This window comes from Streptomyces sp. NPDC053427 (genome assembly GCF_044544985.1).
Classification (GTDB): Bacteria; Actinomycetota; Actinomycetes; order Streptomycetales; family Streptomycetaceae; genus Streptomyces.
In genome coordinates this window covers 449710-506146 of sequence record NZ_JBITYA010000004.1, presented here as the reverse complement: position 1 = coordinate 506146, position 56437 = coordinate 449710, and the positions used below count along the sequence as shown (strand labels likewise).

Annotated in this window: 49 protein-coding genes and 1 pseudogene (2 of these 50 running past the window's edge); 29 read left to right on the top strand and 21 right to left on the bottom strand. The window is 72.4% G+C overall.

From position 1 onward, the window contains the following. A protein-coding gene (locus tag ACIGWZ_RS13930) for an HAD-IC family P-type ATPase (RefSeq protein ID WP_400064075.1) crosses the window boundary here: on the bottom strand, positions 1 to 73 show its start. 2378 nt of this gene lie to the left of the window's left edge; the window shows 73 of its 2451 coding nt (coding positions 1–73); it begins with the start codon at positions 71 to 73; its stop codon lies off the left edge, out of view. Between the two features lie 59 nt (positions 74 to 132). Further along, positions 133 to 408 carry a DUF2530 domain-containing protein gene (locus tag ACIGWZ_RS13925; RefSeq protein WP_400064073.1) on the bottom strand — a complete coding sequence of 92 codons (276 nt, stop codon included), beginning with the start codon at positions 406 to 408 and terminating at the stop codon, positions 133 to 135. 250 nt (positions 409 to 658) lie between these two features. On the opposite strand from ACIGWZ_RS13925, the gene ACIGWZ_RS13920 reads away from it, so the two are divergent. Next, positions 659 to 2131: an NCS2 family permease gene (locus ACIGWZ_RS13920; RefSeq protein WP_400064071.1), complete on the top strand. Its 1473-nt coding sequence runs from the start codon at positions 659 to 661 to the stop codon at positions 2129 to 2131. Positions 2132 to 2147: 16 nt separating this feature from the next. Here ACIGWZ_RS13920 and ACIGWZ_RS13915 read toward each other — a convergent pair whose 3' ends face one another. Further along, entirely contained in the window at positions 2148 to 2336 is a 189-nt protein-coding gene (locus tag ACIGWZ_RS13915; RefSeq protein ID WP_400064069.1) for a ribbon-helix-helix protein, CopG family, read from the bottom strand. Positions 2337 to 2488: 152 nt separating this feature from the next. On the opposite strand from ACIGWZ_RS13915, the gene ACIGWZ_RS13910 reads away from it, so the two are divergent. The 3 genes from ACIGWZ_RS13910 to thpR all read left to right on the top strand — a co-directional run bounded on the left by ACIGWZ_RS13910 (position 2489) and on the right by thpR (position 5097). Beyond that, entirely contained in the window at positions 2489 to 2926 is a 438-nt protein-coding gene (locus ACIGWZ_RS13910) for a MarR family winged helix-turn-helix transcriptional regulator (RefSeq protein ID WP_046926505.1), read from the top strand. Positions 2927 to 2954: 28 nt separating this feature from the next. After that, positions 2955 to 4424: an MFS transporter gene (locus tag ACIGWZ_RS13905; RefSeq protein WP_400064066.1), complete on the top strand. Its 1470-nt coding sequence runs from the start codon at positions 2955 to 2957 to the stop codon at positions 4422 to 4424. A gap of 100 nt (positions 4425 to 4524) precedes the next feature. Next, positions 4525 to 5097 (top strand): RNA 2',3'-cyclic phosphodiesterase, encoded by a 573-nt coding sequence (gene thpR, locus ACIGWZ_RS13900; RefSeq protein ID WP_400064064.1) that lies wholly within the window; start codon positions 4525 to 4527, stop codon positions 5095 to 5097. Positions 5098 to 5278: 181 nt separating this feature from the next. Here thpR and ACIGWZ_RS13895 read toward each other — a convergent pair whose 3' ends face one another. Continuing rightward, positions 5279 to 6277: an aldo/keto reductase gene (locus ACIGWZ_RS13895; RefSeq protein ID WP_400064444.1), complete on the bottom strand. Its 999-nt coding sequence runs from the start codon at positions 6275 to 6277 to the stop codon at positions 5279 to 5281. Positions 6278 to 6601: 324 nt separating this feature from the next. Next, positions 6602 to 7315 carry a GDSL-type esterase/lipase family protein gene (locus ACIGWZ_RS13890; RefSeq protein ID WP_400064062.1) on the bottom strand — a complete coding sequence of 238 codons (714 nt, stop codon included), beginning with the start codon at positions 7313 to 7315 and terminating at the stop codon, positions 6602 to 6604. A 99-nt stretch (positions 7316 to 7414) separates the two neighbouring features. On the opposite strand from ACIGWZ_RS13890, the gene ACIGWZ_RS13885 reads away from it, so the two are divergent. Continuing rightward, positions 7415 to 8440 carry a hypothetical protein gene (locus tag ACIGWZ_RS13885; RefSeq protein ID WP_400064060.1) on the top strand — a complete coding sequence of 342 codons (1026 nt, stop codon included), beginning with the start codon at positions 7415 to 7417 and terminating at the stop codon, positions 8438 to 8440. Positions 8441 to 8497: 57 nt separating this feature from the next. On the opposite strand, the gene ACIGWZ_RS13880 is transcribed toward ACIGWZ_RS13885, so the two are convergent. Then, positions 8498 to 8932 (bottom strand): PPOX class F420-dependent oxidoreductase, encoded by a 435-nt coding sequence (locus ACIGWZ_RS13880; RefSeq protein ID WP_400064058.1) that lies wholly within the window; start codon positions 8930 to 8932, stop codon positions 8498 to 8500. A 31-nt stretch (positions 8933 to 8963) separates the two neighbouring features. Further along, entirely contained in the window at positions 8964 to 9788 is an 825-nt protein-coding gene (locus ACIGWZ_RS13875) for a TetR/AcrR family transcriptional regulator (protein ID WP_400064056.1), read from the bottom strand. Positions 9789 to 9936: 148 nt separating this feature from the next. On the opposite strand from ACIGWZ_RS13875, the gene ACIGWZ_RS13870 reads away from it, so the two are divergent. The 3 genes from ACIGWZ_RS13870 (at position 9937) to ACIGWZ_RS13860 (ending at position 12630) form a co-directional block, all read left to right on the top strand. Further along, positions 9937 to 10938, top strand: coding sequence for an ATP-binding cassette domain-containing protein (locus ACIGWZ_RS13870; RefSeq protein ID WP_400064054.1), 1002 nt, complete (start codon positions 9937 to 9939; stop codon positions 10936 to 10938). Then, a complete protein-coding gene (locus ACIGWZ_RS13865) occupies positions 10935 to 11816 on the top strand; it encodes an ABC transporter permease (RefSeq protein ID WP_400064052.1) in 882 nt (293 codons plus the stop codon). The genes ACIGWZ_RS13870 and ACIGWZ_RS13865 overlap by 4 nt, the downstream gene beginning before the upstream one ends. Positions 11817 to 11877: 61 nt before the next feature. Next, positions 11878 to 12630, top strand: a complete 753-nt coding sequence (locus tag ACIGWZ_RS13860; protein WP_400064050.1) for a DUF6333 family protein — start codon at positions 11878 to 11880, stop codon at positions 12628 to 12630. Here ACIGWZ_RS13860 and ACIGWZ_RS13855 read toward each other — a convergent pair. Beyond that, entirely contained in the window at positions 12605 to 14095 is a 1491-nt protein-coding gene (locus ACIGWZ_RS13855; protein ID WP_400064049.1) for an MFS transporter, read from the bottom strand. The genes ACIGWZ_RS13860 and ACIGWZ_RS13855 overlap by 26 nt on opposite strands. 95 nt (positions 14096 to 14190) lie before the next feature. Here ACIGWZ_RS13855 and ACIGWZ_RS13850 point away from each other — a divergent pair, with 95 nt between their 5' ends. Beyond that, a complete protein-coding gene (locus tag ACIGWZ_RS13850) occupies positions 14191 to 14568 on the top strand; it encodes a winged helix-turn-helix transcriptional regulator (RefSeq protein ID WP_400064047.1) in 378 nt (125 codons plus the stop codon). 55 nt (positions 14569 to 14623) lie between these two features. Here ACIGWZ_RS13850 and serC read toward each other — a convergent pair whose 3' ends face one another. Beyond that, positions 14624 to 15742, bottom strand: coding sequence for a phosphoserine transaminase (gene serC / locus ACIGWZ_RS13845; protein ID WP_400064045.1), 1119 nt, complete (start codon positions 15740 to 15742; stop codon positions 14624 to 14626). Positions 15743 to 15855: 113 nt separating this feature from the next. Then, a complete protein-coding gene (locus tag ACIGWZ_RS13840) occupies positions 15856 to 16833 on the bottom strand; it encodes a helix-turn-helix transcriptional regulator (RefSeq protein WP_400064043.1) in 978 nt (325 codons plus the stop codon). A gap of 54 nt (positions 16834 to 16887) precedes the next feature. Between ACIGWZ_RS13840 and ACIGWZ_RS13835 the strand changes: the two genes are divergently transcribed. The 3 genes from ACIGWZ_RS13835 to ACIGWZ_RS13825 are packed head-to-tail and all read left to right on the top strand — an operon-like array spanning position 16888 to position 22454. After that, the gene (locus tag ACIGWZ_RS13835) at positions 16888 to 18348 is read left to right on the top strand and encodes an FAD-binding oxidoreductase (protein WP_400064041.1); all 1461 of its coding nucleotides are present in this window, start codon (positions 16888 to 16890) and stop codon (positions 18346 to 18348) included. 49 nt (positions 18349 to 18397) lie between these two features. Beyond that, complete coding sequence (locus ACIGWZ_RS13830; RefSeq protein ID WP_400064039.1) at positions 18398 to 21292, top strand: FAD-binding and (Fe-S)-binding domain-containing protein; 2895 nt, start codon at positions 18398 to 18400, stop codon at positions 21290 to 21292. Between the two features lie 37 nt (positions 21293 to 21329). Beyond that, positions 21330 to 22454 carry a hypothetical protein gene (locus ACIGWZ_RS13825; protein ID WP_400064037.1) on the top strand — a complete coding sequence of 375 codons (1125 nt, stop codon included), beginning with the start codon at positions 21330 to 21332 and terminating at the stop codon, positions 22452 to 22454. Positions 22455 to 22512: 58 nt separating this feature from the next. On the opposite strand, the gene ACIGWZ_RS13820 is transcribed toward ACIGWZ_RS13825, so the two are convergent. Further along, positions 22513 to 23418 (bottom strand): LysR family transcriptional regulator, encoded by a 906-nt coding sequence (locus ACIGWZ_RS13820; RefSeq protein ID WP_400064035.1) that lies wholly within the window; start codon positions 23416 to 23418, stop codon positions 22513 to 22515. Positions 23419 to 23641: 223 nt separating this feature from the next. Here ACIGWZ_RS13820 and ACIGWZ_RS13815 point away from each other — a divergent pair, with 223 nt between their 5' ends. Further along, positions 23642 to 24532 (top strand): EamA family transporter, encoded by an 891-nt coding sequence (locus ACIGWZ_RS13815; protein ID WP_400064442.1) that lies wholly within the window; start codon positions 23642 to 23644, stop codon positions 24530 to 24532. Between the two features lie 43 nt (positions 24533 to 24575). Here the strand turns inward: ACIGWZ_RS13815 and ACIGWZ_RS13810 are convergent, their stop codons facing one another. Together ACIGWZ_RS13810 and ACIGWZ_RS13805 are read right to left on the bottom strand one after the other, a co-directional pair. Further along, positions 24576 to 24809 (bottom strand): hypothetical protein, encoded by a 234-nt coding sequence (locus ACIGWZ_RS13810; protein WP_400064033.1) that lies wholly within the window; start codon positions 24807 to 24809, stop codon positions 24576 to 24578. Between the two features lie 187 nt (positions 24810 to 24996). After that, entirely contained in the window at positions 24997 to 25194 is a 198-nt protein-coding gene (locus ACIGWZ_RS13805; protein ID WP_400064031.1) for a hypothetical protein, read from the bottom strand. A 342-nt stretch (positions 25195 to 25536) separates the two neighbouring features. Between ACIGWZ_RS13805 and ACIGWZ_RS13800 the strand changes: the two genes are divergently transcribed. The 9 genes and pseudogenes from ACIGWZ_RS13800 (at position 25537) to ACIGWZ_RS13760 (ending at position 36773) form a co-directional block, all read left to right on the top strand. Beyond that, positions 25537 to 26877 (top strand): tetratricopeptide repeat protein, encoded by a 1341-nt coding sequence (locus ACIGWZ_RS13800; protein ID WP_400064029.1) that lies wholly within the window; start codon positions 25537 to 25539, stop codon positions 26875 to 26877. A 20-nt stretch (positions 26878 to 26897) separates the two neighbouring features. Continuing rightward, a pseudogene (locus tag ACIGWZ_RS13795) lies at positions 26898 to 27314 on the top strand (NUDIX hydrolase); the annotation flags it as partial. A gap of 425 nt (positions 27315 to 27739) precedes the next feature. Then, positions 27740 to 28585, top strand: a complete 846-nt coding sequence (locus tag ACIGWZ_RS13790) for a TIGR03084 family metal-binding protein (RefSeq protein WP_400064027.1) — start codon at positions 27740 to 27742, stop codon at positions 28583 to 28585. Further along, entirely contained in the window at positions 28582 to 30321 is a 1740-nt protein-coding gene (locus ACIGWZ_RS13785) for an acyclic terpene utilization AtuA family protein (RefSeq protein WP_400064025.1), read from the top strand. Before ACIGWZ_RS13790 ends, ACIGWZ_RS13785 begins: the two co-directional genes overlap by 4 nt. Beyond that, positions 30318 to 31916 carry an acyl-CoA carboxylase subunit beta gene (locus tag ACIGWZ_RS13780; RefSeq protein ID WP_400064023.1) on the top strand — a complete coding sequence of 533 codons (1599 nt, stop codon included), beginning with the start codon at positions 30318 to 30320 and terminating at the stop codon, positions 31914 to 31916. Before ACIGWZ_RS13785 ends, ACIGWZ_RS13780 begins: the two co-directional genes overlap by 4 nt. 108 nt (positions 31917 to 32024) lie before the next feature. Further along, complete coding sequence (locus tag ACIGWZ_RS13775; RefSeq protein ID WP_400064021.1) at positions 32025 to 33920, top strand: acetyl/propionyl/methylcrotonyl-CoA carboxylase subunit alpha; 1896 nt, start codon at positions 32025 to 32027, stop codon at positions 33918 to 33920. 60 nt (positions 33921 to 33980) lie between these two features. After that, positions 33981 to 35156, top strand: coding sequence for an acyl-CoA dehydrogenase family protein (locus ACIGWZ_RS13770; protein ID WP_400064019.1), 1176 nt, complete (start codon positions 33981 to 33983; stop codon positions 35154 to 35156). A gap of 211 nt (positions 35157 to 35367) precedes the next feature. Then, complete coding sequence (locus ACIGWZ_RS13765; RefSeq protein ID WP_400064017.1) at positions 35368 to 36156, top strand: enoyl-CoA hydratase family protein; 789 nt, start codon at positions 35368 to 35370, stop codon at positions 36154 to 36156. Further along, complete coding sequence (locus tag ACIGWZ_RS13760) at positions 36144 to 36773, top strand: TetR/AcrR family transcriptional regulator (RefSeq protein WP_400064015.1); 630 nt, start codon at positions 36144 to 36146, stop codon at positions 36771 to 36773. Before ACIGWZ_RS13765 ends, ACIGWZ_RS13760 begins: the two co-directional genes overlap by 13 nt. A gap of 481 nt (positions 36774 to 37254) precedes the next feature. Here the strand turns inward: ACIGWZ_RS13760 and ACIGWZ_RS13755 are convergent, their stop codons facing one another. Next, positions 37255 to 38349 (bottom strand): citrate synthase 2, encoded by a 1095-nt coding sequence (locus tag ACIGWZ_RS13755; RefSeq protein WP_400064013.1) that lies wholly within the window; start codon positions 38347 to 38349, stop codon positions 37255 to 37257. Positions 38350 to 38812: 463 nt separating this feature from the next. On the opposite strand from ACIGWZ_RS13755, the gene pdxH reads away from it, so the two are divergent. Together pdxH and ACIGWZ_RS13745 are read left to right on the top strand one after the other, a co-directional pair. Next, positions 38813 to 39508 (top strand): pyridoxamine 5'-phosphate oxidase, encoded by a 696-nt coding sequence (gene pdxH, locus ACIGWZ_RS13750; RefSeq protein ID WP_400064011.1) that lies wholly within the window; start codon positions 38813 to 38815, stop codon positions 39506 to 39508. Between the two features lie 591 nt (positions 39509 to 40099). After that, positions 40100 to 41458: a PAS domain-containing protein gene (locus ACIGWZ_RS13745; RefSeq protein WP_400064440.1), complete on the top strand. Its 1359-nt coding sequence runs from the start codon at positions 40100 to 40102 to the stop codon at positions 41456 to 41458. A gap of 35 nt (positions 41459 to 41493) precedes the next feature. On the opposite strand, the gene ACIGWZ_RS13740 is transcribed toward ACIGWZ_RS13745, so the two are convergent. Further along, positions 41494 to 42261, bottom strand: a complete 768-nt coding sequence (locus ACIGWZ_RS13740; RefSeq protein WP_400064009.1) for an SIS domain-containing protein — start codon at positions 42259 to 42261, stop codon at positions 41494 to 41496. A gap of 200 nt (positions 42262 to 42461) precedes the next feature. Here ACIGWZ_RS13740 and ACIGWZ_RS13735 point away from each other — a divergent pair, with 200 nt between their 5' ends. After that, positions 42462 to 43154 carry a metal-dependent transcriptional regulator gene (locus tag ACIGWZ_RS13735; protein ID WP_400064007.1) on the top strand — a complete coding sequence of 231 codons (693 nt, stop codon included), beginning with the start codon at positions 42462 to 42464 and terminating at the stop codon, positions 43152 to 43154. A 552-nt stretch (positions 43155 to 43706) separates the two neighbouring features. Next, positions 43707 to 44582 (top strand): alpha/beta fold hydrolase, encoded by an 876-nt coding sequence (locus ACIGWZ_RS13730; RefSeq protein WP_400064005.1) that lies wholly within the window; start codon positions 43707 to 43709, stop codon positions 44580 to 44582. 262 nt (positions 44583 to 44844) lie between these two features. Here the strand turns inward: ACIGWZ_RS13730 and ACIGWZ_RS13725 are convergent, their stop codons facing one another. Then, positions 44845 to 44982: a hypothetical protein gene (locus ACIGWZ_RS13725; RefSeq protein ID WP_400064003.1), complete on the bottom strand. Its 138-nt coding sequence runs from the start codon at positions 44980 to 44982 to the stop codon at positions 44845 to 44847. A 203-nt stretch (positions 44983 to 45185) separates the two neighbouring features. Here ACIGWZ_RS13725 and ACIGWZ_RS13720 point away from each other — a divergent pair, with 203 nt between their 5' ends. After that, a complete protein-coding gene (locus tag ACIGWZ_RS13720) occupies positions 45186 to 47510 on the top strand; it encodes a serine/threonine-protein kinase (protein ID WP_400064001.1) in 2325 nt (774 codons plus the stop codon). A 42-nt stretch (positions 47511 to 47552) separates the two neighbouring features. On the opposite strand, the gene ACIGWZ_RS13715 is transcribed toward ACIGWZ_RS13720, so the two are convergent. Both ACIGWZ_RS13715 and ACIGWZ_RS13710 read right to left on the bottom strand, forming a co-directional pair. Further along, positions 47553 to 48812, bottom strand: coding sequence for a hypothetical protein (locus ACIGWZ_RS13715; RefSeq protein WP_400064000.1), 1260 nt, complete (start codon positions 48810 to 48812; stop codon positions 47553 to 47555). Next, positions 48802 to 50727, bottom strand: a complete 1926-nt coding sequence (locus tag ACIGWZ_RS13710) for a hypothetical protein (RefSeq protein ID WP_400063998.1) — start codon at positions 50725 to 50727, stop codon at positions 48802 to 48804. The genes ACIGWZ_RS13715 and ACIGWZ_RS13710 overlap by 11 nt, the downstream gene beginning before the upstream one ends. Before the next feature lie 221 nt (positions 50728 to 50948). Here ACIGWZ_RS13710 and ACIGWZ_RS13705 point away from each other — a divergent pair, with 221 nt between their 5' ends. Beyond that, complete coding sequence (locus tag ACIGWZ_RS13705) at positions 50949 to 51518, top strand: hypothetical protein (protein ID WP_400063996.1); 570 nt, start codon at positions 50949 to 50951, stop codon at positions 51516 to 51518. A gap of 64 nt (positions 51519 to 51582) precedes the next feature. On the opposite strand, the gene ACIGWZ_RS13700 is transcribed toward ACIGWZ_RS13705, so the two are convergent. The 3 genes from ACIGWZ_RS13700 to ACIGWZ_RS13690 form a co-directional block, all read right to left on the bottom strand. Continuing rightward, complete coding sequence (locus ACIGWZ_RS13700; protein WP_400063994.1) at positions 51583 to 53199, bottom strand: transporter; 1617 nt, start codon at positions 53197 to 53199, stop codon at positions 51583 to 51585. Next, entirely contained in the window at positions 53196 to 54065 is an 870-nt protein-coding gene (locus tag ACIGWZ_RS13695; RefSeq protein ID WP_400063993.1) for an ABC transporter ATP-binding protein, read from the bottom strand. The genes ACIGWZ_RS13700 and ACIGWZ_RS13695 overlap by 4 nt, the downstream gene beginning before the upstream one ends. 102 nt (positions 54066 to 54167) lie before the next feature. Beyond that, complete coding sequence (locus tag ACIGWZ_RS13690; protein WP_400063991.1) at positions 54168 to 54839, bottom strand: bifunctional DNA primase/polymerase; 672 nt, start codon at positions 54837 to 54839, stop codon at positions 54168 to 54170. A gap of 439 nt (positions 54840 to 55278) precedes the next feature. Here ACIGWZ_RS13690 and ACIGWZ_RS13685 point away from each other — a divergent pair, with 439 nt between their 5' ends. Further along, positions 55279 to 56437, top strand: partial view of a transcriptional regulator gene (locus ACIGWZ_RS13685; RefSeq protein ID WP_400063989.1) — the 5' portion only. The gene runs 236 nt beyond the window's last position; the window shows 1159 of its 1395 coding nt (coding positions 1–1159); its start codon is at positions 55279 to 55281; the stop codon falls past the right edge of the window.

Here is a 56437-nt window from a genome sequence, read left to right as displayed (position 1 = left end):
CGCCGGGCCGTCCGTCGCCCGGTCCGGTTCCGTCTTCGGGTTCGTCGACCCCGGCTCTCGCCCGGTGCGTCATGCCCCCGACGTTACGGGGGGAATGTCCGGTTCACCTGCCGGGGTGCCGGCGGCGGGGCCTCAGGCGAGGTCGTTCGCCGCGGCGCGCTTGACGGCGGCGTCCCGCTTGATGGCCGCGTCGCGCTTGCGTACGTACCAGATGCCGAGCAGGCCGAGGCCGGCGCCGGCCAGGCAGGTCCAGATCAGCCAGGCGCGGTCGTGGTCGGCGTACCAGCCGTAGAAGGGGAGCTGGCCGAGGAAGAGCACGAACCAGATGATGGTGCCGCCGGTGATCGTGCCGACGACGGGACCTTCGAGGGGCGCCGGGGCCTCGCGCAGTTCGGACTTCTTCCACATGGGGGTCAGCTTACGGGGAGGGTGCGCGCCGTAAGGGGCGGGCCGGACGCCACGGGGGTCTACGCGCGGAGATAGCGATCAACGAATTGTTTATTCATACTGAACCTTTCTGGATCAGGCCGGTTTGGATCGTTGATTCATCCAATCTGATCCGGTTGATTGTGTTTGTGTCCCTGGCCCTGTCCCGCTCGTGCTTCCGGGCTCGTGGGCCCCTGCGCCTGATCCAAGGCCCGTCCGACTGAGGTCCCGCATGCCCCCCTCGGCCACCACGCCGGTCGACATCCTCAAGAACCCGGCTCCGCAGCCGCCCAGGAACGGCTTCGACCGCTTCTTCAAGATTTCCGAGCGGGGGTCGACGATCGGCCGCGAACTCCGCGGCGGCCTGGCGACGTTCTTCGCGATGGCCTACATCATCGTGCTGAACCCGATCATCCTCGGTTCCGGTGTCGACAAATTCGGCCACCACCTCGACAACGGCCAGCTGGTCACCGCCACGGCGCTGATGGCCGGCCTGAGCACGGTCCTGATGGGCCTGATGGGCAACGTCCCGATCGCCATCGCCGCCGGCCTCGGCATCAACGCCGTCGTCTCGCTCCAACTCGCCCCCAAGATGAGCTGGCCGGACGCGATGGGCATGGTCGTGCTCGCCGGTCTGGTGCTGATGATCCTGGTCGCCTCGGGCCTGCGGCAGCGGGTGATGGACGCGATCCCCAACGGCCTGCGCCGGGCCATCGCCATCGGCATCGGCCTGTTCATCTCGCTGGTCGGCCTCGTCGACGCCGGCTTCGTCACCCGTAACCCGGACGCCGCGCACACCACCGTGCCGATGAGCCTGGGCCAGGGCGGCCAGCTCCAGGGCTGGCCGGTGCTGGTGTTCGTGCTCGGCCTGGTGCTGATGTTCGTCCTGACCGTACGGAAGACCAAGGGCGCCATCCTCATCGGCATGGTGACGATGGCGGTGGTCGCGATCGCCATCAACGCCGTCGCCGACATTCCGGATGCGGCGTGGGGGCTGGCCGTCCCGAACGTCCCGGAGAAGATCATCGGCGCGCCGGACTTCGGCCTGATCGGCCAGGTCAGCCTCTTCGGCGGCTTCAAGGAAGTCGGCGTGCTGACCGGCTGCCTGTTCGTCTTCACGGTGCTGCTGTCCGGCTTCTTCGACGCGATGGGCACCATCATCGGCGTCGGCGAGGAGGCCGGGCTGCTGGACAACGAGACCGGCAACCTGCCGAACATGGGCCGGATCCTGATGGTGGACGGCATCGCGGTCGCGGCCGGCGGCGCGGGCTCCGCCTCCGCCAACACCTGCTTCGTGGAGTCCACGGCCGGCGTCGGCGAGGGCGCCCGTACGGGCCTGGCGAACCTGATGACCGGCGGGCTCTTCCTGCTCGCGCTGATCTTCACGCCGCTGGCCACGGTCGTCCCGTCCCAGGCCGCGACGCCCGCGCTCCTCGTCGTCGGCTTCCTGATCCTGGCCTCGAACGTCAAGGACATCGACTGGGGCGACTTCACCGTCGGCATCCCGGCGTTCCTGACGGTGATCTCGATGCCGTTCACGTACAGCATCACCAACGGCATCGGCATCGGCGTGCTGTCGTACATCCTGCTGCGCACGGCGACCGGACGGTTCAAGCAGATCCCGTGGCTGCTGGACGCGGTCGGGCTCTGCTTCCTCGTCTACTTCCTGCTGCATCCGATCGAGCAGGCGCTGGGCGTGAAGTGACCGGCGGCGACCGGCTTCACAACGGCGGCGCCTCGTAGAACCGCTCCGTCTCGTCGACCGACGTCTTGAAGCGTTCGTCGAAATCATCGCGGATGAGCGTCCGGACGACATAGTCCTGGACGCTCATTCCGCGTTTTGCGGCGTGCTGCCGAATGCGCTCCAGCAACTCACTGTCGACGCGCAGGCTGAGCACTCTCGATCCCATAAGGACACGGTCCCGGTACGAGCCGGTCAGGCGGGCGGCTTTCCGCAGCGTCCTCACCCATATGGGTGAGCGGAGGGGGAAATCGGGGAGCGCCCCGGTGGCCCCACCCCTACGGCTTTACTTAGAAAAGGTAATGAGTTATGCTAACGACCATGCCGGAACTGTCCAGCGGCGACGACGCTGCCGCCGTGAACGCTCTGCGGTCCGCCGTGATGCGCCTGTCGCGCCGCCTCAAGCACCAGCGGGTCGACGAATCGCTGAGCCCCACCGAGATGTCGGTGCTCGGCACCCTCGCCCGGTGCGGCCACGCCACGCCCGGCGAGCTGGCCCGCAAGGAGCATGTGCAGCCGCCGTCGATGACCCGCATCGTGGCGATGCTGGAGGCCAAGGGGCTGGTCCGGCTGGAGCCGCACCCCGACGACCGGCGCCAGAAGGTCGTCACGCAGACGGAACAGGCCGAGGCGATGCTCGAAGAGAGCCGCCGCAAGCGCAATGCCTGGCTCGCCGAGCTGGCCTCCGGGCTGGACGATGACGAGTGGGCGAAGGTACGGGCCGCAGCTCCCGTGCTGGAGAAACTCGCACAGCTGTAAGACCCCAGGCCGAGGAGGCGAAGCCACTTTGAGTACGGGATCCGGAGCACACTCCGCCCCCGCACCGAACTCCGACCACGACACGGTTTCCGACGACGCGACCGCGACCACCCCGGGCACCACAGCAGCCCCGGGTATCGCCGCCGGCCCCGCCGCCACACCGCGCAAGGGCACGTTCAGTTCGCTGAGGATCCGCAACTACCGCCTCTTCGCCACCGGCCAGGTGGTGTCCAACACCGGCACCTGGATGCAGCGCATCGCCCAGGACTGGCTGGTGCTGAGCCTGACCGGCTCGTCCGGTGCCGTCGGCATCACCACCGCGCTCCAATTCCTGCCGATGCTGCTCTTCGGCCTGTACGGCGGCGTGATCGCCGACCGCTTCGCCAAGCGGAAGCTGCTGCTGGTCACGCAGTCCGCGATGGGGCTGACCGGCCTGGCTCTGGCTGTGCTCACCCTCAGCGGCCAGGTGCAGGTCTGGCACGTCTACCTGGTGGCCTTCCTCCTCGGACTGGTCACCGTCGTCGACAACCCCTGCCGCCAGGCCTTCGTCTCCGAAATGGTCGGCCAGGCGGATCTGCGCAACGCCGTCAGCCTCAACTCCGCGAACTTCCAGTCCGCCCGGCTGATCGGACCGGCCGTCGCCGGTGTGCTGATCACCGCCCTGGGCAGCGGCTGGGCCTTCCTGTTCAACGGCCTGTCCTTCCTGGCGCCCCTCATCGGTCTGCTGATGATGCGGACGTCCGAACTCCACAAGGCCACCTCCGTCCCGCGCGGCAAGGGACAGCTGCGGGAGGGCCTGCGGTACGTCTCCGGGCGGCCGGAGCTGATCTGGCCCATCGTCCTGGTCGGCTTCATCGGCACCTTCGGCTTCAACTTCCCGATCTGGCTGACCGCGTTCGCCGCCCAGGTCTTCCATGCCGGGGCCGGCACGTATGCCCTGTTCAACGGCCTGATGGCGGCCGGCTCGCTGATCGGCGCGCTGCTCGCCGCCCGGCGCGCCACCTCCCGGCTGCGGCTGCTGGTCGGCGCGGCGCTGGCCTTCGGTGCCCTGGAGGTGGTGGCCGCGCTCAGCCCGTCGCTCTGGGTCTTCGCGGCGCTGCTCGCCCCCATCGGCATCTTCGGCCTGACCATCAACGTCACGGCCAACTCCAGCATCCAGATGGCCACCGATCCGCTGATGCGCGGCCGGGTGATGAGCCTGTTCATGATGGTTTTCGTGGGCGGTACGCCGCTGGGTGCGCCGCTGGTCGGCTGGATCACGGACACCTTCGGAGCCCGTATCGGCTTCCTGGCGGGTGGCGTGATCTCCGCCGCGGCCGCGGCGGCCATCGGCCTGATCCTGGCCCGGCTGGGCGGCCTGCGGCTGAAGATAGACCTGCGGCGGGGGCGGCAGCATGTGGCCTTCGTGGCGCGCGGGGTGCCGGCGGCGTCCGGGGAGGCCGGGGAAACCGAGGAAGCCGGGGAGGCCGGGGGGAAGCGGGTCACCGTGTCGGCGTGAGGGCGTGTGCCCCCGTCCCGGGCGGCTCGTGAGCGGCGCCCGGGGCGGCTCGTCGCCGCTTCCCCTGCGAGGTGATCGCCCCTTGGGCGAGACTGGCCGTATGAGACTCTTCGCCGCCGTGCTGCCCCCTGGCTCCGCCATCGCCGAACTGGCCGATGAGGTGGCGCAGTTGAAGGCGCTGCCCGGGGCGGACCGGCTGCGCTGGACCGGGCAGGACGGGTGGCATTTCACGCTCGCGTTCTACGGGGAGGTGCCGGACGAGGTGCTGCCCGAGCTCCAGGAACGCCTGGCGCGGGCCGCGCGGCGGCAGACGCCGTACGAGCTGCGGATCGCGGGCGGCGGACGGTTCGACGACCGGGTGGTGTGGGCCGGCGGCGAGGGCGAGCTGGCCGTGATGGGCAAGCTGGCGGACGCGGCGGAGGCGGCCGGGCGCCGGGCCGGTGTGACGGCGGACGCGCACCGTACGTACCGCCCCTACCACCCGCATCTCACGCTCGCCCGCAACCGCAGCGACCAGCACCTCGCCCCCTTCGCGGCCGGTATGGACGGCTTCCGGGGCGCCGCGTGGACCGTCGGGGAACTGGCGCTGATGCACAGCCATCCGCCGCAGCCGGGCATCGCCGGCCGGCAGCCCCACTACGAGAAGCTGACGTCCTGGCCCCTGGGGCACTGACCGGGCCAGGGCCGTCGAGGTGCCCGGATCCGGTCCGGTTACGCTCTTTGGGTGGATCCCAAAACCCGTAACCGGATCATGTCCGGGCTCTTTGCCGTGCTGCTCGTCGTGGTGATCGTGGCGGCGGCCATGCGCTGAATGCGTTGCCCACGGGCCGCCGCCGTTCGCCGGGCGTGCCGGCTCACCAGGCGAAAGCCTCCGGCGACGGGCCGGGGCCCGGGAAGATCTCGTCGAGGGACGTCAGCAGCTCCGCCGGCAGCTCCAGCTCGACCGCGCGCAGCGCGGAGGCGAGTTGTTCGGTGGTGCGCGGGCCGACGATCGGGCCGGTCACCGCGGGCCGGGTGAGCAGCCAGGCCAGCGCGACCTCGCCGGGCTGCAGGCCGTGCTTGTCGGCGAGGTCCTCGTAGGCCTGGATCCGCGCGCGGGCCGCGGGGTCGGCCAGCATGTCGGCGGCGCGCCCGGAACTCGTCCGGCCGGTGCCGCCCTCCCGCTCCTTGCGGAGGGCGCCGCCGAGCAGCCCGCCGTGCAGTGGCGACCAGGGGATGATCCCGAGGCCGTACCCCTCGGCGGCCGGGACGACCTCCATCTCGGCGCGCCGCTCGGCGAGGTTGTACAGGCACTGTTCGCTGACCAGACCGTACGAACCGCGCCGCCGTGCCGTCTCGTTGGCCTGTGCGATGTGCCAGCCGGCGTGGTTGGACGACCCGGCGTAGAGGATCTTGCCCTGCTGGACGAGGACGTCGATGGCCTGCCAGATCTCGTCCCAGGGCGTGTTCCGGTCGACGTGGTGGAACTGGTAGAGGTCGATGTAGTCGGTGCCCAGGCGGCGCAGGCTGGCGTCGACCGCGCGCCGGATGTTGAGCGCAGAGAGCTTGTGGTGGTTGGGCCAGACCGGGCCGTCGTCGGTGCCCATGTTGGCGTAGACCTTGGTGGCCAGTACGGTCCTGTCGCGCCGGCCGCCGCCCCTGGCGAACCAGGAGCCGACGATCTCCTCCGTACGGCCCTTGTTCGCGCCCCAGCCATAGACGTTGGCGGTGTCAAAAAAGTTGACGCCCGCTTCGAGCGCGGCGTCCATGATCGTGTGGCTTTCGGCCTCGTCCGTCTGAGGCCCGAAGTTCATGGTGCCGAGGACCAGTCGGCTGACCTGGAGTCCGGTGCGTCCGAGCTGCGTGTACTTCATGGTCACCCAGCCAACGCCTTGGAGTGCGCTCGAATCAACCCCCTCCGCCGCGCGGCGGAGGGGATTCCTGCTTCGGGAGGATTCCGGTGGTGTCCGGCCCGGGGGAAGGTGCTGATGCCGCACGCTCAGCTTCGGGTCCGGCGTCGCGCGGGGGCGTCTCCGGCGCTCGGAGCGGGTGCGGGCTCCGGCCCGGGTACGGGGGTCGGGGCCCGGTGCGGCGGGTGTCGCGGGTCGCAGGTCAGGCGGTGTCGCGGGCGCCCCGGGTGGCGTCCGTCCGCGCGAACGAGGAGACCCGGACTCCGCGCCGCAAGACCGCGCCCGGCGTCATCGAGCAGGCGTCATCGGCACTCGGTCCGACGGGTACGCGTACCGTCCCCCCACGCCCCACGCCTGCTGCATCGCCTCGGCGAACGCCCCCGCCAGCAGGTGCTCGCCCAGGGCCGACGGATGCGTCCCGTCGTACGTGGCGCTCTCGATCTCCCAACCGCCGGGCTCGGAGGCCAGCAGCAACGGCGAGCCGGGCGTGGAGAGATCGGCCACCGCCTTGCCCAGCAACTCGTTGAACCGCTCGCACTGCGCCCCGAACGCGGCATCCGTCGCGGCCCGCACATTGCGTATGACGGGCATCAGCACCGCCCGTATCCGCGGCGCCGCCTCCCGCGCCCCCGTCACAAAGCGCCGGACGTTCTCCGCGGTCTGCTCGGCGTTCGTATAGAACCCCAGGTCTATGAGTCCGAGCGACACCAGCAGCGTGTCGGCCTCGTACCGGCGCACCGCGTCCCCGATCAGCGGCGCCATGTGCAGCCAGCCCTCACCCCATCCCGCGAGATGCCCGCGCGCCTCCTGGGGAAAGCCGGGGTCCGCGTAGTCGTACGAGGTGGGTGAGTCCTGGAGGGTGTCATGCAGCGCGTGGCGCGGTCCGACGATGCGGTAGGAGCCGTCGTACGTCGCGTTCAGGTGCTGCCACATGCGATGGCGCCACGTGAAATCGCCGGCGGCGCCGATGGTCATCGAGTCACCGACGAACATGATCCTCATCCGGACATGATGGCCGAGAAGTCGCCGAGAAACCCTACTCCCGGGTACGTGACGCTGGCCACGCCCCCTTCCCACGGGCCGGGATGGCACTCTGTCCCCATGCGTTCGCTTCTGTGCGCGGCCGGTGCCGCGGGGATCCTGTGGGCGGCGGCGATTGCGCCGGCCGCGGCCGACGAGCCCGACGGCTTCACCATCGGCGACTCCCGGATCACCGAGTCCAGCGGGCTGGCCGCCAGCCGCACGCACCCCGGGATCTACTGGACCCACAACGACAGCGACGACGGCCCCTACGTCTACGCCGTCGACGGCAGAACCGGCCGTACGGTCGCCCGGATCACCCTGCGGGGCATCGGCAAGCCCCGGGACGTGGAGGCCATCTCCCTCGGCCCCGACGGGAACATCTACGTCGGCGACATCGGTGACAACTTCGGCGGCTCCTGGGACCACGTCTGGATCTACCGCTTCCCCGAGCCGAAGCGGCTGCGCGACGCCACCGTCACCGCCGCCCAGTTCACGGTGAAGTACGCGGACGGGCCGCGCGACGCCGAGGCGCTGATGGTGCACCCCAAGACCGGCCGGGTCTATATCGCCAGCAAGAAGCAGGACGGCAGCGGCGCGCTCTACGAGGGCCCGCAACGGCTGACGACCGCCGGTACGAACACGTTCCGCAAGGTCGCGCCGATCGATCTGTGGGTGACGGACGGGGCGTTCTCGCCGGACGGCACCCGGCTGGTCATGCGCAGCTATTTCGGTGCGCGGATCTACCACTGGCGCAACGGGCGGCCGAAGGACGACATCGGCAGCGTGGGGGTGCCGATCCAGCAGCAGGGGGAGTCGGTGACCTTCACCCGCGACGGCCGGACGCTGATGTACGGGTCGGAGGGCGACCGCAGCGAGGTCGAGCCGGTCGGGCTGAGCGGGGACCAGCTGCCGGAGTCGGCGCGGGGCGACCGTCCGGTGGAGGGCGGGGCGGGCGGCAACGGCGATGCGGGGAAGGGGAGTTCGGGGCGCGGCCCGTCCGGGCCTTCCGGCGCGACGGAGCCCGGCTTCGTGAAGGGCGTGCTGGTGCTCGGGCTGGCCGCGGTGGTGGTGGTCGGGGCGCGCCGGATGCTGCGTAAGCGGTAAGCGGTAAGCGGTAAGCGGTAAGCGGCAGGTGGGAGGCGGTAAATGAGCCGGCGGGGGCTACGAGGCGCCCGCGCCGCCTCCGGTGCCGCCCTCGCCGTTCACCAGGCGCAGCTCGTAATGCAGCGTCTTCTCCTTCTTGAGACGGTGCGCCAGCGGCACCAGCAGCCCGTGGATCAGCGGATATTTACGGGTCAGGGAGCGCTCGGCGCGCCGGTACTCGCGGGTCTGCGGGTCGAGCAGCCGTGCCCGTGCCCGGTACGTGGGGCCGGTCGGACGGCCGCGCCAGGTGGCGGCGCAGATCTCCACGTCCGGAAAGTTCCGCATCCGCTTGACCTTCCAGGCGCTGCCGTAGGTGCGGAAATAGGCGTGGTCGCCGTCGACGGCGAGATTGACCGGTGTGCCGACGCCGGTGCCGTCCCGCTTGTATGTGGTGAGCAGGATCGCCCCCTGGCGTTCGAACTCGGCGAGGCCGGGGATCGGTGGAGTCGTCATGCCTCCATACAGGCACATTCGGACCGTTTCGTCACTCCGTGAGGGGGTCGCGTTCCGCGATGCGTCCGTTCGGGTGTCCCTTCGGGGCTCCGTTCGGACGGGTGTCGGCGGTGCGGGTGGCGATGACCGCGGCGAAGCCGTCCAGCAGTGCGGACAGGCCCAGTTCGAAGACCGGGTTGTCGCCGCCGGTGAACGCGTCCTCGGCGAGTCCGGCCAAAGTGGGGTAGCGCCCGCTGCGCATGGCCTGGTTGAGGATCGGCTCCTGGGCGCGCCAGAAGTCCTCGGCGCTGATGCCGGTGCGTTGTTCGGCGTGGGCGGAGTTGAGCTGGGTGCGGGCGGTGCCGCTGACGAAGCCGTCGAGGGCGACCATGACGTGGACCTTCTCGCGGTCGGTCAGTCCCGTGCCGGCCAGGGCGCGCAGCGCGTACTCGAACACGTCCAGGGCGTTGGGCCCCAGCAGCGGGTGGGAGCGGTCGACCTGGAGCAGCCAGGGGTGGCCGTGGTGCAGCCGCCAGTTGGTGCGGGCGACGGCTTCGAGCGCGGGGCGCCAGCCGGTGGCGGGGTCGGGGTGCGCGGCGGCGTCGAACTCCACGACCTTGTCGAGCATCAGGTCGAGGAGTTCGGCCTTGCCCGGTACGTAGCGGTAGAGCGACATCGTGCCCACGCCGAGTTCGGCGGCGACCCGGCGCATGGAGAGCGCGCCCAGCCCCTCGGCGTCGGCGACCGCCACCGCGGCGGTGACGATCCGGTCGAGGGTCAGGCCCGGCTTCGGTCCCCGGCCGGGGCGTTCGCCGGTGCCCCAGAGCAGCTCCAGGCTGCGTGAGAGGTCGCCGCTGCCGCTGTGTTCTGTCGTCATCGTGCCGCCATCCTATGCGGCCCCACGGAGAACTGGGTACGTTGTACGCTCAATCGGGTACGGTGTACCCAGTTTTGGCGAGCGAGGAGGCGATGTGGTGAGGGCGAGCGTCGGGAATGCGGCGTCGGCGTCGGGCGACGCGGTGTTAATGGAAGGGGTGGCGAAGCGGTACGGGGAGAAGCGCGCGCTGGACGGGCTCGATCTCGCCGTACGCCGCGGAACGGTCCATGGGCTGCTCGGGCCGAACGGCGCGGGCAAGACCACGGCCGTCCGCATCCTGGCCACCCTGCTGCGGATGGACGGCGGCCGGGCGACGGTGGCCGGGTACGACGTGGCGCGCGAGCCCGTACGGGTGCGGCGGCGGATCGGCCTGGCGGGCCAGTACGCCGCCGTCGACGAGATCCTGACCGGCCGCCAGAACCTGGAGATGTTCGGGCGGCTCTTCCACCTGGGCGCCCACAGGTCCCGCGAGCGGGCCGCCGAACTCCTGGAGCGGTTCGACCTCGCCGAAGCGGCCGGGAAACGGGCCGGGGCCTACAGCGGCGGGATGCGCCGCCGCCTCGACCTGGCCGCCAGCCTGATCCTCGCCCCCGACGTCCTCTTCCTCGACGAGCCCACCACCGGCCTGGATCCGCGCGGCCGCAACGAGGTCTGGGGGGCGGTCCGCTCCCTCGTGGCGACCGGTACCACCGTCCTCCTGACCACCCAGTACCTCGACGAGGCCGACCAGTTGGCCGACCGCATCGCCGTCATCGACCACGGCCGGACGATCGCCGACGGCACCCCCGCGGCGCTCAAGCGGCGGGCCGGCGGGGACGGCATCCGGGTGGTGGTGCGCGGCGCGGCCGATCTGCCGCGGGCGGTGGAGGCCGTGGCGCGGGTCGCCGCGGACGCGGTGCGGCCGGCCGTCCACGCGGCGGAGCGGCGGATCGAGGCCCCGGTGACGGACGGCGTCGCCGCGCTGACCGATGTCGCGCGCACGCTCCAGGACGCGGGCGTCGGCGTCGAGGACATCGGCCTGCGGCGGCCCACGCTGGACGAGGTCTTCCTCCGGCTGACCGGACGGGGCGCGGGCCCGGAGGCGGACGGCACGGCCGGGGCGACCGGCGCGAACGGCAAGGCCGACGAGGAAGAGGTGGCGTCCGTATGAGCGCCGGAACCGTCCTGCACATCCCTCCGCACGGCGGTCCGCCGCCCCGTTCCGCCGGCCCGGACGGGCCCGCGGACGAGACCTTCGTCCGCCGCCTCGGCTGGGCGTTCGCCGACTGCTGGACCCTCGTCCGCCGCGACCTCACCCACCTCCTCGGTCAGCCCGTCAACATCGCCTGGCAGCTGGGCTTCCCGGTCGTCTCCGTCCTGCTCTTCGTCTACGTCCTGGGCAGCGCCATGGTCGTCGGCGACGGCGTCGACTACACCACCTACGCGATGCCCGGCATCTTCGCCATGACGGTCGCCTTCGGCTTCATGAACACCGCCCTGATCGTCGTCATCGACCGGGACCGGGGCGTCACCGACCGCTTCCGTTCGCTGCCGATGGCGCCCTCCGCCGTGGTCAGCGGCCGGGGCGTGGCCGACCTGCTCAACGCCGCCGTCGGCCTGGCCGTCCTGGCCGGGATAGCGGTGCTCGTCGGCTGGCGCTCCAGCGGCGGCCTGCCCGCCACCCTCGCCGCCTTCGCCCTGCTCCTCCTCCTGCGCTTCGCGCTCACCTGGATCGGCATCCTCATCGGCCTCATGGTCCCCAACCAGGAGATGGCCGGCGGTCTGTACGCGCTCGCCTACCCGTTCGCCATGATCTCCAGCGTCTTCACCCCACCGTCCAAGATGCCCGACTGGCTGGGCACCCTCGCCAGGTGGAACCCGGTCTCCTCCACCGCCGACGCCACTCGCGCACTCTTCGGCAACCCGGTTACCACGGGCGGCAGTTGGGTGGAGTCGCATGCGGTGCTGATGGCGGTGGTGTGGCCGGTGGTCATCACCGCGGTGGTCCTGCCGCTGGCGGTGTGGAGGTTCCAGCGGCTGAGCCGGTGAGGGGCGGGTCGGACCGATCGGCTCAACTGCGGTGTCAGTGGCTGCGGTTAGCGTCGACACCATGACGACCGCGGAAGCCGACGAGAAGCCCGAGTACCTCAAGCCGCACGGCGGCCAGACCGAACTGACCTTGCTCTTCCCGCCGTTCCGCGCCTCGGGGGCGCGCGGCGGTCCGTCGCCTTCAGAGGCGCACGACCCGGTGCGCGCCCGCCGAACGGTCGAGACGCTGCTCACCGTCGATGCGGTCCTGGAGCAGCTGCCGGACCGCCGGAAGCAGGACCTGCGCTCACCGGAGGTGCGCGCCGACCTCGACCTTGTCGCCGTCGGCTGCTGGGGCAACGGCGTGCAGATTTTCGACCCCGCATGGGGGGACAACGGCCTCACGGGCGCGCTCCTGAACGAGGTCGGTGAGCAGCGTCGACTCAACCCGCAGGCCCGCATCGTCGGATGGGTGGATATGGATTACGGGCTCCACTTCACCCGGCATGTGGTGAATGTGCCCGAAGGGGCCGCCCTGTCGGTCGAGGGGTGGGACAGCGGTGAAGGCTGGACCGTCCGCGGCGACCCCGAGGAGGTGCTGCGCGCCGCGGGAATCGATCCCGCGTCGGTGCGGGAGCGGTACATCAGGCTTGAGGACGCCGATGACCCCGATGACCCCGGAGACCGGTACCTGCACGACTGGGACGCCTACGCCGGCCTCTTCCACGAGGGCTTCGACGACCTCGGCGACCCCGACCTGAAGGTGTCCGTCTTCCGGGTGCGCCGCACGCGGCGCGCCGAGAGCGACATCAGGGAGGCGTGGTGGGGCTCTTGACCCGACCGGGGGTCCGCTCCCGCAGCAGCGTCGCCGCCAGTACCGCCGTGACGGCCAGCCCGGCGGCCGCCACGCCGCACACCGCGGCGAACCCGTCGTCGTACGCCCGCCGGGCGGCCCCGAGAGCGGGGTGCGCGGCGGCCTCGCTCAGCCGCCGCACCCCCGTCAGCACGGTGCCCAGGACGGCCACGCCCAGGCCCGCCCCCAGCTCGAACGCCGTCTCCTGGATGGCGGCGGCCTCACCGGAGCGTTCGGGGCGGGCCGCGCCCATGATGGCGTCGGCGCCCAGGGTCATGACGATGCCCGCTCCGTAACCCGCCACCACGAGCAGGGGCACGAGCGACCCGTAGGCGCCGGTGTCAGCGGACGCGGACAGCGCCGCGAGGGCGGCGGCGAAGGCGGCCAGGGCTCCGGTCAACGACCGGCGGCCGCCCCAACGGCCGGACAACCACGGTGCGGTGGCGGCCCCGACGGCATTGGCGGCCGCCAGCGGCATCAGGGCGAGACCGGCCCGCAGCGGCGCGTATCCGCCGACCCGCTGCAGCCACTGGGTGAGGAAGAACAGCAGCGCGACATAGCTGCCGAAGCAGACGACGACGCAGACGGTGGCGACGGAGAAGCGGCGGTCGGCGAAGAGGGCGAAGTCCAGGAGCGGTTCGGCCAGCCGGCGCTGACGTCGGACGAAGAGGAGGAGAAGGAGCGCGCCGGTGACGGCGGCGAGGAGGAGACCGGGGCTCACCGCGAGCCGCGCGCCCGCCTGTTTCAGGGCGTAGACGGCGACCGCCAGGCCGCCGATCGACAGGGCGACGCTGGTCAGGTCCCAGCGGCGCGGCACCGGGTTCTTCGACTCGGGGATGATCCGGGCGCCGACGACCAGGATGGCCGCGGCGATCGGCACATTGACGAGGAACGCGGCGCCCCAGCCCCAGCGTTCGGTCATCGCCCCGCCCACCAGCGGGCCGAGGGTCGCCCCCACGCTGTGCGCGGCGGTCCACAGGCCGAGGGCGACGGCGCGTTCGCGGTCGTCGGGGAAGACGACCCGGACGAGGGCCACCGTCGACGCCATGATCATCGCGGCTCCGGCCCCGAGCGCGACCCGGGCGGCGATCAGCTCTCCCGTGGACGACGAGAACGCGGCCGCCGCGGAGGCCAGGCCGAACAACGCGAAGCCGCCGAGCACCATGCGCTTACGGCCGATCCGGTCGCCGAGCGTCCCGCAGGTCACCAACAGGGCGGCCACCGTCAGGGCGTAGACATCGACGATCCACAGCAGCGCGGTGCCGCCGGGGTGCAGCTCCCGGCTCATGCTGGGCACCGCGACATGGAGGACCGTCAGATCGATGCCGCACAGCAGCAGACTGACGCAGAGAACGGCCAGTACCGCCCAGCGGCTTCTCGACGGCTTTGGCGGTCCCGGCTCCTCGACGCGCGCCGCTACCGGGCAGGGGGCTTCGCTGTGTGCCATAGCGGCACTCTCTGTTCTACTGGCCCCCGGGAACAAGTACGGTCAAAAAAGTGCCGTAGTACCACTCTGTATACCCACGGGGAAAGGAAGACGCCGTGCGAGGCGACGTGCGGAACACCCAGGAATACTGCGCCATCGAAATCGCCATGGAAGTGCTCGGCGGGCGCTGGAAATTGGCCGTACTGAAATTGCTGCTGGAACACGGCACGCTGCGTTTCGGGGCACTCCGGCGCGCGCTGCCGAGCATCACCCAGCGCATGCTCACCCGTCAGCTCCGCGAGATGGAGGCCGATGACCTGGTGATACGCACCGTCTACGGAGAGGTCCCGCCGAAGGTGGAGTACTCCCTGACGGAGACCGGCGCCTCCCTCCGCGACGTCGCGGCACAACTCGACACATGGGGCCGCCGGTACCGGGAAACCCATGGCTCCGCCGCGCCGGCAGGCAACGAAACCGCCGAGGAAAAGGCGTAGGCCCCGGCAGTTGCCCGCCGGGGCCCAGGGAATTGCGCAAAAAGCGGCGCGCCCGTTACAGCTTCTCGATGACGTAATCGATGCAGGCGGTCAGGGCCTCGATGTCCGACGGCTCGATGGCCGGGAACATCGCGACGCGCAGCTGGTTGCGGCCGAGCTTGCGGTACGGCTCGGTGTCGACGATGCCGTTGGCGCGCAGGGCCTTGGCGATGGCCGACGCGTCGATGTCGTCGTTGAAGTCGATCGTGCCGATGACCGCCGACCGCTTGGCCGGGTCGGTGACGAACGGGGTGGCGTACTTGGAGTCCTCGGCCCAGCCGTAGAGGGTGCGCGCGGAGGTCGCCGTGCGGCGGACCGCCCAGTCCAGGCCGCCCTGGCCGTTGAGCCACTCCAGCTGCTCGTTGAGCAGGAAGAGGGTGGACAGGGACGGGGTGTTGTACGTCTGGTTCTTGAGGGAGTTGTCGATCGCCGTGGGGAGCGAGAAGAACTCCGGGATGTGGCGGCCGGACGCGTGGATGGCGCGGGCGCGCTCCAGGGCGGCCGGGGAGAACGCCGCCAGCCAGAGGCCGCCGTCGGAGGCGAAGGACTTCTGCGGGGCGAAGTAGTAGACGTCGGTCTGGGCGATGTCCACGGGGAGGCCGCCGGCGCCGGAGGTGGCGTCGACCAGCACGAGGGAGCCGGAGTCGGCGCCCGCGACGCGCTGGATGGGGGCCGCGACGCCGGTCGAGGTCTCGTTGTGGGTGAACGCGTAGACGTCCACGCCCGCCTCGGCCGCGGGCTCCGGGTGCGTACCGGGCTCGGACGCGATCACGGTGGGCTCGGCCAGCCACGGCGCCAGCTTGGCGGCCTTGGCGAACTTGGAGGAGAACTCGCCGAAGGAGAGGTGCTGGGACTTGTTCTCGATCAGGCCGTGCGTCGCGATGTCCCAGAACGCGGTGGAACCGCCGTTGCCGAGGACGACCTCGTAGCCCTCGGGGAGCTGGAAGAGATCGCGTACGCCGTCGCGCACCTTGCCGACCAGGTTCTTGACCGGGGCCTGGCGGTGGGACGTGCCGAGAAGAGAGGAACCGGTGGCGGCCAGGGCGCCGAGCGCCTCCGTACGCACCTTGGAGGGGCCCGCGCCGAAGCGTCCGTCGGCGGGCTTGATGTCAGCGGGAATCTGGATATCAGCCACGGAGGAAGCCTAATCCGTCATCGTGGGGCGTCCGGCGGCGCGTCCACCGGATGAGATGACGGTGAGTCGTGCGGTGAGACGGCAGGACACCGGCCGGCCCTTGGACGCTCGCCCTACGGGCCCGCCGTGTCACCGCCGTAGATATCGCCGACGGCGGCCGCCGCCCGCGCCATCACCCGCCGCGCCTCCGGGGGATCCAGCACCTCGAGCGTGTCGCTGAACTGGAGCAGCTGGCGGACGGCCTCGACGACGGGGAGCGCCAGCTCGATGACGGCCCACTCGTCCTCGCTCTCACCCGTTCGGGGCGGTCCCGTCAACGCCGACCCCAGGATGCGTACGGCCATGTCCAGCCGGTCGCGGCGGATCCGGGCCGTCACCCGCACGCCCACCGGCCGCTCCTCCACCCCGCGCCGCAGCTCCTCCCACACCCCGGCCAGCTCCACGCCCGCGCGGCGCCGCACCGGAGCGTCGGTGAGGGTCGCCGACGCCACCCGGTCGGCCCGGAACAGCTGCGGCCTGCCGCGTCGGTCGGCCACCAGGTACCAGGTGCCCGCCTTGGCCACCAGCCCGTACGGATCGACCGTGTACGTCCGCAGGCGGGTCTCGCCGCCGTGGCGGTAGCGGATGCGCAGCCGCAGATCGGTGAAGACGGCGGTGTGGAGTTCGTCGAGGTCGACGGCGGGGCGCGGGCCGGACAGCCATCTGTCCGGGTCGACCAGGATCCGGCGGCCCGCCAGCTCGGCGGCCGGGCGGTGCGGCGCGGGCAGCGCCGCCATCACCTTGCGCAGCGCGGAACCGAGCGCGTCGTCCAGGCCGAGGGCGGCGTGCGCGCCCTGCGCGGCCAGGATGAACAGAGCCCGCGCCTCGTCGGTGGTCATCCCCGTCACATCCGTACGGAATCCGGGCAGCAGCGCGATCCCGCCGTGCCGCCCGCGCTCGGCGTAGACCGGCACCCCGGCCGCCGACAGCGACTCGATGTCGCGGTAGACGGTCCGGGTGGAGACCTCCAGCCGCTCGGCGAGCTCGGGGGCCGGGACCCGTCCGCGGGTCTGGAGCAGCAGGAGGATGGACAGCAGCCGGTCGGACTTCACACCCGCTTTTATATATGACGGCGGGTGTCAGGTTATTGCCCCAGAGTGCGGCGCATGAAGAGCAACGGCCCCGCGCAGCCCACCGCCCCGCACCCCGCGTCCGCCCTCGACCCCGCCGCCCTCGCGGCCCTCGTACGGCAGGTGCGGGGCCCCGTCCTCCTCCCCGGCGACGCCGGCTACGACGCCGAACGCTCCGGCTACCAGACGGCCTACCGCCACCGCCCGGCCGTCATCGTCGGCGCCGAGCACGCCGACGACGTGGCCGCCGCGGTCGGCTTCGCCCGCGCCCACGGCCTCCCGGTCGCCGTCCAGGCCACCGGCCACGGGCTGTCCGCGGCCACCGACGGCGGGCTGCTGATCAGCACGCGGCGGATGGCGGAGGTCCGGGTGGACCCGGCGGCCCGCACCGCACGGGTCGCGGCGGGCGTCGTCTGGGGCCAGGTCATCGAGGCGGCCGCCCCGCACGGACTCGCCCCGCTCAACGGATCCTCCCCGGGCGTCGGCGTCATCTCGTACACCCTCGGCGGCGGAGTCGGCATCCTGGCCCGCACCTACGGATTCGCCGCCGACCAGGTCCGCTCCCTCGACCTCGTCACCGCCGACGCCGAGCGGCGGCACCTCACCCCCGACAGCGACCCCGAGCTCTTCCGGGCGCTGCTCGGCGGCGGCCACGGCCTGGGCGTGGTGACCGCGATGGAGTTCGCCCTGGTGCCGGTGGCGCGACTGTACGGCGGACAGCTGGTGTTCGACGGCGAGCGGATCGACGACGCGCTGGCCGCCTACCTCCGCTGGACCGGGACCGTCCCGGACGAACTGACCTCGTCGCTCGCGCTGATCGCCTACCCCGACATCCCCCAGCTGCCCGAGGCGCTGCGCGGCCGCTATCTCACCCAGATCCGGATCGCGTACACCGGCAGCGCCGAGGACGGCGAACGGCTGGTGGCGCCGCTGCGCGCGGTCGGCCCGCCCTTCCGCGACGACCTGCGCGAGATGCCGTACGCCGAGTCGGACACCATTCACCAGGACCCGAGCCGACCGCACGCCTACAACGGCGACAACGCGCTGCTCAGCGGGCTGGACGCGGCCGCGCTGCGCCGGGTGGCCGCGCTGACCGGCCCTCAGGCGCCCATGATGACCGTGGTGCAGCTCAACCACCTCGGGGGCGCGATGGCCACCGGCGCCGGTGCGGTCGGCCATCGCGACGCCCGCTACGCGCTGCGGCTGCTCTCGCCGTTGGACGGCACAAACGCGGCGGCGGTACAGGCGCGCCACGCGCAGGCGTTCGCGGCCGTCGAGCCCTGGCGGCTCGGCCGGAGCGTGAACTTCCTGCTGGGCGGCCACGGGGAGCGGCCGGATGCGGCGGACGTGGCCCGCAGCGTGCACGACGCCGCGGAGCACCGGCGGCTGGCGGGGCTCAAGGCCGTCCACGACCCGGAGAACGTCTTCCGCTTCCACCCGGCCGGGGCCGCGGCGGAGGAGCGTACGCCGGCCGCCGCCACCACCCTCGCGAACTAACGGCCCCGTCGACGGGCCATGAACCCGCTTCAGTGGGCAGGCTGAGGGCATGGCTGATCGTACGGAGACGGAGCAGCGGGACCTGGAGCGGGAACTGACGGCGGCGGTACGCGGGGAGGTCTCGTTCGCCGCCGCCGACCGGGCGCTGATGACCATGGACGCGTCCAACTACCGGCGGGTGCCCCGGGCGGTGGTCGCACCCCGGGACGCCGAGGACGTCGCGGCGGCGCTGCGGGTGTGCCGGGAGCGCGGCGTGCCGGTGGTGCCGCGCGGCGGCGGCACCAGCATCGCCGGGCAGGCGACCGGCGTCGGCGTCGTCCTCGACTTCACCCGCCATCTGCGCCGCATCGTGTCCCTCGACCCCGAAGCCCGCACCGCCGTCGTCCAACCCGGCGTCATCCTGGACGACCTGCGGGCCGCCGCGGCCCCGCACGGCCTGACCTTCGGCCCCGACCCCTCCACCCACAGCCGCTGCACCCTCGGCGGCATGATCGGCAACAACTCCTGCGGCTCCCACTCCGTGGCCTGGGGCACCACCGCCGACAGCGTCCGCGCGCTGGAACTGCTGACGTACGGCGGCGAGCGGGTACGGGCGGGCCGCGGCACGGACCCCACCGGCGCGCCGACCGGCCTGCCGCCCCGCCTCCGCGACGGCGTCAAGGCCCTGGTCGACCGGGAGTTGGCGCTGCTGCGCACCGGCTACCCCGCCGACCTGCCCCGCCGTATCTCCGGCTACGCCCTCGACGCCCTCCTCCCGGAGGCGGGCACCGACCTCGCCCGCGCCCTCACCGGCAGCGAGGGCACCCTCGGCGTGCTGACCGAGGCGACCGTGCGGCTGGTCCGGACCCCGGCGGCCCGCGCGCTCGCCGTCCTCGGCTACCCCGACGAGAGCGCGGCGGCCGAGTCGGCCCACACCCTCCTCGTGCATCGCCCGCTCACCGTCGAGGGCATGGCCGCCGACCTGGTCGGCGGCGCGACCGGGCTCCCCAAGGGCGGCGCCTGGCTCTTCGTGGAGACGGGCGGCGACAGCCCCGGGGAGGCTGCGGCCCGCGCCGAGGCGCTGTGCCGGGCGGCGGCCGACGGCACCACCGACCACACCGTCGTCGCGGACCCGGCCGGGCAACGGGCCCTGTGGCGGATCCGCGAGGACGCCTCGGGCACGGCGACCCGTACGCCGGACGGCGGCGAGGCCTGGCCCGGGTGGGAGGACTGCGCCGTGCCGCCCGCCCGGCTGGGGCCGTATCTACGGGACTTCCGCGCCCTCCTCGCCCAATACGGACTGCGCGGCACCCCCTACGGCCACTTCGGCGACGGCTGCATCCACATCCGTATCGATTTCGACCTGCTGAGCGATCCCGGAATCCGCCGCTTCCGCGAATTCTCCTACGACCTGGGCGAGTTGGTGGTCTCCCACGGCGGCTCCCTCTCCGGCGAGCACGGGGACGGCCAGGCCCGCGCCGAACTCCTGCCGAAGATGTACGGCCGGGAACTGGTCGACCTCTTCGGGCGTTTCAAGGATGTCTGGGACCCGGCGGGCGGCCTCAACCCCGGCATGCTCGTACGCCCCGCCCGCCTCGACGAGAACCTCCGCTTCGACGTCCTGCCCCGACGCCCCGTCCCGGTGGAATTCGGCTATCCGGACGACAACGGCGACTTCTCCGCCGCCGTACGCCGCTGCGTGGGCGTCGCCAAATGCCGTACGGCCGCGCTGGGGCCCGCCTCCACGGACGTCATGTGCCCCTCGTTCCGTGCCACCGGAGAGGAACAGCACTCCACCCGCGGCCGGGCCCGCCTCCTGCACGAGATGCTGGCCGGCGAGGTGATCACCGACGGCTGGCGCTCGCCCGAGGTGCGCGACGCGCTCGACCTCTGCCTGTCCTGCAAGGGCTGCCGCAGCGACTGCCCGGTCGGCGTCGACATGGCGACCTACAAGGCCGAATTCCTGCACCACCACTACGAGGGCCGCATCCGCCCCGCCGCGCACTACGCGATGGGCCGCCTGCCGCAGTGGCTCCGCGCCGCGGCCCCGGCCGCCCCCGTCCTCAACGCCCTCGCCCGTACGCCCCTGGCCGCCGTCGCCAAACGCCTCGGCGGCATCGCCCCCGAGCGCGCCATCCCGCACCTGGCCACCGAACCCTTCACCCGCTGGTGGTGGCGCCGCCGGACCCCGGCGACCGGCCGCACCGTGATCCTCTGGCCCGACACCTTCACCAACTACCTCTCACCGGAGGTCGGCCGAGCGGCGGTGCGCGTCCTGGAGGCGGCCGGCCTGCGCCCCCTCCTCCCCCCGACCGCACCCCTGCGTTCCGCCGGACGGCTGCCCCGCCGCCACCGCCCCCTCTGCTGCGGCCTGACCTATGTCTCCACCGGCCAGCTCGACCAGGCCCGCGCCGTCATGCGGCGCACGGTCGACGCCCTGAGCCCCCTGGTACGGGACGGCCGCCACCCCCTCGTCGTCCTCGAACCCAGCTGCGCCGCCGCCCTCCGCACGGATCTGCCCGAACTCCTCTCCGGCGACCCGCGCGCCACCCAACTGGCCTCCTCCGTCCTGACCTTCGCCGAGGCCCTGGTGACGCTGGCCCCCGACTGGCAGCCGCCCCGCATCGACCGCCCGGTGGCCGGCCAGACCCACTGCCATCAGCACGCCGTCCTCGGCGACGCCCCCGACCGCCGACTCCGCGAGCAAGCGGGCCTCACCGGCCGGCTGAGCGGCGGCTGCTGCGGCCTGGCCGGAAATTTCGGCTTCGAACGCGGTCACTACGATGTCTCCGCGGCCTGCGCCGAGGACCAACTCCTGCCCGCCGTAAGGGAGTCCGCCCCGAACACCGAAATCCTCGCCGACGGCTTCTCCTGCCGGACCCAGCTCGACCAACTGGCGAACCGCCGGGGCCGGCATCTGGCGGAGGTGCTGGCGGAGGGGCTGGGGGAGCGGCCGGGGGAGTAGAGAGAAGTCGAGGATCTCCATGACGGACATGAGGAACATGACGAACACGACGGACCCGGGATCCGGGCCCGGCGTCGACCCGGATCCGCTGGTCCTGGCGCAGTTGCTGCAACGCTGGGCGCCGGTGCATCCCGAGACCGGGCGACCCGCGTGCCGGGTGGCGATGGAGGTGCCGGAAGAGGAGCCGGACCGAGCGGCCGGGGTGCCCACTCCGGCCGGGATCGCCGCGTACGGAGGGTTTCCGGCAGTGTTCGCAGAGGCCGGGCCCGCGGGGCATCGCCACCCCCTGGCCGTGGAGCCGCTGCCCGTTGCCGCCGCGGAGATCGCCCGGCTGCTCACCCGCGCGCTCTCCACCGGCCCCGTGCCACCCGACGAGCGGGCCCGGGAACTCCTCCACGCACTGGCCGGGCAACTGACCGGGCATGCGGAACATCTGGTGCGCATCGACGTGGCCACGGAGCCGGGCGGCGTACCGCTCACCGACGAGCTGCATCTGTTCGGCTGGGGCGGTGATGACGACGGGTTCCGGCTGTCCATAGCGCCGGAGGAGTCCTTGCCGCCGCCCGCCGGCGGCCGGTGGCCGGACTTCGCCGATGTGCTGAACGGTCCCTGGGATCAGCCGTACGCCATGACCGAGGACGCGTTCCGGTACACGGACCTGGCTCTCCGGGCCGGCTGCGCGGCGGGATTGCTCGGTGAGTTCGTGCGCTTCAACAACAACGCGTGCATGGAAGTCTCCGTGGCCTTCGCGCGGCACGGCCTGCACCTGCCGCGTCATTCCCCGGACGACGCCGACGCCGCATTCCGCGCATGGTGGCTGGCGTCGGACCGCTGGGCCCACCTCGAGAACGAGGAATATTGGCCCGAGGCCGGGCCCCCGTTCCAACGGCTGGACGCACCGGCCCTGTCCGCGGTCCTGTCGGACTTCGAGGCGGGGGTCCTGGGGGCGACCGACGGACTCTCGCTCCACCTGTGGCGCGATCTGACCGCCACCGTCACCGCACACGTCACCAACGGCTCCGGCGACACCCCTCTGCTTGCCTATGCGATCGGCCTGCCCTTCGACCTCACGGCAGGCGACCTCTTCGACGGCTTCTACGGCTGTCTGCTCCTCGTCGGCCCGGAGTCCTTCGGCCTCGTCATCATCGACGCGATCTTCTGAAGCCGACGGCGTCGACGCCCGCGTTCACGGGTGCCGCCGCTGCATGCCGCCATGCGTCCTAGGCGCGGTCGTGCGGTGGTGTTGCCGTACGGGGCGGGGGCGCAGTGTGGCCGATGACCTCGCGGGCCACGGCGATCAGGTCCGGGATCCGCGGATGCCCGGGACCGTCGCGCCAGGCGAGGACGACGGGGACGGGTGGGGCGTCGGTGAGGGGGACGTAGGCCATGGCGGGGTGGGGGTGCATGCCGGCGGTGGCGGAGGTGGTGACGCCGATGGCGCGGCCGCCGGTGATGGCGGCGATCCAGTCGTCGGTGTTGCCGATGGTGATGGTGGTGGCCGGGCGGGCGGAGGCGGGCCACAGGTCGAGGGTGGTGGTGCCGGAGACGGTGTTCAGGGCGATGGTGCGGTCGGCCAGCTCGGTGAGGGTGAGGGTGGCGCGGTGCGCGAGGGGGTCGTCGGCGGGGAGGCCGGCGACGCGGGGTTCGGTGGTGAGCTGTTCGGTGACCAGGCCGGGGGCCCGTACCTCGCCGCGGAGCAGGGCCGCGTCCACCTCGCCGCGGGCGAGGCCGGCCGTGCGGTCGTCGATGCGGAGGAGTTCGAGCGGGGTGTCGGGGCACTCCTCGTGCCAGCGACGGAGCAGGGCGGTGGTGGAGGCACCGGCGGCCGACCAGGCGTGGCCCAGGCGCAGCGGCCAGGCCAGGCGGTGGGCGTGGCCGAGGGCGAGGGCGCGGTCGAAGGCGGTGACCGCGATGGCCGCCTGGTCGCGGAAGGTGAGGCCGTCGGGGGTGAGCGCCAGGTGGTGGGTCGAGCGGTCGACGAGGCGGCTGCCCAGTTCCTGTTCCAGCTGGCGGAGCGTACGGGAGACGGCGGGCTGGGTGAGGTGGAGGCGCTCGGCGGCGCGGGTGATGCTGAGTGTTTCGGCGATGGCGAGAAAGCAGCGGAAATGACGCAGCTCGATGCTCATGCGTGCGGAGCATAACAACAGGGGAAACGGCATTTCACGGAGCGGAAGGGCGGGCCTTAGCGTGGGGGATGTGAATCCCAGTCCCGGCAGCCCCGACGGCCCCATATCGGCCGGTCCCGCTTCTGTTCCCACCCGCCCCTCCGATCACCCCGGCGCCACGGCCGCCGCATCCGCGCACCCCGGCGACGGCGGTGTCCCGCAGCCCGTGCCGGCCTCGCCCGAGGTGCTGACGGCGGAGGCCCAGGCCGGGACCGCCGGGGCCGCGGGCGCGCGCGGGCGGCTCGGGTCGGCGGCGCTGGTGATCGGCGGGATCATCTCGCTGCAGTTCGGCGCCTCGGTGGCGGTGCTGCTCTTTCCGCGGGCCGGTGCGCTGGGCGTCGTCACGCTGCGGCTGGTCGCCGCCTCGCTGGTGCTGCTGCTCGCCTGCCGCCCCAAGCTGCGTGGCTATACGCGCGGCGACTGGGCCACCGTGCTCGCCTTCGGCGTCGCACTGGCAGGCATGAACTCGCTCTTCTACGAGGCGATCGACCGCATTCCGCTGGGTGCCGCCGTCACCCTGGAATTCCTCGGGCCGCTGATCCTTTCGGTGGCCACCTCGCGCCGGTTGCTGAGCCTGGTGTGGGCGGCGTTCGCGCTGGGCGGTGTGGTGCTGCTGGGGCGCGAGGGGTTCGATGGTCTCAACCTCGTCGGCGCCGCGTTCGCGCTCGCGGCCGGCGGACTGTGGGCCGCGTACATCCTGCTCTCGGCCCGTACCGGACAGCGCTTCCCGCAGGCGGACGGGCTGGCGCTGGCGATGACCGTCGCGGCGCTGCTCAGCCTGCCGCTCGGCATCTCCACCGCGGGCTCCGCCCTGCTGGACCCGGTCACCCTGGGACTGGGCGCGGCCGTCGCCCTGATGTCGTCCGTCCTGCCGTACACCCTGGAACTGCTCGCGCTGCGCAAGCTTCCGGCCTCCGGCTTCGCGGTGATGATGAGCCTGGAGCCGGCCGCGGCCGCCACCGCGGGGTTCCTCGTACTGCACCAGGCGCTGGGCTGGGCCGAGGTGCTGGCCATCGGACTGGTCGTGGCGGCGAGTGTGGGGGCGGTACGGAGCGCGGGGGCGTCGCACACCTGAGGCGACCGGGGGGAGCCGCCCCGGCACGGCGGCTCCCCCCGGTCTACCGGGGCGGGGGCGGCCCTCCCGGATGCCCGTATTCCTTGTGCCGCGTCATGTGGTCGAGCACCTCCCACAACGCGAGGCCGTTCTGCGTCCGGAGCACTTCACGCAGCTGCTCTTTCAGCAGAGCGCATCCCGGGCAGCAACTGGGATCCGCGAGTCCGGAACGCGGCACGGCCAGCGGATCCTGATGCGACACATTCCTGCGGCGCGCGCTGCCGCTGTCGTCGCTCATACCCGCACCACCTGCGGATGGGCATGGCGACGCATCTCGACGTTGCAGTCCGTCACCTTCGACCTGTCCCCCACGGCGTACGCCCTCGCGCGCTGCTCGGCCAGGGCGGCACACACATCGCATCCGGCAACCGGCACGGGCTCCGGCGCCGGTTCCCTCAGGTGAACGGGGTGGCACGTGCGGGCCATCAGCCTGCCACCTCCACACCGTGAATCCAGCGCGGCCCCGCGTCGTACCCGTGCACGGCCAGCCACAATGCCTGCCGCCGAACGCGCTGAGCCCGCCGCTCCCGCCGCTCCTCGGAGCTGAGGACATACGGACGGATCAGGTACGAGTCCTCGCCGCGCAGCAGCTCCGGCTGCCGAACGGGTACGCGGGGAGACACCGGCGTCGTCGCCGCACCCTTGCACGGTGCGGCGCGCCGTGCCTCGGCCGAACGATGGCGGCCTCGTGCGGGAAACATCAGCCGCAGCGGCGCAATTAAGAACCTCGCTGTAGCGTGGGTCATGTCGTCAACTCCCTTGTAGTTGAAGGCCACGCCCCCGGGCCGTCCACCACGGCCGCGGGGGTCCTCTCGTTTTGTCTTGCCGACCTCACAGCGGCAGTCGCGAGAGGAAGACCTGTCCTCGCTCTAGGCAACCGCTCGGCTACAGCCGGCGGTACCGTTGCGGTAGCAGCGGCTTTTAAAAGCTTTAAGCGCTCGTGCACACCGAGGAGTTGAGAGCCAGTGGCCACTCGGGAACCGAATCGGCACCTTGAACGCCTCTACCGGGAGACCGGCTGGACGCTGCGACAGTTCGTCCAGGCCGTGAACCGTGTCGGCACCGAACGAGGCACCCCGCTCAAGTACCGCGAGCCGTCGGCCCATCAATGGCGTCAAGGGCACCTGCCCAAGGAGACGGTCAGACCGCTGGTGTTGGAGGCCCTGGCGCGGAAGCTGGGGCGTCCGGTCACGCATACCGAGGCCGGGTTTCCGTCCCCCGCCGGTAGCTCGGACGCGACTCCGAGCACGGTTGAAGGACTGATCGATCTCGGTAGCGGAGACATGGACCCGTCACGCCGCAGCGTCCTCGGCATAAGTCTCTTCTCCGTTGCGCTGACCGTGCCCAATTGGCCTGACGTGGTAGGCCGAATGGAAGCCGCTCAGACCGGCCGGACTCAGCGCGTCGGAATGCCAGAGGTCGACATGGTCATTGCCATGACCGAACGAGTGTCAGAACTCGATGACCAATTCGGAGGGCGCCACGCTCGCCCTATGGCCGCGGCATTCCTCGTGAACACGGTGGCCCCGTATCTGCGGGCGGAGACGCAAGAATCGGTGCGCAAAGCAATGATGTCCGCAGCCTCCGACCTGTGCTATCTCACCGGATACATGGCGGTGGACGAGGGACTGGAAGGCCTGGCGCAGAAGTATTACCTGAAGGCGCTGGAACTGGCAGGTGCCGCTGAGGATCACCTCACGTATTGCACGACACTTCGAGGTATGAGTGTGCAGGCAGTTGATCTCGGGCACGGCCGGGAGGCTCTGCGACTGGCCGATGCCGCTGCCGCCGCCTCTCCGCAAGCGGGCCCGCGTATGCGCGCCTTCCTCGCGGGTCAGCAGGCGCACGCCGCCGCGCAAACGGGAGACCGCCACAAGGCGCTGTCGTATCTCAAAGACGCCGAAATCTCGATGGAGAAGGCGGAGGCGCGATCGAAGGCCTTTGGATCCTACGATCCCTCAGCTCTCTACTATCACGTCAGTCATGTTCGCCACGAGCTGGGAGACATTCCCGGAGCCGTTGAGGCCATGCGGGAATCGGACACGCTGTGCTACGACATCTACCGCAGGTCTCGGGTGAAGGAACGGGCAACACTCGCCGAGTTCCAACTTGAGGTGGGGCATCTGGAAGCGGCTTGTGCGACATGGAACGAAGCGCTGGACGAATATCCCCTTGTGCAAAGCGGGAGGGTTGACCAGCGCATGCGCAAAATGTCCCAACTGATCCGCCCCCATCTCAAGCATCACGCCGCACGGGAACTCTACGAACGCGCCCGGCTCGTGACTCCGGCCTTGGTCTCGCCTTAGAGCCCGTAAATGGATCAGGGTGCCTTGCCGCTTCCGCCGTCGTCGTCGACGATGTCGGGCGCATCCTGCTTCAGCGATGGCGCGACAACGGCCTGTGGGCGCTCCCCGGCGGCGGAATGGACATCACGGATTCCCTGCCGGGAACGGCCGTACGGGAAGTCAAGGAAGAGACCGGGCTGGACGTAGAGATCACAGGGCTTGTCGGCACGTACACGGATCCACGCCACATCATCGCGTACAGCGACGGAGAAGTGCGGCGACAGTTCAACGTGTGCTTTACCGCGCGTATCGTCGGTGGCTCGCTGGCGATATCTGACGAGTCCTTCGAGCTTCGATTCGTGGCCCCCGGCGAGATCGATGAGCTGCCCATGCACCACACGCAGCGACTACGGATTCAGCATTTCTTGGAACGCCGCGCAACACCATATTTGGGATAGCCGTCGAACGGTGAAGAGCCTCCGTCCGGGGCTTCGCCGCCCGGCCGCCGGGCCGTCAACCGGCTCTTCGCCCACGGCGTCCGCCGATTTCGCGGCCCCGGCCCGCGTAGCCCGGTGATCCGCACGCGCCGGGCGGTACGGGCAAGGGTCCTCCCGGCGGCATGAGGGGCGCTCCCGGTGGGCGGTCGACCGTCGGCCGGATTCCCCGGGATCGTCTGCGGGACGGGGAGCGACGGGGCCGAGGCGGCGGCGCCGTGCCGGGTATCTCCATGGCGGAAAACCATGCAGGCATGCTTGATTGTTTCTGTCGCCGCTGCCAGGCTCGCTCCAGCACCCGTACCGCATCGCACCGCACCCGTATATCCGTACGCCGATGTCAACGCGCCCTGCCCGTACGGCAGTTGGCGCGACGAGGGGAGTGTCGCGTGTCCGAAGCCGGCGCCGTACTGGCGGACCTCACGGAGGAGAGCGAGGAGCTGGACGCCCTGGTCGCCGGGCTCCCCGCCGAGCGATGGGCGACGCCGACACCCGCCGCGGGCTGGACCCTCGCCCACCAGATCGCCCATCTGGCCTGGACCGACCAGAAGGCGCTGCTCGCGGCCACCGACCCGGACCGCTTCCTCCGGGTGGCCGTACCGGAGGCGCTCGCCGCGCCGCTGACCTTCGTCGACGAGGGAGCGGAAGCGGCGGCCCAGGCGCCGCCCGCCGAACTGCTCCAGAGCTGGCGGGCCGGCCGCGAGGCGCTGCGGGAGGCGCTCACCCAGTGGCCGGCGGGCGACAAACTGCCGTGGTACGGGCCGCCGATGAGCGTCGCGTCGATGGCGAGCGCGCGGCTGATGGAGACCTGGGCGCACGGCCAGGACGTCGCCGATGCGCTGGAGGTGACGCGTACCCCCACCGCCCGGCTGCGCCATATCGCCCGGATCGGGGTGCGGACCCGTAACTTCGCCTACTCCGTCCATCACCTCACCCCGCCCGAGGAGGAGTTCCGGGTGGAGCTGCGGGCGCCATGGGGGTCCCCCCGCTCGAGCGCAGCCGAGAGTGGGGGAGGGCGGGAGCTCTGGGCGTACGGGCCGCAGGACGCCGCGCAGCGGGTGACCGGGGACGCCCTGGAGTTCTGTCTCCTGGCGACTCAGCGGGCGCATCGCGCCGATCTGCCGAGCCTGCGGGCCGAAGGGGCGGACGCGGAGCGGTGGCTGGGCATCGCCCAGGCCTTCGCGGGGCCGCCGGGCACGGGCCGGCCGTCGACGGCGAAGGGCGGCGCCCGATGACCGGCGGCCCGATACGCCCCATCGGCGCCGACCCCGCCGTCCTGCGCATCGGCAACGCCTCCGGCTTCTACGGCGACCGCTTCGACGCCCTCCGCGAGATGCTCACCGGCGGCCCCCTCGACGTGCTGACCGGCGACTACCTCGCCGAGCTGACCATGCTCATCCTCGGCCGGGACCGCCTCAAGGACCCCGGGCGCGGCTACGCGACGACCTTTCTGCGGCAGCTGGAGGAGGGGCTGGGGCTGGCCGCCGAGCGCGGGGTGCGGATCGTCACCAATGCGGGCGGGCTGAATCCGGCTGGACTGGCCGATGCCGTGCGGGAGTTGGCGGAGAAGGTCGGCGTGCCCGTACGGGTGGCCCATGTCGAGGGCGATGACCTGCTGGAGCAGCGGCGGTGGGGCGAGGGCGTGCTGACCGCCCACGCCTATCTGGGCGGCGGGGGAATCGCGGAGTGCCTGCGGGCCGGGGCCGATGTGGTGGTCACCGGCCGGGTGACCGATGCGGCGCTGGTCAGCGGGGCCGCCGCGGCGCACTTCGGCTGGCGCCCGCAGGACCTGGACCAGCTGGCCGGCGCCGTCGTCGCCGGCCATGTGCTGGAGTGCGGCACCCAGGCCACCGGCGGGAACTACAGCTTCTTCGCCGCCGACGGCGCCCCCGACCTGCTGCGGCCCGGCTTTCCGCTCGCCGAGATCGCCGCCGACGGCGGCTCGGTGATCACCAAGCATCCGGGCACCGGCGGCGCGGTCACGACCGGTACGGTCACCGCCCAGCTGCTGTACGAGACGGCCGGGGCGCGCTACGCCGGACCGGACGTGACGGCCAGGCTCGACACCGTACGGCTGACCGAGGACGGGCCGGACCGGGTCCGGATCTCGGGCGTGCGCGGCGAGGCACCGCCGCCGACCCTCAAAACCGGGCTGACCCGCCTGGGCGGCTGGCGCAACGAGGTCACCTTCGTCCTGACCGGGCTGGATGTCGACGCCAAGGCCGAGCTGGCACGGGCGCAGATGGAGGCGGCCTTCGACGCCGCCGCCCACCGCCCCGCCGAGGTGCGCTGGACGCTCGCCCGCACCGACCGGGCGGACGCCGACGTCCAGGAGGAGGCGAGCGCGCTGCTGCGGCTGGTGGTGCGCGACGCCGATCAGGACGCGGTCGGGCGAGCGGTCAGCGGCGCCGCGATCGAGCTGGCGCTGGCCAGCTACCCCGGCTTCCACGTCACCGCACCGCCCGGCAAGGGCACCCCCTACGGCGTCTTCGAGGCGGTGGCGGTGGCGGCGGACGAGGTCCCGCACACGGCCGTCCTCCCCGACGGCACCCGGATCGGCATCCCGCCCGCCCGGGACACCCGGGAGCTGACCCGGCTGCCCGACCCCGAACCGCCCGCGCCGCCGGACGCCGCCCTGGCCACCCGCCGCGCCCCTCTCGGCCTGGTCGCCGGCGCCCGCAGCGGCGACAAGGGCGGCTCGGCGAACGTCGGCGTCTGGGCCCGTACGGACGAGGCATGGCGCTGGCTGGCCCACGCCCTGACCACCGACCGGCTGCGCCAACTCCTCCCCGAATGCGCCGGTCTGCCGGTCGACCGCCACCTGCTGCCGGGCCTGCGCGCCCTGAACTTCGTCATCGACGGACTGCTCGGCGAAGGCGTCGCGGCGCAGGCCCGGTTCGACCCACAGGCCAAGGCCGTGGGGGAGTGGCTGCGGTCGCGCCACATGGACATACCGGAGGTACTGCTGTGACCGTCCTGGGAACCGCGCTCGACCCGACGGGCGCCGAGTACGCGGAGCGCCGTGCGGCGATGCTCGCCAAGCTGGCGGAGGTCGAGGCCGCACACGGCGGGGCGGTCGCGGGCGGCGGCGAGAAGTACGTCGCCCGCCACCGGGGGCGCGGCAAGCTCCTCGCCCGCGAGCGCATCGAACTCCTCCTGGACCCCGACACGCCCTTCCTCGAACTGTCCCCGCTCGCCGCCTGGGGCAGCGACTACGCCGTCGGGGCGTCCCTCGTCACCGGCATCGGGGTGATCGAGGGAGTGGAGTGCCTGATCACGGCGAACGACCCGACCGTACGGGGCGGCGCCAGCAATCCCTGGACGCTCAAGAAGGCGCTGCGGGCGAACGAGATCGCGTACGCCAACCGGCTGCCGGTGGTCTCGCTGGTCGAATCGGGCGGCGCGGATCTGCCCAGCCAGAAGGAGATCTTCATTCCGGGCGGGGCGCTCTTCAAGGACCTCACCCGGCTGTCGGCGGCCGGAATTCCGACGGTGGCCGTCGTCTTCGGCAATTCGACGGCGGGCGGCGCCTACGTCCCCGGAATGTCCGACCACGTCATCATGGTCAAGGAACGGGCCAAGGTGTTCCTCGGCGGGCCGCCGCTGGTGAAGATGGCGACCGGCGAGGAGAGCGACGACGAGTCGCTGGGCGGCGCCGAGATGCACGCCCGCACCTCCGGCCTCGCGGACTACTTCGCCCTCGACGAACCGGACGCGCTGCGGCAGGCGCGCCGGGTGGTCGCCCGCCTCAACTGGCGCAAGGCGCACGCCGATCCGGAACCGGCCGCGCCGCCCAAGTACGACGAGGACGAGCTGCTGGGCATCGTCCCCGGCGACCTCAAGGCGCCGTTCGACCCCCGCGAGGTCATCGCCCGGATCGTGGACGGCTCCGACTTCGACGAGTTCAAGCCGCTGTACGGGCCGAGCCTGGCCACCGGCTGGGCCGAGCTGCACGGCTATCCCGTCGGAATCCTCGCGAACGCGCAGGGCGTGCTGTTCAGCGCCGAGTCCCAAAAGGCGGCGCAGTTCATCCAGTTGGCGAATCAGCGCGATATTCCGCTGCTCTTCCTCCACAACACCACCGGCTACATGGTCGGCAAGGAGTACGAGCAGGGCGGCATCATCAAGCACGGCTCGATGATGATCAACGCGGTGTCGAATTCCACGGTCCCGCATCTGTCCGTCCTCATGGGGGCCTCGTACGGCGCCGGGCACTACGGGATGTGCGGCCGGGCGTACGACCCCCGCTTCCTCTTCTCCTGGCCGAGCGCCAAGTCCGCCGTGATGGGGCCGCAGCAGCTGGCGGGCGTGCTGTCGATCGTCGCCCGCGCCTCGGCCGCGGCCAAGGGGCAGCCGTACGACGAGGAGGCGGATGCCGGGCTGCGGGCGATGGTGGAGCAGCAGATCGAGTCGGAGTCGCTGCCGATGTTCCTTTCCGGGCGGCTGTACGACGACGGCGTCATCGACCCGCGCGACACCCGCACCGTCCTCGGCCTGTGTCTGTCCGCCCTGCACACCGCCCCGTTCCAGGGCGCGCGGGGCGGCTTCGGCGTCTTCCGGATGTGAGGCGGCTTCCGGAGGTGAGGCGCGCAGGGATGCGCAGGGCACGCAGGGATCCGAATGGACGCGAAGGGATGCGCGCGGATGCGCAGAGACGGGAATCGTGAGGCAGAAGTGATCCGTTCCGTACTGGTCGCCAACCGTGGCGAGATCGCCCGGCGGGTCTTCCGCACCTGCCGTGAGCTGGGCATTTCCACCGTCGCCGTGCACTCGGACGCGGACGCCGACGCGTTGCACGTACACGAGGCGGACGCGGCGGTACGGCTGCCCGGCGACGCCCCCGCCGACACCTACCTCCGTGGCGAACTGCTCGTGCAGGCCGCGCTGGCGGCCGGCGCGGACGCCGTCCACCCCGGCTACGGCTTCCTCTCCGAGAACGCGGCCTTCGCGGCCGCCGTGGCCGACGCGGGCCTGACCTGGATCGGCCCGCCGCCCGCCGCCATCGAGGCGATGGCGTCCAAGACCCGGGCCAAGGAGCTGATGGCGGCGGCCGGGGTGCCGCTGCCGGCGCCGATCGACCCGGCGGCCGCCACCGAGGCCGACCTGCCGCTGCTGGTGAAGGCGGCGGCGGGCGGCGGCGGCCGGGGCATGCGCGTGGTCACCGAACTGGCCGACCTGCCGGCCGAGTTGAAGGCCGCCGAGGCCGAGGCGGCCGCGGCCTTCGGCGACGGCGAGGTCTTCGTCGAGCCGTACATCGTCGGCGGCCGCCACGTCGAGGTGCAGATCCTCGCGGACGCGCACGGGACGGTCTGGACGCTCGGCACCCGCGACTGCTCCCTCCAGCGACGCCACCAGAAGGTCATCGAGGAGGCCCCGGCCCCCGGCCTGCCCGACGCGCTGCGGGAGACCCTGCACCGGGCCGCGGTCCAGGCGGCCCGCGCCATCGACTACCGGGGCGCGGGCACCGTGGAGTTCCTGGTCCCGGCCGACGGGCGGGCGTACTTCCTGGAGATGAACACCCGCCTCCAGGTGGAGCACCCGGTCACCGAGGAGATCTACGGCCTCGATCTCATCGCCCTCCAGATACGGGTGGCCGAGGGCCGGGCGCTGGAAGCCGCCGAGCCCGCCGCCTCCGGGCACGCCGTGGAGGCCCGGCTCTACGCCGAGGACCCGGCGGCCGACTGGCGCCCGGGAACCGGCACCCTGCACCGGCTGGCGCTGCCCGACGGCGTCCGGCTGGACTCCGGCGTGCGCGACGGCGACACCATCGGCGTCCACTACGACCCGATGCTCGCCAAGGTCATCGCCTGGGCCCCCACCCGGGACGAGGCCGTACGCAAGCTGGCCGGCGCCCTGGAACGCGCCCGCATCCACGGCCCCGTCACCAACCGCGACCTCCTCGTACGGTCCCTGCGGCACCCGGACTTCGCCGACGCCACCGGACTGGACACCGGCTTCTACGACCGCCACCTCGCCGCCCTGACCGAGGACGGCCGGGACGGCGCCGGACTCTCCGCCCTGGCCGCCGCCCTCGCCGATGCCCACGGCCGCTCCCGCTTCGGCGGCTTCCGCAACGTCCCGTCCGGGCCGCAGGCCAAGGCCTACGCCTGCGCGGGCACCGCGTACGAGATCCGCTACCGGCTCGGGCGCGACGGCCTGGTCGCCGAGGACTTCCCCGGCGTACGGCTCATCGGCCTGGCACCGGGCGAGGTGGTCCTCGAAACCGACGGACTGCGACGGAGATTCGCCGTTTCCCGCTACGGCGACCGGATCCACGTCGACTCGCCGCTCGGCGCCCACACCCTCACCGCCCTGCCCCGCTTCCCCGACCCCGCCGCCCGCACCGAACCCGGCTCCCTGCTCGCCCCGATGCCCGGCACGGTCGTACGGATCGCGGACGGGCTCGCCGAGGGGGACCGGGTCGAGGCCGGACAGCCGCTGCTGTGGCTGGAGGCCATGAAGATGGAACACAAGATCACCGCACCGGCCCCCGGCACCCTCACCTCGCTGCCCGCGCGCACCGGACAGCAGGTCGAGATGGGCGCGCTGCTCGCCGTCGTCGCGGACTGAACGGCGCCGCCGCTTCCTCGATCCCGTACGCCCCTCATCCACGCCACACAAGGAGCCGTCATGACGCATGGCACGAGCAACCCTGTGATCGAGACCGAGGAACAGCGCGACCTGCGGGCCGCCGTCGCCGCGCTCGGCAAGCGCTACGGCCGCGCGTACTTCGCCGACGTCGTCGCCGAGGGCAAGCAGACCGACGCACTCTGGGCGGAGGCCGCCGAGCTCGGCTATCTCGGCGTCAACCTCCCCGAGGAGTACGGCGGCGGAGGCTGCGGCATAGCCGAACTGTCCCTCGTGCTGGAGGAGTTGGGGGCGGCGGGCTGTCCGCTGCTGATGCTCGTGGTCTCGCCGGCGATCTGCGGCACGGTCCTCGCACGGTTCGGCACCGAGGAACAGAAGCGGACCTGGCTGCCGGGCCTGGCCGACGGCTCCCGCAAGATGGCGTTCGGCATCACCGAGCCGGACGCCGGGTCCAACTCCCACCGCATCACCACCACCGCCCGGCGGGAGGGCACGGACTGGGTCCTCAACGGCCGCAAGGTGTTCATCTCCGGGGTCGACATCGCCGACGCGACGCTGATCGTCGGCCGGACGGAGGACGCCCGGACCGGCCGCCTCAAGCCCTGCCTCTTCATCGTCCCGCGCGAGGCTCCCGGCTTCGGGCGCAGCCCGATCCCCATGGAACTGGCCGCCCCGGAGAAGCAGTTCGAGCTGACCCTGGACGAGGTGCGGCTGCCCGCCGACGCGCTCGTCGGCGACGAGGACGCCGGGCTCCTCCAGCTCTTCGCCGGCCTCAACCCCGAACGCATCATGACCGCCGCCTTCGCCCTCGGCATGGGCCGCTACGCCCTCGACCGCGCCGTCGACTACGCCCGCACCCGCCAGGTCTGGAAGGAGCCCATCGGCACCCACCAGGCCCTCGCGCACCCGCTGGCGCAGGCCCATATCGAGCTGGAGCTCGCCCGGCTGATGATGCAGAAGGCGGCGCACCTCTACGACGCGGGGGACGACATGGCCGCCGGAGAGGCCGCCAACATGGCCAAGTACGCGGCGGCCGAGGCGGCGGTGCACTCCGTCGACCAGGCCGTCCACACCCTCGGCGGCAACGGCCTCACCAGGGAATACGGCCTGGCGTCGATGATCACGGCCGCCCGCGTGGCGCGGATCGCCCCGGTGAGCCGGGAGATGATCCTCAACTTCGTCTCGCACCAGTCGCTGGGTTTGCCCAAGTCGTACTGAGGGCGGGCGGCGGCCGTCCGCGGCGGCGGCCCGGGAGCCGATGGCGCGGCGGCGGGGGCGGCGCTGGGCGCGACGACGTGATCGCGTACCTTGCCGAGCGGTCGCCCCGTACAGGAAAGCGCGGCGCGCGGAGCCCGGACAGCGCGCCGCACCCCGACCGGCAAGATGCCGCGGCGCCAACTGCGCGCCAGGGAAAGGAGCACGAGGCCTGATGACAGACGCACCCGTGACCGCCGACGCGCCCGGGACACCCCTCGTGGCACGCTCCCACGAGCGCGGCATCACCACTCTCACCCTGAACTCCCCGCACAACCGCAACGCCCTCTCCGCCCGCCTGGTGGCCGAACTCCACCAGGGCCTCCAGGACGCCGCGGCCGACGACGGCACCCGCGCCGTGGTGCTCACCCACACCGGCGGCACGTTCTGCGCCGGTGCGGACCTGTCCGAGGCCACCTCGGGGGCGGCGAAGGACGGACCGCTGGGGCTGGCCCGGCTGCTGCGCGCCCTCGTGGAGCTGCCCCGGCCGGTCGTCGCCCGGGTCACCGGCCACGTACGGGCCGGCGGGCTCGGCCTGCTCGGCGCCTGCGACATCTCCGTGGCGGGCCCGGAAGCCACCTTCGCCTTCACCGAGGCCCGCCTCGGGCTGGCGCCCGCCGTCATCTCGATGCCGCTGCTGCCCCGGCTGGACCCCCGGGCCGCGGGCCGCTACTACCTCACCGGGGAGAAGTTCGGCCCGGCGGAGGCGGCCCGGATAGGGCTGGTGACGCTCGCGGCGGACGAGGTGGACGCCGGGCTCGCGCCCGTACTGGAGGGGCTGCGCAAGGGCTCACCACAGGGCCTGGCCGAGTCGAAGAAGCTGGTGACGGCCGAGGTGCTGCGCGCCTTCGACCGCGATACGGAGGCGCTCGCCGAACAATCCGCGCGGCTCTTCGGCTCCGCCGAGGCGCGCGAGGGCATGACCGCCTTCCTGGAGCGACGGGCCCCGGCATGGGCGCGCTGACCCCGGCCCGCGGTCCCAAGCAGCCCCAGCAGGAACGCAGCCGCGCCACCCGGCTGAAGCTCCTGGAGGCGGCCATCTCCTGCCTGGCGGAGCGCGGCTGGAACGGCAGTACGGTCTCCGTGGTCGCCGAGCGGGCGGGGGTGTCGCGGGGGGCGGCCCAGCATCATTTCCGCACCCGGGAGGATCTCTTCACGGCGGCCGTCGAGCATGTCGCCGAGAAGCGGCAGGGAGCGCTGAGGGCGGTCGCGCACAAGCTGCCGCCGGCCGGGTCGATCGCGCGTACCTGGATCATCGTCGAGGAGCTGGTCGACCTCTATACGGGGCCGCTGTTCCGGGCCGCCCTGCATCTGTGGGTGGCCGCGTCCGACGAGGAGCAGCTGCGCGACCGGGTCACGGCCCTGGAGGCGCGGGTCGGGCGGGAGGCGCACCGTACGGCGGTGGCGCTGCTGGAGGCCGACGAGTCGGTGCCGGGCGTACGGGAGACCGTGCAGGGGCTGCTGGACATGGCGCGGGGGCTCGGGCTCGCCAACCTGCTGACGGACGATTCGGCCCGGCGGGGGCGGGTGGTGGAGCAGTGGGCGCGGATGGTCGATGACGTTCTGGCCGGTTCGGGGTGAGGCCGGGGTTCGCCCTACGTTGCCGGGTGCGGCGCCGTGCCCTTCGGGGTTCGCCCCGCGCTGCCGGGTGCGGCGCCGTTTTTGGTGCGGTGGTTTTCGGGCCCGCCTGGCGGCGGGATCGGGGGTGGTTGTGGGGTTGGCCGCGGGGTGGTGTGGGTGGGTGCGGGGCCGGTCCTCCGGGACTTCGTCCCTCCGGCCCGGCCCCTCCCGGCCGGTTTCGCGGCCACCCCTGGGTGGGGGTGGGGTCGGCTGTGGCCGGTCCAGGAGGTTGGGCGGGCGGGCCGTCTTGTACTTCTCTTCCCACCGGCCGGAGGTCGAGGACGGGCGGGAGGCGGCGGGCTGGAGGGACGAAGTCCTGGAAGCCTGACGCCGCACTCACCGCAGCGGAGCATCGACCGCTACGGCCAACTCCCGCCCCGCCCGCCGAAGGCGGGCAAAGAACACCCCCACGGCGCCGCAGACAAAAACGTGGGGAGAAACCTCAGAGCCCCTCGAAGCCTTCGATCTCGCGCGGGCTGCGGGAGGGCGGCCCCACGTAGCGGGCCGACGGCCGGACCAGTCGGCCCGTCCGCTTCTGTTCGAGGATGTGGGCGCTCCAGCCGGCCGTCCGGGCGCAGGTGAACATCGAGGTGAACATGTGCGCCGGGACCTCGGCGAAGTCCAGCGTGATGGCGGCCCAGAACTCGACGTTGGTGGCCAGCACCCGGTCCGGGCGGCGGTTGTGCAGCTCCTCCAGGGCGGCCTTCTCCAGGGCCTCGGCGACCTCGAAGCGCGGGGCGCCCAGCTCCTTGGCCGTACGGCGCAGCACGCGGGCGCGCGGGTCCTCGGCGCGGTAGACGCGGTGGCCGAAGCCCATCAGGCGCTCGCCGCGGTCCAGGGCGTTCTTGACGTAGGCGGTGGCGTCGCCGGTCCGCTCGATCTCCTCGATCATGCCCAGGACGCGGGAGGGGGCGCCGCCGTGCAGCGGGCCGGACATCGCGCCGACCGCGCCGGACAGCGCGGCCGCGACATCGGCGCCGGTGGAGGCGATGACCCGGGCGGTGAAGGTGGAGGCGTTCATGCCGTGCTCGGCGGCCGAGGTCCAGTAGGCGTCGACGGCCTTGACGTGCTTGGGGTCGGGCTCGCCGCGCCAGCGCTTCATGAAGCGCTCCACGACGGTCTCCGCCGTGTCGATCTCCTTCTGCGGCACCATCGGCAGGCCCTGCCCGCGCGCCGACTGGGCGACGTACGACAGCGCCATCACGGCCGCGCGGGCGAGATTGTCGCGGGCCTCCGCCTCGTCGATGTCCAGCAGCGGTTTCAGGCCCCATACGGGCGCGAGCATGGCCAGCGCGGACTGCACATCGACCCGGATGTCACCCGAGTGCACCGGGATCGGGAACGGCTCGGCCGGCGGCAGGCCGGGGTTGAACGCCCCGTCGACCAGCAGCCCCCAGACGTTTCCGAAGGACACCTGCCCCACGAGTTCCTCGATGTCGACGCCGCGATAGCGCAGCGCGCCGCCTTCCTTGTCCGGTTCTGCGATCTCCGTCTCGAACGCGACGACTCCCTCAAGTCCGGGTACGAAGTCGGACATCAGGCGGCTCCTCATGATGGGGACGGCACGCGGTCGGGACCGGATGCCGTGCAGTCGGATCTGGTGCGGGCGTCGGTGCGGTTACGCGGCTGCGCGGGCAGCTCGCGGTCCGTACCGGCCACCCCGGTGATGCCCCGCCAGGGCATGGGTCACTCGAGGGTCCCGCTCGCGGTGGGTCGGGCCGCGGGCGGGCACGGTGCGATGTAGGTGCGTCGGTGTGGTGCTGTGGTGCGGCGGTGCTGTGGTGCCGGGTCTCGTCAGGGCGCGCACTGCGTCCCTTCAGGCCGGACACGATAGCTCCCGATGTTCACAGGCCACAGTGGGCAGGCCCATGATTTTGGCGGGTTCGTCACCTGCGGGGCACCGTGACATCCGGCACACTCGTCGATTCGCTGACGGGAGGGTTACGTCCGGTCGACGGCGGGCAGACTTCCGCCCCTCTCGGCTGCCCCGGGCGGACCGGATGCTGCAAGATGAGGCCGTGCACCCTGCCGACGCGCCCTTTTACGAGACCCCCGACCCCTCGCCCATGCGCGCGCACTACCGCGCCGAGGGGCTCACCGAAGCCGATCTCGCGGCCAGTCCGTACGACCAATTCGCGCGCTGGTTCAAGGAAGCGGTCGCGGCCGGCCTGCACGAGCCGAACGCGATGGTCGTCTCGACGGCGGACCCCGACGGCCGGCCGAGCTCAAGGACCGTACTCCTCAAGGCGTTCGACACCCGCGGCTTTGTCTTCTACACCAACTACACCAGCCGCAAGGGCCGCGAACTCGCCGAGAACCCGCACGTCTCGCTGCTGTTTCCCTGGCACCCGCTCGCCCGCCAGGTGATCGTGAGCGGCACCGCGGAACGCATCGGCCGGGACGAGACCGCCGCCTACTTCCGCACCCGCCCGCACGGCTCCCAGCTGGGCGCCTGGGCCAGCGACCAGTCCGCGGTGGTCGGCTCGCGCGCCGAACTGGAACGAGCCTACGAGGAATTGGCGGCCCGCTACCCGGAGGGTGAGCAGGTCCCGGCGCCGCCGCACTGGGGCGGCTACCGGGTCGTCGCCGAGGCGGTGGAGTTCTGGCAGGGGCGGCACAACCGGCTGCACGACCGGCTGCGGTACGTCCACGACGGGGCCACCGACGGCTGGCGGGTGGAGCGGCTGGCGCCCTGACGGCTGGGCCGGACGTACGGGCCCGGACGTACGGGCCCGGATGTACGGGCCGTGGCCGGCGCCCCCACGCCGTGGGGGCGCCGCGCACGCAGACGACCCGCGGGCTGCCTCCTCCGCGCTCGGTGGCGCGAAGGGCCGGTCGGACGAACCGGCAGACCGCGGGTCGGGTGACTGCTTGGGAATTGGGCCGGCTGCGCATCTGCAGTATGCGCGGGTCCGGCGCCGCACTTCGGTGAAGCGACGGGCCGCTAGCCCGCAGCCACCTCACGCGTCCGGTTCTTGATCATCTTCCGAACCACCTCCCTTCTCGTGTGCACCACACGTTAGGCAGCCGTCCAGCCTCGTTCAACCGAATTTCCCGGACGCAACGATTTCCGTGAATCGGGTGTGTGCTGAGTCACGTTCCAGTTGAATAAGGCGAGGTGCAGCGCGTGCAGCGGTGTTCTTGAGCTGTGTCCTTAAGGGGTGTCAGTGACTGCTTCGTCGGCTTCCTCTGCCTCGTCCGCGTCATCGTCCGCCTCGCCTGCCTCTCCCGGCTCTTCCGCGTCGGCGTCCTCCTCCGCCGGTCTGCTCGCCGCGCTCCTGGACGGCATGGATGCCGCCCTCGCTGCCTTCGGGGCGGACTGCGCGGTCACCCACTGGAACCGCGAGGCCGAGCGCATCCTGGGCTGGACGGCGGCCGAGGCGGTCGGCCGCAGAGGCCTCGCGGGCTGGGCGGCTCGCAAGGAGGACGCCGAGGAGATCCAGGCGGCGCTCGCGGCCGCGATGCGGTCCCCGGGCCGTCAGGTGGAGGAATTCGCGCTGCTGACCAAGGACGGCCGCCGCGTCCTCGTCCGTACGCAGATCTCCGCCGTCCGTGGGCCCGACGGCCGGGCCAACGGGGTGTACTGCGCCTTCAGCGAGGTGCATGCCCAGCTCGACCTGGAGCGGTCCATCGCGCTGAGCGAGGCGCTCTTCGACGACGGCTCCTGGGGCGTGGCCCTGGTGGACGCCGATCTGCGGCTCGCCGTCCTGAATGCGCACGCCGCCCGTGCCCTGGGGGTGGGGCGCACGGCCTCGCTGGGGTGCCCGCTGGGCGATCTGCTGACGCAGGGCGTGGAGGAGCTGGAGGGCGCGCTGCAGCACGTGCTCGCCGAAGGCGCGCCGCCGGCCGCAGCCGAGCTGTGGGTGACGCTGCGCTCCGAGGAGGCCGGCCCGCCGCGCCGGTGCTGGCGCAGCGGCTTCGTGCGGCTGGCCTCGCCGCTGGCCGAGGAGCCGGTGCCGCTCGGCGTCGCCTGGCTCTTCCAGGACGTGACCGACGCCAAGCGGGCCGAACAGGACAGCTCCCTGCTGCGGTTCCGCGCCCACCAGCTGCACCGTGCCGGCCGCGCCGCCGCGGAGTGCCCGGACCCGTCCGAGGCCGCCGCCGTCCACCTGGACTTCGCCCTCGCCGGGTTCGCCGATCACGGCCTGGTGGACCTCGCTCCGGCGCCCGTACCGGCGCCGTACGGAGCGGTCGACGGGGACGTGGACGCGGACGAGGCCTGGGACGGGGACGGGGACCTGGGGGCCGCCAACCGGGCCGGGCGGGGGCGGGCGCCGCGGCTGGTGCGGGCGCTGGCCTCCCCGGCCGGGGAGCCGGGGCCCGCCGAGGCCCTTTCGGGGACCGGTATCCCGATGGCGTACCCGCCGGGGCACCCGGCGGCGCAGGCGTACGAGCGCCGGGGGTCGGTGCGCACCAGCGCGGGCCCGGGCGCGGCCGAGGGCTGGGCGGCCGCCCGTAAATGGCCGGACGGCACGGTGCACGGGCTGTGCGTGGTGCTGCGCAGCCGCGGTCGCACGCTGGGCGTCGCGACGTTTCTGCGGGCCCCCTCGCGCCGCCCGTTCGACCGCGCGGACGCGGACTACGCGGAGGAGGTCGCGGCGCGGATCGCGGCGGCGCTGGACCTCGCGGGGGCCGGGGGCGGCTGAGGGTGCCGCGGGCGGTGGCCCGGGCCTGTCATGCGCTACTGCCGGTAGAAGATCCGGTCCGCGTACCGGCTCATCACCCGGGCGTTCCAGTCGTGCCCGCCGTCGACGTTCCCGGAGCGCAGCAGCGGCGGTTCGGTGCCCCGCTCGGCGAGCGCCCCGGCGGCCGTCGCCACCATGGCCTGCATGATCGCGCTGGTGACGACGGTGGAGGCGGGCGCGAACGGCGCGTCGATGCCCGGCGCGGTCAGTTCCGCGTCGCCGACCGCGATCGCGCTGTCCAGGACGATGTCGCAGTGGTCCTTGAGGTAGGTGCCCGAGGCGTGCCGGGACGAGGTCTCCGTCGCGTACGCCACCGACGTCACGCCGATGACCTTGATGCCGAGCGCCCGCGCGTTCATCGCCATTTCGACGGGCAGCGCGTTGCGCCCGGACAGCGAGATGATCACCAGCACATCGCCGGCCTTCAGCGGGCTGGTGTCGAGGACGGCCGCGGCGAGCCCGTCGACCCGCTCCAGGGCGCTGCCGAGCGTCGCGGGCCGTACGTCCACGCCGACCACCCCGGGGACGGACAGCAGGTTCATGACGGCCAGGCCGCCCGCCCGGTAGACGGTGTCCTGGGCGGGGAGCGAGGAGTGCCCGGCGCCGAAGGAGAACACCCGGCCACCCGCCTCGACGGTGTCGGCGATCAGATGCCCGGCGGCGGTGATCCGGTCGCCGGTCGCCTCCCGTACCTGCCGCAGGAGATCGATCGCGGCGTCGAAGTACTTCCCGGCCAGGTGGTCGCTCTGGTCGCTCTCAGGCATCGCCGCGGGCCCTCTCGTCGGGTGTCGTGGAAGCGGTGGATCGGTCGTGGCGCGGATCACGTTGCGGTCTGGACCAGTGCCCTGTCAATACGGCGCAACTCGGTGCGCGGGGTCCGGTGTACGGACGTCGGGGCCCCGTTGTCAGTGGGATGCGTCAGAATTGAATCCAGGGCCACCGCACGACACATCGAGGGGCACGCATGTCCGGACTGATCGACACCACGGAGATGTATCTCCGCACCATCCTCGAACTGGAAGAGGAAGGTGTGGTCCCCATGCGCGCCCGCATCGCGGAGCGGCTCGAACAGAGCGGCCCGACGGTCAGCCAGACCGTGGCGCGCATGGAGCGAGACGGCCTGCTGACGGTCGCGGGCGACCGCCACCTGGAGCTGACGGAAGAGGGCCGGCGCCTCGCGACGCGGGTGATGCGCAAGCACCGCCTCGCCGAGTGTCTGCTCGTCGACGTCATCGGGCTCGAGTGGGAGCAGGTGCACGCCGAGGCGTGCCGCTGGGAGCACGTGATGAGCGAGGCGGTCGAGCGCCGCGTCCTGGAGCTGCTGCGGCATCCGACGGAATCGCCGTACGGCAACCCCATCCCGGGTCTCGAGGAGCTGGGCGAGAAGTCCGAGGCCGATCCGTTCCTGGACGCCGGCATGGTGAGCCTGATGGATCTGGACGCCGGGGCCGACGGCAAGACGGCCGTGGTGCGCCGCATCGGCGAGCCGATCCAGGCCGACGCGCAGCTGATGTACACCCTGCGGCGGGCCGGTGTGCAGCCGGGCGCCGTGGTGAGCGTGACGGAGTCGCCGGCCGGGGTGCTGGTCGGCAGCAGCGGCGAGGCCGCCGAGCTGCATGCGGACATCGCCACGCATGTGTTCGTCGCCAAGCGCTGAGGTGTGCCGGGGCCGGCATCTCCTGCCGGCTCCTTTTTGAAGGATTCCTTGGTTTCCCCGCGAGCCCGCTGAGCTGCGCCGATGCGCCGCGCGGCGGGCTCGTCAACTGTTTGTGCTTTGAACGAACTTGTGGGAACCCGTGCGATTCGGCCGGTGTCGTGCCACGCTGGCGCTGACGCAGTGGCATATGTCGGCACGAGGCGTGTTGCGCGGGTATGGGTGTCGGCTCTCCGGGGTGGGGAGGGGACTCGGGTGCGTCTGATGGCTCTGCCGGGGGACGGCCAGGGCCCCGGCGCTGCGAGCAGCCGAGGCCCTGCCTCCCCATGTCCCCCCGCCAAGACCCGGAGCCCCGAGCTCTCAGGGTCTTTCCCCGCGGGCCCCCTTCCCGGTAGGGCCCGCCTCCCGGCACATGTCTCCCCGTGGCGGGAGCGGTCAATCCTTGGACGAGGTCACTCGAACGAGGGATATCGGGCGCGAGAACGGTGCGTTCGAATAGAGGTTCGATAGTGTGGGTGTGGGGCTGGCCAAGGACGATTGGGGGTGCCGGGGCACATGGTGCGACGCATCGATGTGACAGGGGCCGGCGGTGTTCGGCTCGCGGCCTGGGAATTCACCGACCCGCCCAAGAGCGGTGGCGGGGCGGAGCAGGCCGGGCGCGGCCCGGGCGTGCTGATGCTCCATGGCCTGATGGGGCGGGCGGCCCACTGGGCGGACACCGCGCGCCGGCTGAGCGCGCGGCATCGCGCGGTCGGGCTGGACCAGCGCGGCCACGGCCGCAGCGAGAAGCCCGGGGACGGGCCGTACGACCGCGAGGCCTATGTCGATGACGCCATCGCGGCCATCGAGCAGCTCCGGCTGGCCCCCGTCGCCCTCATCGGCCACGCCATGGGGGCCCTGACGGCGTGGCAGGTGGCGGCCCGGCGGCCGGATCTGGTGAGCGCGCTGGTGATCTGCGACATGCGGGCCTCGGCGCTGGGTGCGGCGTCCCAGCACGAGTGGACGGAGTGGTTCCGTTCCTGGCCGGTGCCGTTCGCGACGCTCGCGGACGTCCGCAAGTGGTTCGGCGAGGACGACCCGACGCTGGAGCGGCCCAAGCCGGCCCGCGGGGAATTCTTCGCCGAGGTGATGGCGGAGCGGGCCGACGGCTGGCGGCCGGTCTTCTCGCGCCGTCTGATGCTCCGGGCGCGCGAGACGTGGGTGTACGACGCGCACTGGGAGGAGCTGGCGCAGGTGCAGTGTCCGGCCCTGGTCGTCCGCGGACTGGACGCCGAGCTGGGCCGCGCCGAGGCCCAGGAAATGGTCCGGGTGCTGCCGCGCGGCGAGTACGCCGAAATCTCCGACGCGGGGCATCTGCTCCCCTGGGAACGGCCCGACGCCTGGTGCCGTGCCATCGAGCCGTTTCTCCGTAAGGCCACGACACCGGCCTGAGCGGGCCGGTTCGGCATGGCAACGGGTGCCGCGACGGCCCCTTTGGCGCGCTCGGAGTCAGGGGCCGTTCTCTCGGTCCCGGTCTCGGTCCCGGCCTCCGTTCCCGTGTGAATCCTCTGCGCGGCGATCTCGTGGGTGAATTCGGGTTTCCCGGATTCGGTTTCCCGGGTTCGCCTTTCGGGATTCGGCGTCAGCTTTTCCGGACGCTTCCCTGAATTGCTGCATCCCGCTCCGGTCGGCTTCAGCTCGCCACGTCACCACGTCACCACTTTGCTGCCTCGCTGCTCACCGCCTCGCCGCTCGCCGCTTCGACGTCCGGCGCGCGCCACCGGCCGGTAGGTGTGCGCAGCGCGGCACCTTCCTCGCGGATTTCCTCGAACGGTCGCGGTGTTCCGTCCATGCGCCCGCCCCATTACCGCGGAATTCAACGGCATTGCTCTCCTGGCAATAACGCGGCAATCGGCGTCCGATCCCTCGGCCGGACGTCGGCAAGTGGCGGGCAGAAGGGCGACGTTACGATGCACTGTCCCGGCACGGCGGCCCGCAGCCCGGTCCAGTGCCTACGGCGCGACGCGCCGCATTCGCTCAATGGGGGAGACCGAGATGGACCCGTTGCTTCCGGACGACCCGCAATCCCTCGGGTCGTACCGCCTGTTGGGCCGGATCGGCGCCGGCGGCATGGGCCGGGTGTATCTGGCGCGGTCGGCCGGCGGCCGGACGGTCGCGGTCAAGGTCGTACGCCCGGATCTGGCGCAGGATGCCGGATTCCGGGGGCGGTTCCGGCAGGAGGTCGAGATCGCACGGGCCGTGTCCGGTCGCTACACCGCGCCCGTCGTCGACGCCGACACGGACGCCGCGCTGCCCTGGCTCGCCACCGCCTTCGTCCTCGGCCCGTCGCTGACCGAAGTCGTCGACGGCTACGGGGCGCTGCCCGAACACAGCGTGCGCGCCCTGGGAGCGGGCCTGGCCGCGGCCCTCACCGAAATCCACTCCGTCGGCCTGGTGCACCGCGATCTCAAGCCGTCCAACGTGCTGATGGCCGCCGACGGCCCCCGGGTGATCGACTTCGGTATCGCGCGGGCCGTCGACGGCGACCGGATGACCCAGACCGGCGTGGTCGTCGGCTCGCCCGGCTATATCCCGCCCGAGCAGGCGCTCGGCCAACAGGTCGGCACCGCCGGCGACATCTTCGCGCTCGGCGCGGTCCTCGCCTACGCCGCCACCGGGCACACGGCCTACACGGACACCACCCCGGCCGCCGTCCTCTACCAGGTCGTCCACGGCGAGCCGGACCTGACCGGCGTACCCGAGCAGCTGCACGGTCTCCTCGCGGCCTGCCTCCACCGCGAGCCGGGGCAACGGCCCACGCCCCAGCAGGTGCTGGAGACGCTGGCGCCGCAGGGGACGGGAGCGGTGTTCGCCAACTGGCTGCCGGGGACCGTCGCTTCGACCATCGCCACCCATGCGGCGCGCATCCTGGACCTGGAAACCCCGGAACACGGCACGCCCGCGGTCGCCGGGCCCGGCACGCCCGCGACGCCCACGCCGGCTCCGGCCGGCGCACAGGACGGGTTCGGCACCGCGCCGACCTTTGTGCTCTCGGGAACGCCGAAGGCCGGGGCGGCGCCGACCGGCGGCGGTGCGCCGACCGGCGGGGCGGGCGCCACCGTGGCGGACGTGCCCGGAGCCGCCGCCGTACCCTCCCGCCGCCGCTTCTTCGGACTGGCCGCGGGCGCCGCGGTCGGCGTCGCGGCCGTCGGCGGGGCCGGGCTCTGGGCGTTCGGGGGCAAGGACAAGGGCAGGGGGCACGGTGCGGGCGCGGCCGGCGGCGCGGGGGGCGGCGACGGAAAGGTGCCCGGCGGGGTGGACCGGGAGAAGTTCCGTACGCCCCCTCCCGGCACGGCCCCGCAGGTCCTGTGGCACCGCACCGTCGAGACGGACAGCATCAGCAGCGACCAGCCGCTGCTGGCCCACAACGGTCTGCTGCTGATCAGCGGCGACCCGCTGGTCGCCCGGCACGCCGTCACCGGCAGGGCGGAATGGACCCGCAAGGGAATCGCGTCCCCGGGCGCCCCGCTGATCTTCGCGACCGGCAGGCTCTTCCTCGTCAGCACGGAGTACGACGGCGATGTCATCGCCCTCGACCCGGACACCGGCAAGGAGGCCTGGCGCAGCCGCCTGGGCGGCGATCTGAAGGTCGAGCACATCCTCAGCGCCGACGAGGAACGCCTCTACGTCATCGCCTCGGTACGCACCGAGAACATCAGGGACAACCTCACGGCCATCGCCGCCATCAACATCCGCACCGGCAAGGTGGACTGGCGGAAGCCGCGCGACAAGGGCACTCAGGACTACGACCTCGAAGGCGTCGCGGCGGACGGCCGGCTCGTCTACACCGACGGCCGCCGCAACGTCACGGTGCGCGACACGGCGACCGGCCGCCAGCTGTGGACGCAGAAGATCGGCGACGACATCGCCTGGCGCCCGGCCGTACACGCCAAGCGGATCTTCCTGGGCGGCGACCGGCTGCGGTCGGTGCACCTCGACACCGGCAAGGCCGACTGGTCGCTGTCCTCCGGGGGCCGCCGCAGCTTCTATCAGCCCATGGCCGTCGGAGGCGTGCTCTACGCCGCCGACCACAGCGGCGGCGTATGGGCCGTCGACCCCGTCCGCGGCAAGAAGCTGTGGCTGTGCGAGGAGCCCGGAGCGCGCCGGGCGCCCACGGAGTTCGTCCTCGTCGGCGGCACCCTCTACGGCGCGTCGTACGACGACGAAGGCGGCATCTTCGCCCTCGACCCGAAGACCGGCACGCTCCGTTGGCACTACAACGACAACACCGAGAACATGGAGCAGTGGCATGTCGCCGCCTCGGGGCGGCGGCTGCTGGTCACCCACGGCGACGAGGTGTACGGCCTGCCGGCGGTGTGAACCCGGCGGCCCTTGCGACGTCAATGAACCCGGCGGCCCTTGCTACGTCAACGTACGGGTGAAGTCCCCTCGTTGGACGCGGGTGGCGAGCGAGTCGCCGCCGAGCAGCGAGCCGTACCCGGTGGCCGCCCAGAGGCTCTCCTCGGCGGGCACCTCGAAGTACGGGACCGGTCGGCCGTCCCGCCGGTCGATCAGGACCTCCGGGGCGCGGCGCGTACGTATCGCCCGTATGCAGGTCTCGCACGCGGCCACCCGCAGCTGCTCGCGGCGGCCGAGGGGCCGCCAGGGCAGGCGGCGGGCGGCGGGGCCGTGCAGCGGGTGGAAGAAGCACAGGGGCAGCGCGCCGGGGGCCCCGGACAGGGCCGCGCGGCCCTCGGCGATCAGCGCGAACACGCCCGCCAGGTCCGGGATTCCGCGGGCGTGGTCGAGGACCGTGCCGGCCGCGGCATAGGCGTCCAGGGCACGCTCGACGGCCGCCGGGGAGCCGTCGGCGGCGCGGGTCTCCTCGCCGAGCCGCACGACCTCTTCGGTGGCGCGTTCCCGGAGCCCGGCCTCGTCGGCGCTCCGGGCGGCGGCGAAGACCGAGCGCGGTAGCGCGAAGGGGGTGGCGACCTCGCCGCGCAGCCGCGCCCGGCGGCGCAGCAGCATTCCCGCGGCGGCGAGCAGCAGCAGTGGCCCGAGGGCGAATGCCAGGAACCGCGGGAACGCCGAACCCGACGGCTTGGGCTTGCCGGTGGGGGAGGCGTGCGTGGCGGGGCCGTTGAGGTCGGCGGTGGCCTTCTTGTACTCCGCGTCGCCGTTCCCGGCCTCGATGATCTCGATGGCGCGGGCGATCCGCCGGGGCAGGCCGGCGTCCTTCACATCGTCCTGGAAGGAGACCGCGGCGGCGGCGTGCCACGCCTGGTGGGCGTCGTCCGGCCATTCCTCGGCGGCGATGTCGTCGCGGTACGTCCCGAGCGTGATCAGGATGGCCGGACCGCCGCCCATCCGGTCGTGCACCACCTCGGCGAGCTGTTGCGGGTCGCCGTCCCAGCTGTCCCCCTCCACCAGCGGCACCAGGGCGACGCGGATCGGCAGCCGGGTCTGCCGGATCCGGTCTACCAGCTTGCGCTGCTGGGCCGGGTCGACGGCCGTGGCGAGGGACGGATCGACATAGACGGGCGAGGCGCGCAGGGCGTTGGCGATCTTCTGCCCGGGGCTCTCGGCGGCCGCGCCGGGCGATGCGGCGCACAGCAGCAGCGCGAGGGACGACGCAGTGAGCGCGAGGGCGGTCCGCACCGGGCGGCGGGGGTCAGTGGACACCGTAGTGCTCCCGTATATCGCGGGTGAGTCGATCTGTTCCGGCGCCGTCGCCGAGCGCGGCCAGCGGTCCGGGGAGGGTGGAGTAGGGGACGGCGGAGCCGGCCCCCCTGGCGGCGGCCGAGGGGCGCAGCCGGAGCACCGGGCCCGGAGCCGTCCGGCATGCCTCGCACACCGGATACCGCTGCCCCCTGGCGCCTGCGGGCCGCACCTTGCGGGCGGGGCCGTGCAGGGGGTTGCGATGGCAGACGTACTGCGTCGCGGCCGGATCCTGGACGGCGGCGAGCCCGGCGCGGGCCAGCACGATCGCGCAGACGAGGTCGGCCGGGGCGGCACCGGCGTCGATCCGCCCGTCGGTGTCGCCGTCGAGCAGCATCACGGCGGCGTCCAGGCACTCCCACGCCCGGCTCCGGGCCTGCCCGGACGGTGCGGCGGTCAAGTCCACCGCACTGCCGAGGGCGTCGAGTTCCTTGCCGGCGGTCTTCCGCAGCCAGGGCTGTGAGGGCGTGTCGGGGGCGTCCGCCCGCCGGCCGCCCGGCCGCCGTATCCGGCGGACGAGCGCGCCGACCGCCGCCACCAGCCCGAAGAGCACCCCGGCGAGCAGGGTGCCGATGAGCAGGCCGGGCGCGAAGTCACCGGAGAAGAGGCCGGGCAGGGCCTGTTCCCGCTTCGGGTCGGGCGCCGGTGTGGGGGCGTACGGCTCATCGCCCGGCTTGGCCGGCGGGGTCTTGGCGACATAGCCGAGCAGCTTCTCCAGGCGGGGGCCGAGAGTGTCCGCGGGGTGGCCGGCGGGGTCGCCGTAGGAGAGGTCGTGCGGACGGTCGAGGAGATACCCGCCGTCGACCCGGGTGCCGTAATTGAACGGGTCGATATCGCCGTTCGACGGGTCGGCCAGCACGATCAGGGCATCGCGGTGCAGCCTGTCGTGCAGCGACTTGGCCAGCAGTTCGGTGCTGCCGCCGGATTCGTCGTCGTTCGAGCTGGGGACGGCGGCGATCACCACCGGGATGTGCAGCGCGCGCAGCCGTTTCCGCAGACGGGCCTGGGCGGTGGCGTCCAGCACCGGAGGGCTCTCGGGATCGACATAGAGCGGGTCGCGGCGCAGGCCGCCGGCCACCCGGTCGAGACGGGCCCGCATATCGGCGGCCGTCGGGTACGAGCCGTCGCCGCTGGTGGTGTCGTCGAAGACCTGCGAGGCGGTGAAGGCGAGCACCCCGATGAGCGCGACGGCGGCCGCGCCGACCGTGATCCTCCGGGTGTGGCGGTGGCGGCGGAGATAGACCGTGATCAGCAGCACGAGGAGGGGTACCGCGCTGACGACGATGCCCGTCACAAAGCTCTGGTTCTCGCGGTCGGTCGGTGTGGTGTGCCAGTTCGCCGGTTCGTCCGCAGGGTAGGCGCCGCCGTACTGCTCCCGGCCTTCCTTGGCCCGCTGCGCCGCCCGACCCGACTTCAGGACATCGACGAAGTACCGGAATTCCTCGCGGGCGGTCACGTCGTACGGCAGCTCGTACATCGCCGCCCAGCGGGCGTCCTTGGCGCCGGGCACGCTCACGCCGTAGGTCTGCACATCCGTCAGACCCGATTCGTCCAGCGAGACATAGAGCCCCTTGCGGCCCAGCCGGTCGTGCACCCCGGCGAGCAGTCCGTCGGAGCCCGAGTCGGCCTCGGCCGGCAGGACGACGACATACGTGGGGACGCCCACGCGCCGGGCCTGCTCGGCGAACGCGGGAGCAGTGGAACGCGGTACCGAGCGCGGCAGCTGGTCGGTCACATAGACCGGGTTCTCCCGCAGCCGCTCGGCGAGATAGGCGGTCCGGGTCGGTGCCTGACCACCCGTCGGCGCCGCCTGCCCCACCCCGGCGGCGCACAGCACCGCCAACCACCCTGCCACCAGCACCAACCCGACGCGCCGCACCGCTTCACCACCTCTCGTTCATCCGTTCCCATGACGCTAGCGCCTCGACGCACCCCGCGCTGAAGGCTGTGGACAACCCCGGCGGGGCCGAGCGGCCGTGCCGGGCCCGGAATTCGTGTGGTGGGGCCGACCGGTAGCCTGCACCGGTCAACATCGCATTGACCTTCGTTCGCGGAGTCAACCAGCAGTCTGCCAACAGCCATCCATGGGGGAGCAAAGCCTTGTCCGCACCGCCGCCTTACCAGAACCAGCCGCAGCAGCCGTACGGGCAGCAGCCTTACGGGCAACCGCAGCAGCCGTATGGGCAGCAGCCTTACGGGCAACCGCAGCAGCCTTACGGTCAGCAGCAGCCCTATGGCCAGCCTCAGCAGTCGTACGGCCAGCCGCAGCCGCCGCGTGGGCCGCAGCGTCCCCAGCGGCCGCAGCCGACTCTGAAGCACCGGCTGATCAGCTTCGCTGTCGTCCTGCCGTTGGCCGCCGGCGGGGTCTGGTACGTGTGGGACTACAACACCAATCCCCATGGCGGCAAGGCCGCCAAGGAGGCCGAGGCGTCCGCCTCCGCCGAGGCCTACGACAACAAGCACAACCCGAAGAAGGGCGACTGCGTCAAGATCACGGGCTCCGGTCGCGCCATGGAGATGACCATCGTCGGCTGTGACACCCCGGACGCCCAGTACAAGACGGGCGACGTGATCGGGGGGCGGGAGAAGTGCGGGCCGCAGTACGCGCGCAGCATCGTCTACTCGTACGACCACCGACCCACCACCACGTGGTGCTTCACCGAGGTCTGAGCCTCGGCGCACCCCCCCGGCCGCCGCCCGGACCCCGGGCGGCGGTCGACGCCGTAAGGGCCCCTCATGCCTTGCTGACCGCCCCGAGAATCTCCGGCAGCCGCGCCGCCACCCGGGGCGCCGCCAGCCGCAGCCCCAGCTCCGCCGCGCCGAATCCGTAGACCGCGCCGGCCGGCAGCAGTATCCACAACAGGCCGTGCAGCCCCGCCACATGGAGCCAGATCGTCAGGCCCAGCAGGGGCGCGCACAGCACAGCGCCGATCAGGAACCCGCCGAAGAGGCTGATCCAGGCGATCGCGCCCTGCCCGGGGGCGACGTTCTTGTTGCCCTCGGAGGGGATGGAGTACGGGAAGAGCGCCGAGGAGAGTGCGCCGGTGGCCAGCAGCGCGCCCAGCAGGCCCAGGGACAGCCCCCACACCTCGAGGAAGTCCGACCAGGGGCCGATGAAGGCCGCGGCGCCGGCGACGACCAGGGTGACGTACGGGACGGCCACCAAGGCCACCGCCAGCGCGCGGGCCCGTAGCTCCTGGTAGGCGTCCCGTGGGGTGGCGATCGTCGAGGCGACCATCCAGAACGCCGAGGTGTCCTGGCCGAACTGGTTGTACATCTGCACGCCGAGCAGGGCGGAGGCCGAGAAGGCCGTGTAGATGTTGCCGTTGCCCTGGACGGACGACACGACGGGGATCAGGAGGCCGACGCCGAGCGCCGTCGCCCAGGCCATCTTGGACTTCGGGTCGCGCCAGGCGTAGCGCAGCACCCGGAGCATGACCGTGCCCGTACGGCCGTCCGGGAGCAGGCGTGCAAGTCCCCGTTCACCGCTGCCGGAGCGGCGTGCGCTGTCCTTCTCCACCGCCTGGAGGGTGGAGGAATCCGGGGAGGTCATCAGGGCGGTCAGCGTGCGCTGCCACCACCACAGGAGCAGGACCAGGGCCAGCGCGGTGAGCGCCAGACCCGCGGCCGCGCGCCCGTACGCCCCCTGCCCCGCGTCGTCCACCGCGCTGATCGCGGAGGCCGGCGGCACCCAGCGCAGCACCTCGCCCAGCGGCTCCAGTACGGACAGGCCGTCCGAGCGGCCGAGCTTCTGGGCGGCGATGTTGACGGCCTGCGCGCCGATGGCGATGAACAGGCCGCTCAGCACGGCGAGATCGCGCCCGCGGCGACTGGTCAGGAGGCGTACGGAAGCGGTGGCGACGGCGCGCGCCAGGGACACACAGACCAGCACCACCAGGACGACGGCCAGGACGCCGACGGCCGCGGCGGCCGCCCCCTGGGCGAGCATGATCACCGTGCCCGTCACCAGCGCCAGGGTGAAGACCGGACCGATGCCGATCAGCGACGCCACCAGGAGCGAGACGATCAGCGGGCGCGGCCGCAGCGGCAGCATGACCAGCCGCGTCGGGTCCAGGGTTTCGTCGCCGGTGGGGAAGAACAGCGGCATCACGGCCCAGCCGAGGGTGAGGATGCCGATCAGCAGGACCGCCAGGGCGTCGGCGTGGGCAATGCCGCGCAGCGCGATCAGGCCCACGACGACACCGGCGGCGAAGAGCAGGCCGACGACGACGGAGGCGACATAGGCGAGGGTGCGGCCCGTCGACTGGCGCAGGCCGTTGCGCAGCAGCGACAGCTTGAGCCGTATGAAGACGGAGGTCAGGGACGGCGCGGGGGAGGATGCGGCGGTCATCGGGCGCCGCCGCCCAGCCAGTCCAGGTTCTGGCCCGCGCCGCGGTCATGGGCGCCGACGAGCCCGAGGAAGGCTTCCTGGAGGGACGGCGCATCGCCGCGCACCTGGGCGAGCGGGCCGTCCGCGCGGATCCGGCCGGCCGCCATCACCGCGACCCAGTCGCACAGCGACTCCACCAGCTCCATCACATGGCTGGAGAAGACGACCGTCGCCCCGGAGGAGGTGTAGCGCTCCAGGACGCCGCGGATGGTCTGCGCCGACACCGGGTCGACGCCCTCGAAGGGCTCGTCGAGGAAGAGGACTTCGGGGTTGTGGAGGAGCGCGGCGGCCAGGCCGATCTTCTTGCGCATGCCGGTGGAGTAGTCGACGACCAGTTTGTTCCGGGCGCCGGAGAGGTCGAGTACCTCCAGCAGCTGGTCGGCCCGCTTGTCCACCTCGTCGCCGGGCAGGCCGCGCAGCCGCCCTATATAGGCGAGGAGTTCGCGGCCGGACAGCCGCTCGAACAGGCGCAGTCCCTCGGGCAGTACGCCGATCCGGGACTTCACGGCCACCGGGTCGCGCCAGACGTCGTGCCCACCGATCTCCACCTGTCCGGCATCCGGCCGCAGCAGCCCCGTCACCATGGACAAAGTGGTGGTCTTGCCGGCGCCGTTGGGGCCGACCAGGCCGATGAAACGGCCCGCGGGGAGGGTCAGGTCGATGCCGGAGACGGCGACCTGTTCGCCGAATTTCTTCCACAGGCCCTGGACGCGTACGGCGGGCGGCGGGCCGGCCGCGGCGCCACCGACGGCCCCCTTCGGCCCGGCGCCCCGCTCGGCGCCGCCTTCCGCTCCGACAGGCTCGTCCCGCTCCGATTCGTTGGCCACCGGCCCCGCCCTCCGACGTCCCCGCAGGGGCCCGGTCAGGCCCCCGTCCGACGCCTTCCACGATACGGGTGGCCGCCGACATCGCCGCTCGGGACCGCGTGTTCAGCGCGCCCGGACCGCCGCCGCGTCCCGCCCGCACGCGTACGCCAGCGCGCTGATCAACTCATCGGCGTCCGGCAGCCAGCGGTTGGTGGCCGTGGGGCGGCGCACCCACTGCACGCAGCCGTGGGGTGCCATACGGGTCGGCGGCGCGGCGATGTACTCGCCCTCGCCGCGGCAGATCAGGTCCAGCGCGGCCGGCGGCCAGCCCAGACCCCGCACCCGGTCGGGCACCTTCGCCGAGGCGCCGGGCAGGACGAGGAAGAGCATGCGACGGTCGGGCGTGCGGGTGACCGGGCCGAGCGGGAGCTCCATCCGCTCCATACGGGCCAGCGCCAGGCAGCCCGCGGTCTCGGGCACGTCCAGCGCCTCGAACGTGCGGCCCGTCGGCAGCAGGATCGAGGCGCGCGGCTGCTTGCTCCACATCCGGCGGACGGCGGACGCGCTGCCGCTGGCCTGACCGGCCCAGCCGGGTGCGGTGGGGTGTGCGCCGGGCGCGGTGCAGTCGTCGGCGTCGCACGAGCAGCGCGGTGTCTCGCCGTCGTGCTCCAGCCATGCGCCGGGGAACACATCCCAATGCCGCTCCTCCGCGTAACGCACCGCGGTCTCGAGCAGCTGCTCGCCGCGCTGTTGGGGGACTGGCGGGGCTGCTGTGACTCCGATGGTCTCTTCCACGCAGAGGACAACTTCGCTTGTCACCAAGGGTTACGGCCGAATGGGGTACACCCCCGGCGCATCGTTCTTGCACCTGGGGCGCATGGGTGCATGGGCGGGGGCGCGTATGCGGGTGTGGCCCGTGGAGCGGGTAGCCACCTGGCTGACGGGCGGAGAGGCCGCCCATGCGGCAGACCGCGGTGCGCACGGGAGAAACCCGGGCCATGGCGGCGCCGCGATCTGAGCACGGGCACCGCGCGTCCTTTCCCTTCTCGGGATCAAGTCCCCCATGGGCCGGCTCCTGCACCGTCTGTGGACCAGCACCGCGCACCAGGATCCATCCGGCATCGCCCGTATCGCATGTATCCGGGATGTCTCGGATATCCGGCATATGTCTGGGGAATTGATCACGGGGAACGGCGTTCGACGGTGAACGCGCAGCAGTAACAGGGGGTACAGCATGGCCGCCAGGCCACTCGTCGCTCGGCAGCCCAATGAGCGGCTGCAGGCGCTGATTCAGGAAGCCGCCTGCTCCAATGCCGGACTCGCCCGCCGCGTCAACATGTGCGGCGCGGAGCACGGACTCGATCTGCGGTACGACAAGACCTCCGTGGCCCGATGGCTGCGCGGACAGCAGCCGCGCGGCCGCGCCCCGGCCGTCATCGCGGAGGCGCTGGGCCGGAAACTGGGGCGCACGGTCACCATCGACGAAATCGGGATGGCCGACGGCAAGAACCTGGCGTCCGGGGTGGGGCTCCAGTTCTCCCCGACCGTGCTCGGCGCGATCGAGCAGGTCTGCGAGTTGTGGCGCAGCGATGTCGGGCGGCGCGACTTCCTCAGCGGCTCCACGGTGGCGGCCTCCGCCCTGGTGGAGCCGAGCCGCGACTGGCTGATCACCGGGGCGGACACCCAGGTGGCGCGGAGCGCCGGGGCCCGGGTCGGGACGGCGGACGTCGAGGCGGTACGGGCCACGACCGCGGCGCTCAGCGATCTCGACCACCGCTTCGGGGCGGGGCATGTCCGGCCGGTCGTGGTGCACTACCTCAACAGCGTCGTCTCCGGGCTGCTGGCGGGCTCGTACCGCGAATCCGTGGGGCGGGAACTCTTCGCCGCCGTCGCCCGGTTGACGGAACTGGGCGGCTACATGGCCGTCGACACCGGGCAGCCGGGCCTCGCCCAGCGCTACTACATCCAGGCGCTGCGGCTGGCCCAGGCGGCCGGCGACCGCGGCTACGGCGGCTATGTGCTGGCCGCGAGCATGAGCCATCTCGCCGCCTCGCTCGGCAATCCGCGGGAGATCGCCCAGCTTGCGCGGGCCGCGCAGGAGGGCGCGCGCGGGCACGTCACGCCGCGGGCGGAGGCGATGTTCTTCGCCGCGGAGGCGCGCGGGCACGCCCTGCTGGGCGACGGCCGGGCCTTCCAGGTGGTGGCGGGCCGGGCGCTCGCGGCGATGGAACGCGCCGAGGCCACCAGCGACGCGGGCGACGACCCGCCCTGGATCGCGCACTTCGACCACGCATACCTGGCCGATGAACTCGCGCACTGCCACCGGGATTTGGGGCAGCCCGGCCCTGCTGGTCAGCGGGCCCAGGAGGCGCTGCAGGGCCATCCGGAGACCC

What these genes read in the sequence shown, in the direction of transcription:
- ACIGWZ_RS13925 (WP_400064073.1), bottom strand. Translation starts at nt 408, where the DNA reads ATGTGGAAGAAGTCCGAACTGCGCGAGGCCCCGGCGCCCCTCGAAGGT.
- ACIGWZ_RS13920 (WP_400064071.1), top strand. Translation starts at nt 659, where the DNA reads ATGCCCCCCTCGGCCACCACGCCGGTCGACATCCTCAAGAACCCGGCT.
- ACIGWZ_RS13915 (WP_400064069.1), bottom strand. Translation starts at nt 2,336, where the DNA reads ATGGGATCGAGAGTGCTCAGCCTGCGCGTCGACAGTGAGTTGCTGGAG.
- ACIGWZ_RS13910 (WP_046926505.1), top strand. Translation starts at nt 2,489, where the DNA reads ATGCCGGAACTGTCCAGCGGCGACGACGCTGCCGCCGTGAACGCTCTG.
- thpR (WP_400064064.1), top strand. Translation starts at nt 4,525, where the DNA reads ATGAGACTCTTCGCCGCCGTGCTGCCCCCTGGCTCCGCCATCGCCGAA.
- ACIGWZ_RS13895 (WP_400064444.1), bottom strand. Translation starts at nt 6,277, where the DNA reads ATGAAGTACACGCAGCTCGGACGCACCGGACTCCAGGTCAGCCGACTG.
- ACIGWZ_RS13890 (WP_400064062.1), bottom strand. Translation starts at nt 7,315, where the DNA reads ATGAGGATCATGTTCGTCGGTGACTCGATGACCATCGGCGCCGCCGGC.
- ACIGWZ_RS13885 (WP_400064060.1), top strand. Translation starts at nt 7,415, where the DNA reads ATGCGTTCGCTTCTGTGCGCGGCCGGTGCCGCGGGGATCCTGTGGGCG.
- ACIGWZ_RS13880 (WP_400064058.1), bottom strand. Translation starts at nt 8,932, where the DNA reads ATGACGACTCCACCGATCCCCGGCCTCGCCGAGTTCGAACGCCAGGGG.
- ACIGWZ_RS13875 (WP_400064056.1), bottom strand. Translation starts at nt 9,788, where the DNA reads ATGACGACAGAACACAGCGGCAGCGGCGACCTCTCACGCAGCCTGGAG.
- ACIGWZ_RS13870 (WP_400064054.1), top strand. Translation starts at nt 9,937, where the DNA reads ATGGAAGGGGTGGCGAAGCGGTACGGGGAGAAGCGCGCGCTGGACGGG.
- ACIGWZ_RS13865 (WP_400064052.1), top strand. Translation starts at nt 10,935, where the DNA reads ATGAGCGCCGGAACCGTCCTGCACATCCCTCCGCACGGCGGTCCGCCG.
- ACIGWZ_RS13860 (WP_400064050.1), top strand. Translation starts at nt 11,878, where the DNA reads ATGACGACCGCGGAAGCCGACGAGAAGCCCGAGTACCTCAAGCCGCAC.
- ACIGWZ_RS13855 (WP_400064049.1), bottom strand. Translation starts at nt 14,095, where the DNA reads ATGGCACACAGCGAAGCCCCCTGCCCGGTAGCGGCGCGCGTCGAGGAG.
- ACIGWZ_RS13835 (WP_400064041.1), top strand. Translation starts at nt 16,888, where the DNA reads ATGAAGAGCAACGGCCCCGCGCAGCCCACCGCCCCGCACCCCGCGTCC.
- ACIGWZ_RS13830 (WP_400064039.1), top strand. Translation starts at nt 18,398, where the DNA reads ATGGCTGATCGTACGGAGACGGAGCAGCGGGACCTGGAGCGGGAACTG.
- ACIGWZ_RS13825 (WP_400064037.1), top strand. Translation starts at nt 21,330, where the DNA reads ATGACGAACACGACGGACCCGGGATCCGGGCCCGGCGTCGACCCGGAT.
- ACIGWZ_RS13820 (WP_400064035.1), bottom strand. Translation starts at nt 23,418, where the DNA reads ATGAGCATCGAGCTGCGTCATTTCCGCTGCTTTCTCGCCATCGCCGAA.
- ACIGWZ_RS13810 (WP_400064033.1), bottom strand. Translation starts at nt 24,809, where the DNA reads ATGAGCGACGACAGCGGCAGCGCGCGCCGCAGGAATGTGTCGCATCAG.
- ACIGWZ_RS13785 (WP_400064025.1), top strand. Translation starts at nt 28,582, where the DNA reads ATGACCGGCGGCCCGATACGCCCCATCGGCGCCGACCCCGCCGTCCTG.
- ACIGWZ_RS13770 (WP_400064019.1), top strand. Translation starts at nt 33,981, where the DNA reads ATGACGCATGGCACGAGCAACCCTGTGATCGAGACCGAGGAACAGCGC.
- ACIGWZ_RS13765 (WP_400064017.1), top strand. Translation starts at nt 35,368, where the DNA reads ATGACAGACGCACCCGTGACCGCCGACGCGCCCGGGACACCCCTCGTG.
- ACIGWZ_RS13760 (WP_400064015.1), top strand. Translation starts at nt 36,144, where the DNA reads ATGGGCGCGCTGACCCCGGCCCGCGGTCCCAAGCAGCCCCAGCAGGAA.
- ACIGWZ_RS13755 (WP_400064013.1), bottom strand. Translation starts at nt 38,349, where the DNA reads ATGTCCGACTTCGTACCCGGACTTGAGGGAGTCGTCGCGTTCGAGACG.
- pdxH (WP_400064011.1), top strand. Translation starts at nt 38,813, where the DNA reads ATGCTGCAAGATGAGGCCGTGCACCCTGCCGACGCGCCCTTTTACGAG.
- ACIGWZ_RS13745 (WP_400064440.1), top strand. Translation starts at nt 40,100, where the DNA reads ATGGATGCCGCCCTCGCTGCCTTCGGGGCGGACTGCGCGGTCACCCAC.
- ACIGWZ_RS13740 (WP_400064009.1), bottom strand. Translation starts at nt 42,261, where the DNA reads ATGCCTGAGAGCGACCAGAGCGACCACCTGGCCGGGAAGTACTTCGAC.
- ACIGWZ_RS13735 (WP_400064007.1), top strand. Translation starts at nt 42,462, where the DNA reads ATGTCCGGACTGATCGACACCACGGAGATGTATCTCCGCACCATCCTC.
- ACIGWZ_RS13730 (WP_400064005.1), top strand. Translation starts at nt 43,707, where the DNA reads ATGGTGCGACGCATCGATGTGACAGGGGCCGGCGGTGTTCGGCTCGCG.
- ACIGWZ_RS13725 (WP_400064003.1), bottom strand. Translation starts at nt 44,982, where the DNA reads ATGGACGGAACACCGCGACCGTTCGAGGAAATCCGCGAGGAAGGTGCC.
- ACIGWZ_RS13720 (WP_400064001.1), top strand. Translation starts at nt 45,186, where the DNA reads ATGGACCCGTTGCTTCCGGACGACCCGCAATCCCTCGGGTCGTACCGC.
- ACIGWZ_RS13700 (WP_400063994.1), bottom strand. Translation starts at nt 53,199, where the DNA reads ATGACCGCCGCATCCTCCCCCGCGCCGTCCCTGACCTCCGTCTTCATA.